Genomic DNA, 56,046 nt, shown 5'->3' with positions numbered 1-56,046 from the left:
ACGGGCCGTCTCCTCGCTTTGCGAAACGCGCCCGGCGTTGACGTGCGTGGCGTCGCCGATGTGCGTCATCGCCAGGTTAACCTGGTTGATGCCCGCTGATTGCTCGTGGGATGCATGGTTAATTTCATGCACCAGCTGGTTGATCTGATCCATGTGGCTGATGATCGATTGCATGGCAACGCGCGTGGCTTCTGACTGGGAATGTCCTTCGCTCACCTTTTTCAGCGTGTCACCAATCAGCGCTTCAATCTCTTTCACCGCGTTGGCGCTGCGCGCCGCCAGGGCGCGAACTTCCTGGGCAACTACGGCGAAACCTTTACCATGTTCCCCTGCGCGTGCGGCTTCTACCGCGGCGTTGAGCGCCAGGATATTGGTCTGGAAAGCGATGGATTCAATCACATGGGTAATGTCGGCAATGCGCTGTGATGCTGCGCGAATGTCTTCCATTGTCGCCACGGAGTGATCGACGGTTTTCCCGCCTTTTTGCACCGCGTCGGTGGTTTCATTCACCAGGCTTTGCGTTTGTTCCATGTTGGCGGCGTTTTGCTGCACGGTGGCGGCAAGCTGCTCCATGCTGGCGGAGGTCTCTTCCACGCTGCTGGCTTGCTTGTTGATCTGCTCGCTGATTTCGCCGCTGTCGGCGGCCAGCGCGTTGGTGCCGAGGTTAATTTCGGCGGCGGATTCGCGCACCTGCAACACAATCTTGTGCAGCCCGTCGCCAATCCCGTTAATGGCTTCGATCAACTGCCCGACTTCATCATGACGATCCACCACCAGGGTGGCGCGCAAATCGCCTGCCGAATACTGCTGAGCGAGTTCGATAACATTACGCAGCGGGCGGCTGAGCCAGCGGCGAATAATCACCACAAACAGCGCGGCAAACAGCAGGGAAACCACGACACCAGCCAGCAGGAACTGGTTACGCATGGTGGTGACATCGCGCAGCAGTACGGCTTTGTCGACTTCGCCAACCACTGTCCAGTTCCAGCCGGGCAGCGCGGTGTAGGACATCAGCAATGTGCGGCCGTCTGCGCTCTGGCGCGCCAGCGTACCGCTGCTGTTTGTCAGCAAGGTTTGCAGATCTTTTTCATCCCACTGCGGGCGTTTGCCTTCGTCGGTATCGTGGAACAGATAGTTGCCGTAATTCTTGCCCTGGTTGCGATCAAGCACGAAGAAATGGCCGCTTTCACCCAGCTTACGGCCGAGGATCTTATTGCGCATCACCTCCCACGAACGGGAGATATCAACGCCAACAAACAGAATGGCAATGGTGTTGCCGCTGGCGTCTTTTACCGGTTGGTATTGGGTGATATAGCGTTTGCCAAACAGCAGCGCCAGACCGCGATAGACTTCACCTTTCATTGCCGGCGCAAAAGCCGGGCTGGCTTTATCCAGCTTTGTGCCGATGGCGCGATCGCCGTTCTCTTTGCGCAGTGATGTTGCGACACGCACAAAGTCGTCACCGCTGCGCACGAATAGCGTCGCGATAGCGCTGGTTCGGTTGAGGAAATCGTCCGGGATAGCGTTGTTGTTATGCAGTTCAGTATCGCCGCCTTTGAAGAGCGGCACATCGATACCGTTAATCTCGCGGCGCTGCTGTGAATCAACCGCGAGCGGCTGTGGCAGAAAACTGCTGAACAAGCGCGTGTAGCTCTCCACCTCATCACTGAGACTACTGTTGAACATTTCAACCATATCCACCACCCCGGTAGACTGGCTGTGCAGGTCTTCCATGGCCAGCGTTTCCAGCTGTTGGCTGGCTTTATTGCTCATCAGAAAAGTGAATAAGAGGAAAAGCGTTGCAACGCTTGCGCCAGTCAGAAGTGACAATTTTGCACCGAGGCCGGTGCGGCGAAAAAAGGCGCTCATAATTTGTCCGTTGTTCTGTGTATGAGGCTCCTTCAACGGCACAATTGCGATAACATTTAGTTTGTCAATGTAACAAAATGTTACATCGATGTATCCTTACAATAACATAATCTTAATGATTGTAGGGGCATAAAAAAGCCACCAGATTTAGGTGGCTTTTTATGACGGCTCAGGCGTACAAGATGGCCTGCACTCGCCAGTTGTCAACTTGTTGATCTTCCTGCATTCGCACAATGCGATACCAGGAGGCTCCCTGTTCATCTGCTTTTAACGCGATAACCCGCTCAACGTCCTGTAGGCTCCCTGAGACATTATTGACGGAGATAAGACCGATTTCGTTTAATCCCGTCACGCAGTCAGCGCTGGCGAACTCTGCAGGCTGCGCTGTTGTATTTAGCAAACCGGTAGAAAGCAACAGTGAGTTTAAAGCAAGAGATCGTTTCATAGTCAGCTCCATTTTACGTTACCCCGATAGTGTGCAGGGCTTCCTTTCGCGCAACGGATTCGAAAAATCCAATTGTGCACAGGAGAACATCAATGGACGCAAAGCAATGTAAATGTCCTGAAAATCAACGCCTCGCTACTGTTTATACAGCAGGGCGCGTCCGAACCAACGACCGGGAATTATGGTGTCATCCATCATGATGATGACGTAATAATTGGCGCCGGCGGCCACGGCTTTGGCTTTGATTGCGTCTTCCACGTCCATGGGAGAACCCAGTACCGTTACGCTAACGGCACCAATCTCGCGGAGATCCTGCGTTTGATTACGGCGGATTTCCTGCGGATGGTCGCTAACCGGCGGTGCAGATTGCGGCTTACCTTCCAGCACTGCGCAGCCGCTTAATAACAAGGCGAACAGTAAGCACGGTAAAGCACGCATGGTTTTCTCATCTCTCCTGATTGCCATAGTGTAGTTCCTGGTGAATTTCCGTTTGGGGGAATGTTCCCGAAATGTTATCCCGAGCACTAATTTCGAATGAAAGTGTTTTGAAAGCGTAAGCTATCTCTCAACGTCGTCAGATGCTCATGCGAAATCTGACTTGCGCCACCCTGTCGCCAGTGGCATACCAGCACTATAGATCAAGGAGGGAGTAATGATTGAACTTCAGGTTGAACAATTTGCGGGTATCGAAACGCTGCATGCCTTCCCGGCGGGAAAACGCGCCGAACCGCTGCCTTGTGTCGTGTTTTATCACGGTTTCACCTCATCAAAGCTGGTCTACAGCTACTTTGCCGTGGCGCTGGCGCAAGCCGGTTTCCGCGTGGTGATGCCGGATGCACCGGATCATGGTGCGCGCTTTAGCGGCGATGTTGAGCGGCGTTTGCACCGGTTCTGGCAAATTCTGCGTGGCAATATTGAAGAGTTCGCCGCGCTGCGCTGCGCGCTGGAGCGTCTTGAATTGATTGATAACCGGCGGCTGGCGATCGGCGGTGCGTCGATGGGCGGGATGACTGCGCTGGGCATTATGACCCAACACCCGGAAGTGCGCTGCGTCGCAAGCCTGATGGGCTCCGGCTATTTCACCACGCTTGCGCGTACGCTTTTCCCGCCGCTGGCCGTGACCACGCCGGAACAGCAATGTGAATTCGACGCGATTATTGATCCGCTCTCACAGTGGGACGTCAGTACGCAACTGGCGCGCATCGCCGATCGCCCGCTGCTGCTGTGGCACGGTGAGCAGGATGATGTGGTGCCAGCAGCGGAATCTTTCCGTTTACAGCAAGCATTGCAGGAACAGGGGCTGGACACCAATCTCACTTACCAGTGGGAAGCCGGGGTAACGCACCGTATTACCCCGCAAGCGCTGAGTGCAACAACGGACTTTTTTAGCCGTTATCTTTAAGCCGTTCGGCGCAAGCGCATAACCACCAGCGCGAGCACACAGATGATGGCTCCCGCCCAGAAGGTTGACGCCGCGCCATGGGTTTCCCACAAAACGCCGGCACCGAGGCTCGCCAGCAGCAGCGCAACACCGCTGAGTAGATTGAACATGCCAAACGCCGTGCCGCGCAGTGCCGCTGGCGCGGTATCGGCAACCATGGTCGCGAGCAAGCCTTGCGTCATGCCCATATGCACACCCCACAGTGCGACACCGAGCAGCAATGTGCTCCAGTGCTGGCTGAGCGCCAGCGCCATATCCGCGAAGATCAGTACCACCAGACCCAGCTGTAGTAACCGGCTGTGGCTGATGCGGTCTGACAGTTTGCCAAACGGATAGGCGGTGACCGAGTAGACCAGGTTCATGGCGACCATCACCAGCGGAATGGTCGCCAGCGGGATCTCCAGCTGCTGGGCGCGCAGCACCAAAAATGCTTCGCTAAAGCGGGCGAGGGTAAAGATAAAACCGAGCGCCACCACCCACCAGTAAGCACGGCTTAACCGTTTGAGATTTTCGCGGCGAATGGGATTGGTGCGCTTATGGGTGACGGGGGTTTTCGGTTCGTGCAGGCCAAAGAATAACAGTGCGACCGCCAGCACTCCGGGGATCACCGCGATCCAGAATACGGCCTGAAAGTCGTCATTCCACAACAGCATCAATGCGACCGCCAGCAATGGCCCGAGGAACGCGCCAACGGTGTCCAGCGACTGGCGCAAACCAAACGCTGCGCCGCGGATTTCCGTCGGGGTGACATCGGCAACCAGCGCATCGCGCGGCGCCCCGCGAATGCCTTTGCCAAGCCGATCCATCATGCGTGCGCCGAACACCAGGCCGGACGTTGAGGCCAGCGCAAACAGCGGCTTGCTTAATGCGCCCATGCCATAACCCAGCAGCGCCAGCCCTTTGCGTTTGCCGATGTAGTCGCTGAACATGCCGGAAAAGACTTTAATCATCAGCGCGGTGGCTTCCGCCAGCCCTTCAATCAGGCCAATAATCACGACACTTGTGCCGAGCGTCGTGGCCATAAACAGCGGCAGCAAGCTGTGGATCATCTCCGAGGAGATATCCATCAACATACTGACGCCGCCTAATACCCAGACGCCTGCAGGTATGCGACCTAACGTTGAAAACCGCTTGAACATTGCTTTCCCCGCACCTTTTCATCACCGCAGCCAGAACGCTATTAAACCTGCCGGAAAGGGGTTTGATAAAGGGGATAAGAAAAGAATTCTCGCGTCGGTGTGCGGCCCCAATGCGGGGCCGCAAATGCAAGAGAGACTGGCCTGTAAAAGGTATAATTAGCGGTAGATAAACGCGCTGGCGTGCAGGTTGCCGTTGCTCCCAGGCTCATGAGTGAGCTCTGCACGGTAATATTTGGCGCTGTGGGCGTCGGCCTCGTCATTGAGCGCCTCGTCAGCTTCATGCTCAGTAGCGAAGTTATGATTGATATAGATAACGCCTAAGCTGTGCACATCATCCATGTTGTGGGCTTGCTGGTTGTTGAGTTTAATTGCCGCTACGGCATTGGCGCTAAGCAGCAAGGTTGTTAATAATATTGCTATGTATTTCATGATGTTATGCTCCGATAAAACGTCGTTTTTTAGTTTTTTAACATCTCTCCTCCTTATGTTTGAGGCCTGTTTAAAGTGTACGCGTTAGCCCAAAAAGGTATCGCGACCATTTCTGATGCTGTCGTTCAAAAAATTGCCGTAATGCGTTGTGCTTAATTTTAATTCGCCAGGCGCGCTTCTCTTTGCGCTTAGTGCGAATTATTTGTGCAATTGCCTTGAGTTTGGCAGGGGACATCAGTATTATGACGCGTCAATTTTTCAGCCGACCTTTAACACGTTCCTTGCCTCCCCGGGATTCGGCTGACCCAGACAGGAGGCTGAATAATCCGTAAGGAGCAATTCGATGCGTCATTACGAAATCGTTTTTATGGTCCATCCTGACCAGAGCGAACAGGTTCCGGGCATGATCGAACGTTACACTGGTGCAATCACTGCAGCAGAAGGTACGATCCACCGTCTGGAAGACTGGGGCCGCCGTCAGCTGGCTTACCCGATCAACAAACTGCACAAAGCACACTACGTTCTGATGAACGTTGAAGCTCCGCAGGAAGTGATCGATGAGCTGGAAACAAACTTCCGCTTCAACGATGCCGTTATTCGCAGCATGGTTATGCGTACTAAACACGCTGTTACCGAAGCATCTCCGATGGTTAAAGCGAAAGACGAGCGCCGTGAGCGTCGCGATGATTTCGCTAACGAAACCGCAGATGATGCAGATGCTGGGGATTCTGAAGAGTAATTACTGATGGCCAACCGCCTGGTGTTGTCCGGCACAGTGTGCAGGGCGCCGCTTCGTAAGGTCAGCCCGTCAGGAATTCCTCACTGCCAGTTCGTGCTTGAGCACCGTTCTGTGCAGGAGGAAGCCGGTTTCCACCGGCAGGCGTGGTGCCAAATGCCTGTAATAATCAGCGGGCAGGAGAACCAGGCCATTACTCACAGTATAACGGTCGGCAGCGCAGTAACTGTTCAGGGGTTCATCAGTTGCCACAAGGCAAAGAACGGCTTGAGCAAAATGGTTCTGCATGCCGAGCAGATTGAATTGATAGATTCTGGAGACTAGCCAAATGGCACGTTATTTCCGTCGTCGCAAGTTCTGCCGTTTCACCGCGGAAGGCGTTCAAGAGATCGACTATAAAGATATCGCTACGCTGAAAAACTACATCACCGAAAGCGGTAAGATTGTCCCGAGCCGTATCACCGGTACCCGTGCAAAATATCAGCGCCAGCTGGCACGCGCTATCAAACGCGCTCGCTACCTGTCCCTGCTGCCGTACACTGATCGTCATCAGTAATCGGTCACGGTCCATTAATACGACTTTGAGAGGATAAGGTAATGCAAGTTATTCTGCTTGATAAAGTAGCAAACCTGGGTAGCCTGGGTGATCAGGTTAACGTTAAAGCGGGCTACGCTCGTAACTTCCTGGTACCGCAGGGTAAAGCTGTTCCGGCTACCAAGAAAAACGTTGAGTATTTCGAAGCACGTCGCGCTGAACTGGAAGCCAAACTGGCTGACGTTCTGGCGGCTGCTAACGCTCGCGCTGAAAGCATCAACGCACTGGGCTCTGTTACCATCGCGTCTAAATCTGGCGACGAAGGTAAACTGTTCGGTTCCATCGGTACTCGCGACATCGCTGACGCTGTAACTGCAGCTGGCGTGAAAGTTGCGAAGAGCGAAGTTCGCCTGCCGAACGGCGTTCTGCGTACTGTTGGTGAGCACGAAGTGGACTTCCAGGTTCACAGCGAAGTATTCGCTAAACTGACTGTAAACGTTGTTGCTGAGTAATTAGTTACTCTAAAACAATGTGTAAAACGCCGGCCTTGTGCCGGCGTTTTGCTTTTCAGGCCTCGCAGAACAGGCCATTGTGGCTTGTTTAATCTCGCATTCTGACGCATCCTCAGGTAATAATTGAAACGCAATTTTATCTTTGAGATTTGTCATGGAAACCGCTCTGCCCGCGTCCGTTTTTGCCCGCCGCAATGTGGCTTACGCCTGCGCCACGCTCTGTTGTCTGCTCTGGGGTAGCTCCTACCCGGCCATTAAAAACGGCTACGAACTCTTTCACATCGCCACCGACGATATCCCGTCAAAGGTGGTATTTGCCGGTTACCGTTTCCTGTTTGCAGGCGTATTGCTGCTGCTGTTCGCCCTGGCGCAACGCAAACCGATTGGCAGGTTATCGGCTACGCAGTTTGGGCAACTGACGGTGCTCGGGTTAACGCAAACGACCCTGCAATACACCTTCTTCTATATTGGTCTTGCTTATACTACCGGCGTAAACGGGTCGATCATGAATGCGACCGGCACCTTCTTCAGCGTGCTGTTGGCGCACTTTATCTATCAAAACGACAAGCTCAGCTACAACAAAAGCCTCGGCTGTATTCTGGGCTTTGCCGGCGTCATGCTGGTGAACTTCCACAGCGGTATGCGTGACTTTGTTTTTGTCTGGAACGGCGACGGTTTCATTGTGCTGGCGGCGTTTATCCTCTCTGCCGCCACGCTGTATGGCAAACGCATTTCCCAGACAGTAGATCCCACGGTGATGACCGGCTGGCAGTTGGCTATCGGCGGCGTTGCGCTGCTGATTGGCGGCTATCTGCCGGGGGGAACGCTGGAAGTGCATAGCCTCAGCGCGGTCGCGATCCTCGGTTATCTTACGCTGCTGTCTGCGGTGGCTTTTGCGCTGTGGAGCATGCTGCTGAAAGTGAACCGCGTCAGCATGATCGCGCCGTTCAATTTCGTGATACCGGTTGCCGGTACGGTGCTCTCCGCCATTTTCCTCGGTGAAAATATTCTTGATATCAAATACGCGGTCGCACTGGTGCTGGTCTGCTCAGGGATCTGGTGGGTCAATAAACGAGCCGGGTAACAGGTACCCGGCATAGTGGATTAACGTGCGCGGATAAAGCTGCCGTCCGGCTGGCGGGTAAACAGCACCGGCTGGCCGCCGGTTTCGATGGTCAGCCCGGTTACTACGCCGTTGGCGTTCTGGCGAATTTTCACCATCTGGCCGCTTTGCAGGGTGCTAAGCGGTTTACCGTCACCTTCCACTTTGGCCATCGCATAGACATCGGTTGGCGGCAGGTTGTGATCGCGGAACAGTTGTGCCAGCGTTTTCCCCTCTTCAACACGGTAAGCGCGCCACTGCTGCTCGATGCCGCTGGAAGAGGGCAGCGTGTTCTGCGCTACATGCTGACGCGGTTGCTGCACTGGTTGCTGTTGCTCTACGGCTTGCTGCTGTTGCATTGATTCTTCCGCGCTCGGCGCGGTCTGCTGCGGCTCACTCACCACCTGCGGCGGTGTGGGTTCCGCTGTGGAAGGTTGCGGCTGTGAAGAGGCAGGAAGATTGAGTTGCGCTTCGCGAGCACCGGATGGCGTAGTGGAGCGGTTGCTGTCGTCAGTTGACGGTAACAGAAAACCGATAACCACCAGCAAAGCCGCGAGGATCAGGCCGCGACGGTGCAATGGCGGGAGCGGATCCATCAGGCGAAAATGGTCCGGGGCTTGCCAGATTTTCACCAGGGTAGGTTTCAGTTCAAATCGCCCGGGCATGGCTTTCCTCCTGCTCCGCGTCATTTAATGTCCTGTCTCGTTGAGTATATACACTTTATCCCGCCACCGCGGCGTACGCCGTTTTTAACTGCCTGAAAGTCGACAAAAAGCTGCATTTTGTGACCGCAATTCGGGATAAATCTTACTTGCTGTATTCTTTCCCTTTCCCTGCGATTTGTCATCTTTCCTGCGACAAAGTTTTACCCGGTGCAGCGCGGCTGTTATGCTGCGCGCTACCTTAAAAAGCGATGAAAGGAAAACCCATGACAACCCCAACTTTTGACACGATCGAAGCGCAAGCCAGCTACGGCATTGGTTTGCAGGTAGGACAGCAGCTGAGCGAATCCGGGTTAGAGGGGCTGTTACCGGAAGCGCTGGTCGCAGGCATCGCTGATGCACTGGAAGGCAAACAACCCGCTGTTCCGGTAGATGTTGTACATCGTGCGCTGCGTGAAATTCACGAGCGTGCCGACGCTGTGCGTCGTTCCCGTTTCGAAGAGATGGCGGCGGAAGGCGTGAAATATCTGGAAGAGAACCGCGAGCGTGAAGGCGTGAACAGCACCGAATCCGGTCTGCAATTCCGCGTTATTACCCAGGGCGAAGGCGCTATCCCGGCGCGTACCGACCGCGTACGTGTGCACTACACCGGTAAACTGATTGATGGCAGTGTGTTCGACAGCTCCGTTGCGCGCGGCGAACCGGCTGAATTCCCGGTTAACGGCGTGATTGCTGGCTGGATCGAAGCCCTGACGCTGATGCCGGTGGGTTCCAAATGGGAACTGACCATTCCGCACAACCTCGCGTACGGCGAGCGCGGCGCTGGCGCGTCTATTCCGCCGTTCAGCACGCTGGTATTTGAAGTGGAACTGCTGGAAATCCTGTAATTCCCCGCATAAATGCCTCTTCCCGTCAGGGGAGAGGCTGCACCTGCTGCGCTGATCGTTTGTTAATAAAACCAATACCGACAGATTATCTTGCAAATGGCGCAATTGGGTGTATTTTTGTGAGCTATTTCGCGTTACCTGAGTGATATGACACTCACTTTAAACAAATATTTAACATTGTTTTTAATTCCGAGTATTCATCCCGCCGATTCTTACCTAATATCTTTGCGTCCATACAAGGGCGGAACACGCAACTAAAAAAGGCCAGTAGAGCCCCAACAACACAGACAGGAATACAACATGGTAGATCAGGTTAAAGTCGTGGCCGACGAACAGGCGTCGACTGAACAGTCGCTACGGCGAAATCTCACAAACCGGCATATTCAGCTCATCGCCATTGGCGGTGCCATCGGGACCGGGCTGTTTATGGGCTCCGGGAAAACCATCAGCCTTGCCGGTCCGTCGATCATTTTTGTCTATATGATCATCGGCTTTATGCTGTTTTTCGTCATGCGCGCCATGGGTGAATTACTGCTGTCGAATCTCGAATACAAATCCTTTAGCGATTTCGCCGCCGACCTGTTAGGCCCGTGGGCGGGGTATTTTACCGGCTGGACATACTGGTTTTGCTGGGTAGTGACCGGCATGGCCGATGTCGTCGCCATCACGGCTTACGCGCAGTTCTGGTTCCCCGGCCTTGCCGATTGGGTAGCGGCGCTGGCCGTTGTTGTCGTGCTGCTGAGCCTCAATCTCGCGACGGTAAAAATGTTCGGCGAGATGGAATTCTGGTTTGCGATGATCAAAATCGTCGCCATTGTCGCGCTGATCATCGTGGGTGTGGTGATGGTGCTGATGCACTTTAAATCCCCGACCGGCGTTGAAGCTTCCTTCTCGCATCTGTGGAATGACGGCGGCTGGTTCCCGAAAGGCATCAGCGGGTTCTTTGCTGGTTTCCAGATCGCGGTGTTTGCCTTTGTGGGGATTGAGCTGGTCGGTACGACCGCAGCGGAAACCAAAGATCCGGAGAAATCCCTGCCGCGCGCCATCAACTCGATCCCGGTGCGCATCATTATGTTCTACGTTTTCGCGCTGATTGTGATCATGTCGGTGACACCGTGGAGTTCCGTGGTGGCGGATAAGAGCCCGTTTGTTGAGTTGTTCGTGCTGGTGGGTATTCCGGCGGCGGCGAGCATTATCAACTTCGTAGTGCTGACATCGGCGGCGTCTTCCGCCAACAGCGGCGTCTTCTCCACCAGCCGGATGCTGTTCGGCCTGGCGCAGGATGGCGTGGCGCCGAAAGCGTTCGCTAAGCTCTCTAAACGCGCGGTTCCGGCGAAAGGGTTGACCTTCTCCTGTATCTGCCTGCTGGGCGGTGTGGTGATGCTGTACGTCAATCCGAGCGCGATTGCCGCGTTCACCATGATCACCACCGTATCGGCGATCCTGTTTATGTTCGTCTGGACGATCATCCTCTGCTCGTACCTGGTGTACCGTAAGCAGCGCCCGCAGTTGCATGAAAAGTCGAACTACAAAATGCCGCTGGGCAAACTGATGTGCTGGGTATGCATGGCGTTCTTCGTCTTTGTACTGGTGCTGCTGACGCTGGAAGCAGATACCCGCCAGGCGCTGATCGTGACGCCGTTGTGGTTTGTGGTGCTGGGCGCGGGCTGGCTGTACGCGGGCAAAAAGCGTCTGGCTAACCGCCAGCCATAAAAAAAGAGCCGCGCGGCGGCTCTAAACTTCCATGAATCAGGGCGCTCTCGGGCGCCTTTATTTATTCGCCAGCGAGGGCACGCGGGAACAGATTGTTGTTTTCCAGGCTGATGTGTTCCATCAGATCGTCAATCAAGGTATTGATGCCGTTATACATCGCTTTCCAGGTGGTGCAGGCTTCCGGCGGCGGTGTGACGTTATTGGTAATGTGTTTGATCACTTCCAGCAGTTCGCCCGCTTCATCGTGCTCGCTCTCCATTACGCTTATCGGCCCCATCGCCTGCGAACCCATGCCCTGTTTGATCATCGGGAATAGGATCTGCTCCTCTTTCATCATGTGGCTGGAAAGCTCTTCATGCAGCATCGTCAGGTATTTGGTTAAGCCGCGCGGCACGTTCGGTTTATCGGCGTGGACGCGCTCGACTTTGGTGGCCTGCAGGATCAGTTCCGGCAGTTGTTCGCGGTGACGGTCATGGTAACGCACGATAATGTGGTCAATGATTTCCGCCAGCCCCGCCACGCGCCAGTCTTTCTCAATCGGCTGCCCGGCAAGCGTCGCCAGCTCGGCTTCGATGACGTCAATATCCAGCTCTTTGCGGGCCGCAGAACGTCCCAGCGTCTGCTTACCGCCGCAGCAGTAATCCATATCATATTTACGGAACAGTGCGGAGGCGCGGGGGATAGAGAGCGCCAGCTCACCCAGGGGTTGATCGCGGAAAGCCATAGCAGTTACCTCATGTGTAAGTTATAAGTTGTATTTTAAATGCATCTTTAAGCCGGTGATATACCCCTTTTGGGGTGGTGGAAATCGCCTTATTCCTTTCTTACACGAAAAACTGTGATATTCATCACAAAAAATATTACGAATTTAACACGTTGAATAGCGGTGTTTTTATTGGAAATTACTGGATTGCGACCTGCATCACAATTAAACAACTCCGCTTCGCTGCCGATACCAAGACTCCAGACAATATCCTGCACGCTATAAAGGCTTACAATGTTCAAAAGAATAAAAGTTATTACTTTATTAATCATGGTATTACTTGTACTTGGTGCAATGCAGCTGATCTCCGCTGGCGTGTTCATCAGTGCGCTTAATAACGATAAAAACAACTTCAACGTTTCTCAAGTTTCCAGCCAGAACGTTTCCGAATTTACCGATGCCTGGATCAGCCTCAACCAGGCGCGTGTGACGCTGAACCGCGGCATGCTGCGTCTGCAAAGCAGCACCGCCAGCCAGATTAATGGCGGTCAGCTTAATGAACTGGCGCAAACGGCCACCAACTTGCTGAACCAGGCGCAACAGCATTTCGAGAAGTACAAAACCATTCCGGACACGCCAGGGCTGGATAAAGCGCTGTCGAAAGATCTGGAAACGCAATACGGCATCTACCATGCGACGTTGACAGAGATGAACCGTCTGCTGCTCGCCGGTAGTCTGGAAGATATGTTCCGCCAGAACGCCGAAGCGAAACAAGTTGCCATGCAGAAGAGCTATCGCGCGTGGCGCGATGCGCAAACCGTACTGGCGAGTGAAGGGATCGTCCAGAATGAACGCGATTACCAGCGTATCCTGTGGATCCTCGGTACGGTGATGCTGGTCGTGCTGGCGGTGATCGTCATGAGCTGGGTTGCGATGCAGCGCGTCCTGCTGAAGCCGTTGCATGAGGTGATGAGCCATATCCGCCACATCGCAAGCGGCGATTTGACGCATGACATTGATGCCGAAGGCAAAAACGAAATGGCGCTGCTGGCGCAGAATGTGCAGGAAATGCAGCAGTCGCTGGTGAAAACCGTCAGCGTAGTGCGCGACGGCGCCGATACCATTTACACCGGCGCGGGTGAAATTTCTGCCGGCAGTAACGATCTCTCTTCACGCACCGAGCAGCAAGCCGCGTCGCTGGAAGAGACCGCCGCCAGCATGGAGCAGCTTACTGCCACGGTGAAACAGAATGCCGACAACGCCCGTCAGGCAACGCAACTGGCGCTGAACGCGTCCGGTACCGCGAAGAAAGGTGGGGAAGTGGTAGATGGCGTGGTGCGCACCATGGATGAGATTGCCACCAGTTCCAGCAAAATCGCGCAGATCACCAACGTGATTGACGGTATCGCCTTCCAGACCAACATCCTGGCGCTGAACGCCGCCGTTGAAGCGGCCCGTGCGGGCGAACAGGGCCGAGGCTTTGCCGTGGTGGCGGGTGAAGTGCGTACCCTGGCGCAGCGCAGTGCGCAGGCAGCAAAAGAGATTAAAGGGCTGATTGAAGACTCCGGTAATCGTGTCAATGCGGGTGCCGCCCTGGTGCATGAAGCCGGGGAAACCATGGCTGAAATCGTCAGCGCCGTCACGCGCGTGACCGACATCATGGGCGAAATCTCGTCTGCTTCTGACGAGCAGAGCCGTGGTATCGATCAGGTAGGCCAGGCCGTTGCTGAGATGGACCGCGTTACCCAGCAGAACGCCTCGCTGGTGGAAGAGTCCGCCGCTGCGGCTGCGGCACTGGAAGAGCAGGCGGCACGCCTGACTGAAACCGTGGCGGTATTCAAGGTCAACCGTACACGCAGCGCACGCCGTCCGGCGTTAATCGCGCCAGTCAGCAAACCGCAGGCCAAAGCGACCGAAAGCTTCAGCGAAGCCAACTGGGAAACGTTCTGATAACGGTTGCGTCGCTCTCCCGAAACCCGGCATATGTCGGGTTTTTTTATGCCCATTTGAAAACCACAAGCGGGGGAGGCACTCAGCGGCACAGAGTGGCTGTGCCTGATTGTGTGGCATTCACTCTTACCGAACGGGCCGACGCCTGATTTTCACGCCGCGTGTCGGCGAGAAAGCACTACGAATGCGGCGGTTTACTCGGTCCTTAGTGCGGTGATGCTGGTTTTTTCCGGCTTCGACAGTACCGCCATCAACACGCCGCCGACCAGCAAGACAATACCGCAGACGGTGAGCAGCGGCGGCAGGCTTTGGCGCAGCACAAAGGTATAGAGCAGCCCGGCCAGGGTTTCAAAGACAATCAACGGGCCGACAATCACTGTCGGTAAGCGCTGGCTGGCAATGTTCCAGCACAACGCGCCCACCCACGAGCAGAGCACCGCAATGGTGAACATCAGTGTAATAAACACCAGCGGACGCGGGCCGAAGGGCAGGGTGAAATCCGGTTGCTGAACACCAAGCCACAGGCACGCCGCAATATAGCCCACCAGTGACACCGGTAGCGTCACCAGCGCTTGTGCCGTGGCCCACATCATCGGGTTTTTGTCCGGGTTTTCCCGCAACCAGCGGGCATTGCGTAGCGCATACCAGGCCCAGCAAGCCACCGAAGTGAAAGCCAGCACAATACCGGAACCGTAGCGCCAGCCGCTGAAGTTCGGCAGCCCGTGGCGCAGTTCGGCGATATTGACGCAGCCTAACCCAAGCGCAATGCAGAGTAGCGCGGGAGCCAGCCGCCGCCATGCGAGTTTGCCGTCACGCTGGCTATAGAGCAGGTTAGCGCACACCGGGATCACCACCGGCAGCGTGGCGATAATCATCGTCGATACCGGCGCGCCCGTACGCTGAATGGCGCTTGCCAGGCAGACGTAATAGACAAGGTTGCCCATGATCGTCAGCCATAAGGCTGTGAACCAGTCGCTGCGCGTAAGCTGGCGCAAACGCGCGCGACCGAGCCACGCCAGCGGCAGGGCAATAATCCCCAGCGCCAGATAGCGCCCGGTGGATTGTAGCGCCGCCGGATAATCCGGCACGATCAACGGCCCGACAAAAATAAGCCCCCAGAATAGCCCGGCGAGCAGGGCATACAACACACCACTAATCATCATTCCACCTGCGTTTACATCGGCAGCGGACAGTGTAGGAGAGCGACGGGCGGGAATATTGTATGAGATTGCGCATTAACGGCGCGTAACCTGCTTTTGGTAACGCACCGGCGTGATGCCGTAGCGGTGTGTAAACGCGCGGGTCAGGTGTGATTGATCGGTGAGGCCGGTAACGGCGGCGACATCGGCGGCGGGCATGCCCTGAGTCAGAAACGATTTGGCGCGCCACAGGCGGATCGCCATCAGCATCTGATGCGGGGTGACATGAAAATGCGCCTTGAACTGGCGTTGAAAATGGTACGGGCTGAGCGCCGCGACTTTCGCCAGCTCGTCGAGAGTCAGGCTGTGCATATAGTTGTCATGCAGGTAATCGCGCACGCGCTCAAACCGGTGCGCGCCTTCCGGGCGCTGCGGCGCATGGTGCGCCAGCGGGCGGAAGGTATCGATGAGATCCAGCAAAATCCCCTGTTGCGCCAGCGGATCGTCGGTGTGCCACAAGCCGTGGATCTGTGCGCAGATCTGCCGGGTGCGCAGCGGATCGTGACGCATCACATCGCTAAACCACCAGTGGCGGATCCCGGTGACCTCTTCGAGCAGTTCGGGCTCAAGATAAACCATGCGATAGCGCCAGCCGTCGGCGGTTTCCGCCTCGCCGGTGTGCAGCTCGTCAGGGTTCATGGTGACCACGGAATGCATCGGCGCGACATACTGCGTACCGCGATAACGAAAGCGTTCGGCACCGGCTTCGATAGCGCCAATACCAAACGCTTCATGAGTGTGCGGCTCAAAGGCGTAACGCGAAATATGCGCGTGGTACAGCTCCACCCCCGGCAGTAACGCCAGGTGGCGAAAGCGCGCGCAATCTCGCTCGTCAGTAAACTGTTCGGGTACGCCTTCCACGTTCTCTCTCCACACGGATCATCCCTTCATTATTAGGGATGACCCGGCGGGAGGCTACAAAAATTAACCACTTTGTAACCTTTACAGGAGGTCATTGACGCTCTTTTCAATCGACGTGGTCGGGCGTCCAATCAATTTGCTGAGCGTTTTACTATCATCAAACAGGCCACCTTTGGCGGCACCCGCATCGGAATCCGCCAGCATGGTGGCGAGCCAGTCCGGCAGGCCAGCACCTTTCAGCGCGGCGGCGAAATCGGCTTCGCTCAGGTTCTGGTAGACCACGTTTTTACCGCTGGCTTTGCTGAGCAGCGCGGCCAGTTCAGTGAGCGTCCAGCCGCGATCACCGGCCAGTTCATACACTTTGCCCGCATGCCCCTCTTCGCTTATCACGCGCGCGGCGGCGGCAGCGTAATCGGCGCGGGTGGCGGAGGCGATTTTGCCGTCACCTGCAGCGCCAATAAATACCCCGTGCGCCAGCGCCGCTGGTGCGCTTGCCAGGTAGTTTTCGCTATACCAGCCGTTACGCAGCAGGGTGTAAGGAATACCGGAATCGGCGAGCATTTTCTCGGTTTCAACGTGTTCAACGTGCAGACCAAGCGGGGATTTATCGGCGTGCAGCAGGCTGGTGTAAGCAATGAATTTCACCCCGGCGGCTTTGGCGGCGTTTATCACATTGCGGTGTTGTGCGGTGCGCTGGCCCACTTCGCTACTGGAGATCAGCAGCAGCTTGTTCACGCCTGCTAACGCCTGGGTTAACGCGGCCTGGTCGCCATAATCGGCCTGGCGTACCAGTACGCCTTGTTTGCTGAGCGCTTCGGCTTTCGCCGGGTTACGGACGATAGCGACAATCTCTTTTGCCGCCACGGTTTTCAGCAGTTCTTCTACCACAATCTGGCCCAGTTGGCCGGTCGCGCCGGTGAGTGCGATCATGAGTATTCTCCTTCGGTGTTCGGTGAGTGTTGTGGTACGCTAACACCTTAACTAACTTTTAGTAAGTACGTACAAAAAGGTAAGTATGAAAACGCAACTCCGACCGCAAACGTTGAGTGAACAGATGCGCGACGGCAATCTGTTCGCCGAGCAGTGTCCCTCGCGGGATGTTCTGAAACACGTCACCAGCCGCTGGGGCGTGCTGATACTGGTGGCGCTACGCGAGGGCACTCACCGTTTTAGCGATTTACGCCGCAAAATGGGCGGCGTCAGTGAAAAGATGCTGGCGCAGAGCCTGCAATGGCTGGAGCAGGATGGTTTTATTAACCGCGTGTCGTATCCCGTCGTTCCGCCGCATGTTGAATATAGTCTGACCCCGCTGGGTGAGCAGGTCAGCGAGAAGGTCGCGGCGCTTGCCGACTGGATCGAGCTGAATATCGAGCAGGTACTGGCCTTCCGCGATGAACGGGAAGGCCAGCAGGCATTGGTGGAATAATTATTTGTTTAGCTGGATGTTATAGATAGCAAAGCCGATGTCGTCATTGGCGACTTTCGCCATCGGGTAGCGAGCTTTCTCTTTGATAAACGCGGCGGCTTTGTCCGTGGGCGCGGTTTCAAAACGAATATCCAGCTTCGCGTCGCTGTGGATCGGTGCCAGTTGCCAGTTGTTGTCGGCAGCCGGATGGATTTCCCCTTTCTGTTTGGTTTCATCGCTTATCCATTTCGCCAGCACCGCGCGGTTTTCATCCGGCGAGGCAAAAGCGATATGGCTGTCGCCGGTACCGGCAAACTTGCCGCCGTAGGCGCGGTAGTTATTGGTCGCCACAAGGAACACGGCGTTCGGATCAATCGGCTTGCCGTTAAAGGTCAGATTCTTAATGCGTTCCGCCTGCGGGTTAACGCTCTGGCATTCGCCGTCGTAGCGCGCCGGTTGCGTGACATCAATCTGGTAGTTCACACCATCGATCACATCGAAGTTATAGGTGCGGAAACCGTCCCAGTTGATCAGGCTTTGCGGCTTATCGCTGTGCGGATCGATCTGGTTAAACTGACCGGCGGAGCACTCCAGCCACTCTTTAACCTCTTTACCGGTCGCTTTCACCACCACCAGCGTGTTCGGGTAGAGGTACAAATCGGCGGCGTTACGGAAGGTTAACTGGCCTTTTTCCACTTCGACATAACTGGCGGGATCGTTTTTGCGACCGCCCACTTTAAACGGCGCGGCAGCGGAAAGCACCGGCAGTTTCGCCAGATCCGGATCGCCCTGAATAAAGTGTTCGACATAGGCTTTCTGCGCATTGTTCACCACCTGCACGGTCGGATCGTCCTGCACCAGCGCCAGGTAGCTGTACATGTTGTCGGCAGATTTGCCGATCGGTTTGCTGACAAACTCGCGGGTGGCGTCGTGATCGTGTTTCAGGATCTGCACCAGTTTACTGTCCTCGCCAACGAGGGCTTTTTTCGCCGCGGCGTCATAAATCGGGCGCGCTTCGGCTTTGGATTCGCGTACCTGCCATTTGCCAGAATCATTGTTCAGCACCAGATCGACCACGCCAAGATGATCGCCCCACATGCCCGGCATCACGGAGGGAATACCGTTCAACGTTCCTTTCTGGATATCCGCGCCTTTTATCGCCGCGAAATCTTTACCCGGGAAAACAGCGTGAGCGTGACCAAACAGGATCGCATCAACGCCTGGCACTTCGCTGAGGTAATAAACGGAGTTTTCCGCCATCGCCTGGTACGGCTCCGCCGACAGCCCGGAGTGTGCGACCACGACCACCAGATCGGCCCCTTTGGCGCGCATTTCCGGCACATATTTACGCGCGGTTTCGGTGATGTCGTTCACCGTCACTTTGCCGCTCAGGTTGGCTTTATCCCAGACCATGATCTGCGGCGGTACAAAGCCGATATAACCGATGCGCAGCGTGTGCGTTTTGCCGTCGCTGTCGGTGACCGGCGTCTCTTTGATTAAGTAAGGCGTGAACAGCGGTTTTTTGCTTTTCGCATCAATGATATTGGCGTTCACATAGGGGAATTTCGCGCCAGCCAGCGCCTTGTGCAGGTAATCCAGACCGTAGTTAAATTCGTGGTTGCCCAGGTTACCGACGGCGTAATCAAGGGTGTTCATCGCTTTATACACCGGATGAACTTCCCCGGCTTTCAGCCCTTTCGCCGCCATGTAATCGCCCAACGGGCTGCCCTGGATTAAGTCACCGTTATCCACCAGCACGCTGTTTTTGACTTCATTTCGCGCGGCGTTAATCAGGCTTGCGGTGCGTACCAGGCCGAATTTTTCCGTCGCCGTGTCTTTGTAGTAATCAAAATCCATCATGTTGCTATGCAAATCAGTGGTTTCCAGAATACGTAAATCCACCGTTGCAGCCTGCACGCTGGCCGCAATCAGCGTGGCCAGAAGCGTTGCACTAAACTTAATCATCAGAGGCATCCTTTTTCGATCTAAGCCACAAAAGAAAGTGTTATGTACATTTTGTTGCTTACAGAATTGTGAATACTGCCATAAAAGCGCGCAAAGAAAACGCAATCGCTATCACAGATGGCAGATTCCGCCGCAATACGATATAAGTAAAACAATGAGTTACAAACCACTGAACAGAAGAGGTGGAAAATGTTAGATGCAATTTGCCAGCTCGCGCGCGAAGCGGGCGATGCCATTATGCAGGTCTACGATGGGCATAAGCCGATGGAAGTCACCAGCAAAGTGGATGACTCACCGGTGACGGCCGCCGATATTGCCGCACACGGGGTGATTGTGCGCGGTTTACAGGCGTTGACGCCGGACATTCCGGTGCTGTCAGAAGAAGATCCGCCCTCATGGGAAGTTCGCCAGACATGGGGGCGTTACTGGCTGGTGGATCCGCTGGACGGCACCAAAGAGTTCATCAAGCGTAACGGTGAGTTTACCGTCAATATCGCCCTGATTGAGAACGGAAAGCCGGTGCTTGGCGTGGTTTACGCGCCGGTGCTGAACGTGATGTATTCCGCCGCAGAAGGGAAGGCGTGGAAAGATGAGGCGGGGCATCATCAGCAGATTCAGGTACGCGATGCGCGTCCGCCGCTGGTGGTGGTGAGCCGCTCGCATGCGGACGATGAACTGAAAGAGTATTTACAGCATCTTGGTGAACACCAGACCACCGCCATTGGCTCTTCGCTGAAGTTTTGCCTGGTGGCAGAAGGCAAAGCGCAGCTTTACCCGCGCTTTGGGCCAACCAGCGTCTGGGACACCGCGGCAGGCCATGCGGTGGCGGTCGCCGCCGGGGCACATGTTCACGACTGGCAGGGGCGCACTCTGGATTACACCCCGCGTGAATCTTTTCTTAACCCCGGCTTTCGGGTCTCGCTTTACTGATTAAGCAGTTTGTGCAGCAGGTCGATGACTTGCTGCACCTCTTGCTGGCTCAGCCCGCCATCTTTTGCGTACTGTACGCGCCCGTCTTTATCCAGCACCACAATCGCCGAACTCTCCTCGTCCAGCTTCCAGGCTTTGCGCGTCACGCCTTCGCTATCCACAATAAATTGTGACCACGGATAGAGCTTCTTATTGCTTTCGATACTACTGCGCACAAACATCGCGCTGCCGGGAATGGCATCATCGGTGTTAACGATGGTGGTGGTTTGGTATTTATCGTGCGGCAGCTTTGCGGATTTGATCGCTTCAATCAGCGCGGCATTCTTCTCTTTTGCTGACGTTCGACCAGCAATATGCTGCACCACTCGCACTTTGCCTGGAAGTTGAGCGCTATTCCATTTTTTATAGCTAAACTGGTCGTTATCCAGTATCAACTCCCCTCTGTCGGCTATGCCCACAGGCGGCACGCGTTGGTTGTTTTCAAAATTATGGGCTGAAGCAACCAGCGGCAGTAACAGGCATGTCGCTGCCAGGATGTTACGTAGGGTCATGGCGTTTCCTTATTATCTCTTGTGTTTGTGCAGGTGATCCGACCACTTGGGCTCGCGTTTTAATCATAAATGCGATCAATGCGTTTTTCCCGCAATCTGGATGCCAGTTTGCGGGCGAACGCACATAACCGTGAAAAAATGTGGGCTTATACTGCGCAGAGTAAGGTGTTGAAAAGAATATTCTGAATAATTGTCATCAAAAGGTAAATAAAGTTATTCACACTATGTATGGGTTAGGTTCTGAACTATAGTCATTGAGCATTAAAATTTGCGCTCACCTACGTTGGTCCGATTGTGGAACCGCAAGAGCGTAATGTTTCACAGGAGATACAAGAATGAAAATTTTCCAGCGTTACAACCCACTTCAGGTGGCTAAGTACGTAAAAATCCTGTTTCGTGGACGGTTGTATATCAAGGACGTTGGCGCTTTCGAGTTCGATAAGGGCAAGATCCTGATCCCGAAAGTGAAAGACAAACAGCATCTGTCTGTCATGTCTGAAGTTAACCGTCAGGTGCTGCGTTTGCAGACCGAGATGGCTTAACAGCTGTGCTATGCAGTAGTTTAAATACGATAAAAAAACGGCCCCAAAGGGGCCGTTGACATTTCTGCGACAGATTACACCGCGCCTTTACCTTCGGCGTCCGGCAGCTTCGGCGTTAACACCGCCGCGCGGGTATCGATGCGGGTCACCAGCAGCTGATCGATGCGGTAGTTATCAATGTCCACCACCTCAAATTTGTAGCCGGAAAACTTCACCGCATCGGTGCGTTTCGGGATTTTACGCAGCATAAACATCATAAAGCCGCCGATGGTTTCGTAGTTACCGGACTGCGGGAATTCATCGATATCCAGTACGCGCATCACGTCATCAATCGGTGTGCCGCCGTCAATCAGCCACGAGTTTTCATCACGCGCGACGATCATCTCTTCCACCTGGCCGACCAGATCGCCCATCAGTGTCGTCATGACATCGTTAAGGGTGATAACGCCCACCACCAGCGCGTATTCGTTCATGATCACCGCGAAGTCTTCGCCTGCGGTTTTGAAACTTTCCAGCGCTTCAGAGAGCGTTAACGTATCCGGAACAATCAGCGTATTGCGGATCTGCACGCCGCTATTCAGCGCCATGCTCTGGTTTGCCAGCACGCGGTTGAGCAGATCTTTGGAATCGACATAGCCGACAATGTGGTCGATATCATCGTTACAGACCAGAAACTTCGAGTGCGGATGTTCCGACACTTTCTTTTTCAGGCTCTGCTCATCTTCGTGCAGATCGAACCAAATCACGTTTTCGCGCGAGGTCATCGACGATGGCACGGTGCGCGATTCCAGTTCAAACACGTTCTCAATCAGTTCGTGTTCCTGCTTACGCAACACCCCGGCTAACGCACCGGCTTCCACCACCGCGTAAATATCGTCAGAAGTGATGTCATCTTTACGCGCCATCGGCAGCTTGAAGATGCGGAAAATGACGTTGGCCAGGCCGTTGAAAAACCAGACCAGCGGGCGGAAAACAAATAAGCAGAAGCGCATCGGGTTGATGATACGCAAAGCCACGGCTTCAGGCGCAATCATACCGATGCGTTTCGGGGTGAGATCGGCAAACAGGATGAACAACCCGGTTACCAGCGAGAACGAAATAATAAAGCTGAGCTGTTCGGCCATTTCCGGCGAAACCACGTTGATCAACATGCTGTGAAAAACGGGAGAGAACGCCGCGTCGCCGACGATACCGCCAAGAATGGCGACGGCGTTCAGGCCGATTTGCACCACGGTAAAGAACGTGCCGGGCGTTTCCTGCATTTTCAGAATGCGTTGCGCGTTGATATTGCCTTCATCGGCCAGCAGTTTGAGCTTAATTTTTCGCGATGCGGCGAGTGAAATCTCAGACAACGAGAAAAACGCACTTACCGCGATCAGACAGAGTATGACTAAGATACTGTTTAACATAATTTATCCAGCTATTAACCGGATCCTCGGAAGGGGTTTTTGAATATCCATGTGGTAAACACTTATGAAAGCCGGCCCGAAGCGGTGGACCGGCAATTTCGAGGGGTAGTATAGCGTAAGCCTGTCGCAGGCTGCCAGAGGCTTAATTTGCGCCGTTTTTCGGCGATAAAACCCGTGATTTTTTAAGGGTTAAGCTGCGGTGGCAAACAAACACCAATACCGCCGATACCGCAGTAGCCGTGCGGGTTTTTATACAGATATTGCTGATGCTCATCTTCCGCGTAATAGAACGGTGTCGCAGGTTTGATTTCCGTGGTCACCTGGCGCGCGTCGCCTGCGCTGCGCATCGCTTGCTGGAAGCGCGCAAGGCTGGCTTGTGCGGCGTCGCTTTGCTCTGGCGTCAGCGGGTAAATCCCGGAACGGTACTGGGTGCCAGAATCATTACCCTGGCGCATGCCCTGCGCCGGATCGTGGTTTTCCCAGAAAACCTGCAGCAGTTTTTCATAACTCACCACGTTCGGGTCGTATACCACCCGCACCGCTTCCGCGTGGCCGGTCAGACCGGAGCAGACTTCGCGGTAGGTCGGGTTCGGCGTGTACCCGCCGGTGTAACCCGCGGCGGTGCTGTAAACACCGTCTAACTGCCAGAACAGGCGTTCCACGCCCCAGAAACAGCCCATGGCGAACAGGGCGACTTCCATCCCTTCCGGAACATGACTCATTGAATGCGCGTTAACAGCATGTAAACTGGCAACGGGCATCGGTGTATTGCGTCCGGGCAATGCATCTGATTGGGAAACAAGCTCTTTTTTATCGAACAGACTCACGGTGATACCTCCCGGAGGGGCTAATTGCGGTTAGGGTTGTGTTGCGGCCTGTGTTTTAACACAATAAACGCCATAAATCAGACTAGATTTAAACATAAGAAATTTTGGGGTAGTCGTCTGTTTTTCAACCTGTGTTAACGGGTTTTTATCGGCTTGTGTTCTGTCGTAAGGCAAAACCTGGCTCAGCGCGGAGCTGCGCTTACGTTTCCTTCCAGGGGTGGGAACAAGGATATTCAGGAGAGAACGTGCCAAAGATCCGTCTGTTATGTTTTGCCGCTTTACTGCTGGTGAGCGAAACGGCTTTCGCCGCCAATGTGCGATTGCAGCTGGAGGGGCTAACCGGGGAGCTGCAAAAAAACGTGCGCGCCCAGTTGTCCACCATTGAAAGTGATGAAGTGACCCCGGACCGCCGTTTTCAGGCGCGCGTGGATGACGCCATCCGCGAAGGGTTAAAAGCCTTAGGTTACTACGAACCCACCATCGATTTCGAACTGCGCCCGCCACCGGCGAAAGGGCGTCAGGTGCTGATTGCGCGCGTGCAGGCCGGTGAACCGGTGCGCATTGGCGGCAATAGCGTGATCCTGCGCGGTGGCGCGCGTACGGACCGCGATTATCTCGACTTACTCAAAAAACGCCCCGCTATCGGCACGGTGCTGCACCATAACGATTACGACAATTTCAAAAAATCGCTCACCAGCGTGGCGCTGCGTAAAGGCTACTTCGACAGTCAGTTTCTTAAAAGCCAGCTTGGTATTGCCCTTGAGCGCCGCCAGGCGTTCTGGGATATCGATTACGACAGCGGCCAGCGTTACCGCTTTGGTACGGTGACGTTTGAAGGCTCGCAAATCCGCGACGAATACCTGCAAAACCTGGTGCCTTTCCACAAAGGCGATTATTACCAGACGCAGGATCTGGCAGAGCTAAACCGCCGCCTGTCCGCCACCGGCTGGTTTAATTCGGTGGTGGTCGCGCCAGAGTTTGATAAAGCGCGTAAAACCAAAGTGTTGCCGCTTAAAGGCGTGGTATCGCCGCGCACGGAAAACACCATTGAAACCGGGGTGGGGTACTCGACCGACGTCGGGCCGCGCGTCAAAGCAACATGGAAAAAGCCGTGGATGAACTCCTACGGCCACAGCCTGACCACCAGCACCAGCATCTCCGCGCCGGAACAGCAGCTTGATTTCAGCTACAAGATGCCGCTGCTGAAAAACCCGCTTGAACAATATTACCTGGTGCAGGGCGGCTTTAAGCGTACCGATCTGAACGATACCGAAGCGGATTCCACCACGCTCGCGCTGTCGCGCTACTGGGATCTCTCCAGCGGCTGGCAGCGCGCTATTAACCTGCGCTGGAGCCTCGATCACTTTACCCAGGCGAACGTGACCAACACCACTATGCTGCTTTACCCTGGCGTGATGATCAGCCGTACCCGCTCGCGCGGCGGCCTGATGCCAACCTGGGGGGATTCGCAGCGCTACTCGGTGGATTACTCGAATACCGCTTGGGGATCGGATGTCGACTTCCTGGTATTACAGGCGCAAAACGTCTGGATCCGCACGCTTTACGATCGCCACCGCTTTGTCATGCGCGGCAATCTGGGCTGGATCGAAACCGGGGACTTTGAGCGCGTGCCGCCAGATCTGCGCTTCTTCGCCGGGGGCGATCGCAGTATTCGCGGCTACAAATACAAATCTATCGCGCCTAAAAATGATGACGGCAAGCTGATTGGTGCCTCCAAACTGGCGACCGGTTCACTGGAGTATCAGTACAACGTCACCGGCAAATGGTGGGGCGCGGCGTTTGTCGATAGCGGCGAAGCGGTGAGCGATATCCGCCGCAGTAATGTGAAAACCGGCGCGGGTGTTGGCGTGCGCTGGGAGTCGCCGGTCGGGCCTATCAAGCTCGATTTCGCCGTACCGGTCGGCGATAAAGAAGAACACGGATTACAGTTTTACATCGGGTTGGGGCCGGAATTATGAGTTTATGGAAGAAAATCAGCCTCGGCGTCCTGGTGTTTATCCTGCTGGTGCTGGGCACCGTGGTCTTTCTGGTGGGCACTACCAGCGGGCTGCATCTGTTATTTAACGCGGCCAACCGCTGGGTGCCGGGGCTGGAAATTAGCCAGGTGACTGGCGGCTGGCGCGATCTGACGTTAAAAAATATCCGTTTTACCCAGCCGGGCGTGGCGGTGAACGCGGGCGAAGTGCACCTGGCGGTGAAGCTCGGCTGCCTGCGCGACAGCAGCCTGTGCGTGAACGATCTGTCACTGAAAGATATCAATGTCGTTATCGACAGCAAAAAAATGCCGCCCGCCGCACCGGTAAAAGAGGAAGAGAGCGGGCCGCTGAACCTCTCCACGCCATACCCGATAACGCTAAGCCGGGTGGCGCTCAACAATGTCAATATCAAAATCGACGACACCACCGTCTCAGTGATGGATTTCAGCACCGGTCTGAACTGGCAGGAGAAAAACCTGACGCTGAAACCGACGTCGCTACAAGGGCTGCTGATTGCGCTGCCGAAAGTGGCCGATGTGGCGCAAAAAGAGGTCGTTGAACCGAAAATCCAGAACCCGCAGCCGCAGGAAAAACCGCTCGGCGAAACCCTAAAAGCGCTGTTTGAAAAGCCGCTGCTGCCGGAAATGACCGATGTTCACCTGCCGCTCAATCTCAACATTGAAGAGTTTCGTGGCGAACAACTGCGTCTTACCGGCGATACCGACATTCTGGTGCGCAGCCTGTTGCTGAAAGTAAGCAGTATCGACGGGCAGATGAAGCTTGACGCGCTGGATGTGGATTCTAATCAGGGCCAGGTGCGCGCCACCGGTAGCGCCCAGTTACGCGATACCTGGCCGGTGGATATTACGCTCAATACCACGCTGAATATTGATCCGCTGAAAGGCGAGAAAGTGAAACTGAAAGTCGGCGGCGAAATGCGTAAGCAACTCGAGGTTGGCGTCAATCTCTCCGGGCCGGTCGACATGGATCTGCGGGCGCAAACGCAACTGGCCGAAGCTGGTTTGCCGCTGGATCTGCAGATAACCAGCAAGCAGCTTTACTGGCCGTTTAGCGGGGAAAAACAGTACCAGGCTGATGACCTGAACCTGAAGCTTACCGGCAAAATGACCGACTATGTTTTGTCGTTTCGCACGGCGGTGAAAGGCCAGGATCTACCGCCTGCGACCATTACGCTTGATGGTAAGGGCAACGAACAGCAACTGAACCTCGATAAACTGGTTATTGCGGCGCTGGAAGGCAAAACCGAGTTAACAGCGCTGCTCGACTGGCAGCAAGCGATTAGCTGGCGCGGTGAATTAACGCTGAAAGATATCGATACCGCAAAAGCCTTCCCGGAGTGGCCATCGAAACTGAATGGCCTGATCAAAACGCGCGGCAGCCTGTATGGCGGCAGCTGGCAAATGGAGGTGCCGGAGCTGAAACTGAGCGGCAACGTGAAGCAGAACAAGGTCAACGTTGACGGGCAGCTAAAAGGCAACAGCTATTTGCAGTGGACGATCCCCGGCCTGCACCTGGAACTGGGAAAAAACAGCGCCGATATTAAAGGCGAACTGGGGGTTAAAGATCTCAACCTTGATGCCACGATTGATGCGCCGGGGTTGAATAACGCGCTGCCAGGTCTGGGCGGCACGGCGAAAGGGCTGGTGAAAATTCGCGGTACGGTGGATGCGCCGCAGGCGCTGGCGGATATTACCGCCAATAATCTGCGCTGGCAGGATCTTTCCGTGGCTCGCGTGCGCGTCGAAGGCGATGTGAAATCCAGCGACCAGATTGGTGGCAAACTGAACGTGCGCGTGGAACGCATTGCCCAGCCTGGCGTGAACCTGAGCCTGGTGACCCTGGCGGCGGACGGCAATGAGCAACAGCATAAACTCCAGTTGCGCGTGCAGGGCGAGCCGGTTTCCGGCCAGCTTAATCTGGCGGGCAGCTTTGACCGCCAGCAGCAGCGCTGGAAAGGGACACTGAGCGATACGCGCTTTGCCACGCCGGTTGGCCCGTGGTCGATTAACCGCCCGGTAACGCTGGATTACCGCAATCAGGAGCAGAAAATCGCTATCGGCCCGCACTGCTGGCTGAACCCGAACGCCGAACTCTGCATTCCGCAAACCATCGACGCAGGCGCAGAAGGGCGCGCGGTCGTGAACCTGAACCGCTTCGACCTGGCGATGCTGAAACCCTTTATGCCGGAAACCACGCAAGCAAGCGGCGTGTTCAGCGGTAAAGCGGATGTCAGCTGGGACACCACCAAAGCGGGGCTGCCACAAGGTGAAGTGACGCTCGCCGGGCGCGGTGTGAAAGTGACGCAGGTGGTAAACGACGCGCCGCTGCCGCTCGCGTTTGACACCCTCAATCTCAACGCAAAACTGCGCGATAACCGGGCCGATCTCGGCTGGTTGATCCGCCTGACCAATAACGGCCAGTTCGATGGCCAGGTGCAGGTCACCGATCCGCAAGGGCGGCGTAATCTGGGCGGCAACGTGAATATTCGCAACTTCTCGCTGGCGATGGCGAACGCCATTTTCAGCCGGGGCGAGAAAGCGGCAGGTACGTTGAATGCCAGTTTACGTCTTGGCGGCAACGTGCAAAGCCCGCAGCTGTTCGGGCAACTGGGGCTGAACGGGCTGGACATTGACGGCAACTTTATGCCGTTTGATATGCAGCCCAGCCAGCTGGCGATGAATTTCAACGGCATGAGTTCGACCTTGCAGGGCGTGGTGCGTACCGGGCAGGGGCAGATCAATCTGAGCGGTGATGCTGACTGGAGCCAAATCGATAACTGGCGCGCGCGCGTGGCGGCGAAAGGCAGCAAAGTGCGCATTACCGTGCCGCCGATGGTGCGCCTGGATGTCTCGCCGGATGTGGTATTTGAGGCGACGCCAAGCCTGTTTACGCTGGATGGCAACGTGGATGTGCCGTGGGCGCGCATTGTGGTGCATGACTTACCGGAAAGCGCGGTGGGTGTCTCCAGTGATGAAGTGATGCTGAATAACGACTTGCAGCCTGAGCAGCCAAAAAGCGCGTCGATTCCGATCAACAGCAACCTGACGGTGCATGTCGGCAACAACGTGCGGCTCAATGCATTTGGCCTGAAAGCGCGGCTGACGGGCGATCTGAAAGTCGCACAGGATAAGCAGGGGCTGGGCCTGAACGGGCAGATCAACATTCCGGAAGGGCGTTTCCATGCTTACGGCCAGGATTTGCTGGTGCGCAAAGGCGAGTTGCTGTTCTCCGGACCGCCAGATCAGCCGATGCTGAATATCGAAGCGATTCGTAACCCGGAATCGACAGAAAACGATGTGATTGCCGGGGTTCGCGTCACCGGCACCGCCGATGAGCCGAAAGCGGAGATTTTCTCCGATCCGGCGATGTCGCAACAAGAAGCGCTCTCGTACCTGCTGCGTGGTCAGGGGCTGGAGAGCGAACAGAGCGACAGTGCGGCGATGACATCGATGCTGATCGGCTTAGGGGTTGCACAAAGTGGGCAGGTTGTGGGTAAAATCGGCGAGACTTTTGGCGTCAGCAATCTGGCGCTGGACACCCAGGGCGTCGGCGACTCCTCGCAGGTGGTGGTCAGCGGCTATGTGCTACCGGGTCTACAAGTAAAATATGGTGTAGGAATTTTTGACTCACTGGCGACTCTCACGTTACGTTATCGCCTGATGCCTAAGCTGTATCTTGAAGCGGTGTCTGGCGTAGATCAGGCACTAGATTTGCTCTATCAGTTTGAGTTTTAGCAATGCGAATATTTGTCTACGGCAGTTTACGACGCAAGCAGGGCAACAGCCACTGGATGACCAATGCTCAGTGGCTGGGGGACTTTTGTGTCGAAAATCATCAGCTGTATAGTCTGGGGCACTATCCGGGCGCAGTAGCCGGTGAAGGAAGCGTCAAGGGCGAAGTTTATCGTATCGACGCAGCAACGCTCGGTGAGCTGGACGCTCTGCGCACCGCGGGCGGTGAATACAAACGCCAGTTGATCCAGACGCCTTATGGCAGCGCCTGGATGTATGTTTACCAGCGTTCGGTTGAGGGAAAAACCTTGATCGAGAGCGGTAACTGGCTCGACCGCGAGCAGTACCAGAAGTAATCACACTTAGAGAACCGCGCCGCTGGCGCGGTTTTTCTTTTCAGCCGAGTAAGGACGAGAAACATGTTACGTAAGACAGCCTGGGTAGTTGCCGCAGCGCTGCTGCTGGCGGGTCTCTTTAGTTTTGGTTACCTCACTTATTACCCTTTCCTCCACTTTTTCTGGGGGCGTGCCGGGCTGGTAACGACCTCTGTTTCCGCCGCTATGCTGGCGACGCTGATTAACGGTCTGCTGTTCGCTTTTTCTGGCTTGCTGATACTGCTTTTGATGCTACGACAAAATGCCCGGCAGCGTTTTTCCGCGCAGAAGATTGTGGTAAGAAGCCTGGCGGCGGCGCTGGGTAACGTGGCGCTGTTTAGCCTGTTTGTCGCCGGGCATAAATTCCTGCTGGCACCGCAAATACCGCCAGGTGTGAGCGTGAATATCACTCATGGCTATTTCCACCCGGAGCGGGTGCTGAGCACGGTTATTGTGCTGGCGTTCTCTGCCTGGCGGCATAAAACCCGGCCAGCGTAAGGTGGCCAACGCGCGTTCCGCTTAATCCGATCTCTGCCTGGCTCAGGCAGAGTCATTAAACCCGCAGCCCACAAAGCCTGGACGAAAAAAAGCCCCGGTCGCATTACGCGCACCGGGGCTTTTTTCACTAAAACGGATTACTTCTTCGCTGCGCGCTCGAAAGAGGCAACGATTTCAGCTTTCGCCGCTTCAGCGTTGTCCCAGCAGTCCACTTTCACCCATTTGCCTTTTTCGAGATCTTTGTAGTGCTCGAAGAAGTGGGTGATCTGCGCTTTCAGCAGTTCCGGCAGGTCGTTCACATCTTTAATGTGATCGTACTCTTTGCTCAGTTTGGTGTGCGGTACGGCAACCAGTTTGGCATCTTCACCGGATTCGTCGGTCATTTTCAGCACGCCAACCGGACGGCAGCGGATCACAGAACCAGGCTGCAGCGGGTACGGCGTCGGCACCAGCACGTCTACCGGGTCACCATCCAGCGAAAGGGTGTGGTTGATATAACCGTAGTTGCACGGATAGAACATCGCGGTGGACATGAAACGGTCAACGAACAGCGCGCCGCTCTCTTTGTCGACTTCGTATTTGATCGGGTCAGCGTTAGCCGGAATTTCGATAACAACGTAGATATCTTCTGGCAGATCTTTACCCGCCGGGACGTTCAGTAAGCTCATGTTTGTTTCCTTTAAAATGTGTGGCAAACAAGTGCCGGGTATTATAGCCAACTGGCGGTGAATGTCTTGGGCTGTTTTAACTTACTCACACTTTTTCAGACGCTTTCTGACACGCCATTTATGACCGTTTTATCCATAACCATAGCAGCATCATCAATAATTTTGTGTAACCGATTACAGCGAAATTTCGTTCTAATCCGTACGCAGTAAATTTCTGCAATTTCAATGGATAAATGAGGTGAATTAAAACCGCGCTTTTCGCGCGCCAGATCGCAACTGGTCATCAACAATTCATTCACTTTTCCGATTTGTGATGTAACGCATTCTGTTACATCCTCGATTGTCTATAGTTTTCCCGCAGGTGAAGTTGTAGCCAACAATAACCCTCGAGGATGCTCTTATGTGGAAGCGCTTACTTCTTGTCACAGCAGTTTCGGCAGCCATGTCGTCTATGGCAATGGCCGCCCCGTTAACCGTAGGATTTTCGCAGGTCGGATCTGAATCCGGCTGGCGAGCCGCTGAAACCAACGTCGCCAAAAGCGAAGCCAGCAAGCGCGGCATTACGCTGAAGATTGCTGACGCTCAGCAGAAGCAGGAAAACCAAATCAAAGCGGTGCGTTCGTTCATCGCCCAGGGCGTTGACGCCATCTTTATTGCGCCGGTGGTGGCAACAGGCTGGGAGCCGGTATTGAAAGAAGCCAAAGACGCCAAAATCCCGGTGTTCTTGCTCGACCGCTCCATCGATGTCAAAGACAAATCGCTCTACATGACCACGGTGACCGCCGACAACATTCTTGAAGGCAAGCTGATTGGTGACTGGCTGGTGAAAACGGTCGATGGCAAACCGTGTAACGTCGTTGAGCTGCAAGGCACCGTGGGTGCGAGCGTGGCGATCGATCGTAAGAAAGGGTTTGCCGAAGCCATTTCGAAAGCCTCTAACATCAAAATCATCCGTTCTCAGTCTGGCGACTTTACCCGCAGTAAAGGTAAAGAGGTGATGGAGAGCTTTATCAAGGCGGAAAACAACGGCAAAAACATCTGCATGGTTTACGCCCACAACGATGACATGGCGATCGGCGCTATTCAGGCCATCAAAGAAGCGGGTCTGAAACCGGGTAAAGACATTCTTACCGGTTCTATTGACGGTGTGCCGGATATCTACAAAGCGATGATCGACGGCGAAGCGAATGCCAGCGTTGAGCTGACGCCAAATATGGCAGGCCCGGCGTTCGACGCGCTGGAGAAATACAAAAAAGACGGCACCCTGCCGCCGAAGTTGACCATTACCAAATCGACGCTCTATCTGCCGGATACGGCGAAAGAGGAGTTAGAGAAAAAGAAAAACATGGGTTACTGAGTCGCAAAAACCCTCTCCCCGGCGGGGAGAGGGTAAATGTGTAAGGGGTCAACAATGAACGCGGAAGCACACCAGGAAATCCTGCGTACTGAAGGCTTAAGTAAATTTTTTCCCGGCGTAAAAGCGCTCGATAACGTGGATTTCAGCTTACGCCGCGGCGAAATCATGGCCCTGCTTGGGGAGAACGGCGCAGGAAAATCGACGCTGATTAAAGCGTTAACCGGCGTTTACCACGCCGATAAAGGGGCTATCTGGCTGGAAGGCCAGCAAATCAACCCGAAAAATACCGCCCACGCCCAGCAGCTTGGTATCGGGACGGTGTACCAGGAAGTCAACCTGCTGCCGAATATGTCGGTGGCGGATAATTTATTTATTGGTCGCGAACCCCGGCGTTTTGGTTTATTGCGTCGTAAAGAGATGGAAAAGCGCGCGACTGAACTGATGGAATCCTACGGCTTTTCACTGGATGTGCGCGAGCCGCTTAACCGCTATTCGGTGGCGATGCAGCAGATTGTGGCAATTTGCCGCGCTATCGATCTCTCCGCCAAGGTGCTGATCCTTGATGAACCTACCGCCAGCCTCGATACCCAGGAAGTGGAGATGCTGTTTACCCTGATGCGCCAGTTGCGCGATCAGGGCGTCAGCTTGATCTTCGTTACCCACTTTCTCGATCAGGTGTATGAAGTCAGCGACCGCATCACCGTGCTGCGTAACGGCGGTTTTGTCGGTTGCAAACCGACCAGTGAGTTGCCGCAAATCGAACTGGTCAAAATGATGCTGGGCCGTGAGCTGGAAAGCAACGCCCTGCAACGTGCCGGGCGCACGCTACTGAGTGAAAAACCGGTGGCGGCGTTCAATGGTTACGGCAAAAAAGGGGTGATCGCGCCGTTCGATCTCGAAGTGCGCCCCGGTGAGATTGTCGGTCTGGCCGGGTTGTTAGGCTCGGGTCGTACCGAAACCGCCGAAGTGATTTTTGGCATTAAACCCGCCGACAGCGGCAGCGCGACCATCAAAGGCAAGTCGCAATCTTTACGTTCGCCACACCAGGCTTCGTGTCTGGGCATCGGTTTTTGCCCGGAAGACCGTAAAACCGACGGCATTATCGCCGCCGCATCGGTGCGGGAAAACATTGTGCTGGCGTTGCAGGCGCAGCGCGGCTGGCTGCGGCCGATCCCGCGCAAAGAGCAGAACGCGATTGCCGAGCGTTTCATTCGCCAGCTTGGCATTCGCACACCGAGCGCCGAGCAGCCGATTGAATTTCTTTCCGGCGGCAACCAGCAGAAAGTGCTGCTTTCACGCTGGCTGCTGACGCGCCCGCAATTCCTGATCCTCGATGAGCCAACGCGCGGTATCGATGTGGGGGCGCATGCGGAGATCATTCGCCTGATCGAAACCCTCTGTGCCGATGGTCTCGCACTGCTGGTTATTTCGTCCGAACTGGAAGAGCTGGTCGGCTATGCGGATCGGGTGATTATCATGCGCGATCGTAAACAGGTGGCGGAGATCCCGCTCGCTGAGTTGTCCGTTCCGGCGATCATGAATGCCATTGCGGCGTAAGGAGTAGAGTGTGATGCCTCAATCACTTGGCCAAACGACGCCGCCAAAGCGCCGTTTTAACTGGCCGACCGGAACGCCGCAGTTGATAGCGCTGCTGCTGGTGTTGGTGGTGGATAGCCTGGTCGCGCCGCATTTTTATCAGGTGGTGTTACAGGATGGTCGCCTGTTCGGTAGCCCGATAGACATTCTTAACCGTGCCGCGCCGGTGGCGCTGCTGGCCATTGGTATGACGCTGGTGATTGCCACCGGCGGTATTGATCTGTCGGTCGGGGCGGTGATGGCGATTGCCGGCGCGACGGCGGCGTCGTTAACGGTCGCCGGACACAGCCTGACGGTGGTACTGCTGGCGGCGATCGGCACCGGTGTGCTGGCTGGTTTATGGAACGGCATTCTGGTGGCGATTTTGAAGATCCAGCCGTTTGTCGCCACGCTGATTTTGATGGTCGCCGGGCGCGGCGTCGCGCAGTTGATCACCTCCGGGCAGATTGTCACCTTTAACGCTCCGTCGCTGGCCTGGCTGGGCAGCGGTTCGCTGCTGCTGTTTCCCACCCCGGTGATTATCGCGCTGGTTACGCTGGTGCTGTTCTGGCTGTTCACGCGCAAAACCGCGCTCGGTATGTTCATTGAAGCGGTGGGCATCAACATTCGCGCAGCGAAAAACGCCGGTGTGAATACCCGTGTTGTGGTGATGCTGACCTATGTGCTGAGCGGCGTGTGCGCGGCGATAGCCGGGGTGATTGTCGCGGCGGATATTCGCGGTGCGGATGCCAACAACGCCGGGCTGTGGCTGGAGCTGGACGCGATCCTGGCGGTGGTGATCGGCGGCGGTTCGCTAATGGGCGGGCGCTTCAATCTTGTGCTGTCGGTGGTGGGTGCGCTGATTATTCAGGGTATGAACACCGGCATTTTGCTCTCCGGCTTCCAGCCGGAACTCAACCAGGTGGTGAAAGCGGTGGTGGTGATGTGCGTGCTGATTGTTCAGTCGCCGCGCTTTATCGCGCTGATTAAAGGAGTACGCGGTCATGATAAAACGTAATTTACCGCTGATGATAACGCTGGGCGTGTTCGTGCTCGGCTACCTCTACTGCCTGACGCAGTTTCCCGGTTTCGCGTCGACACGTGTGATTTGCAACATCCTGACGGATAACGCTTTCCTGGGGATTATTGCCGTTGGTATGACCTTCGTGATCCTCTCTGGCGGCATTGATTTGTCCGTCGGCTCGGTGATTGCCTTTACCGGGGTTTTTCTGGCGAAAGCCATTGGCGACTGGGGCATCTCGCCGCTGCTGGCGTTCCCGCTGATTCTGCTGATGGGCACTGCGTTTGGCGCGTTTATGGGGCTTATGATCGACGCGTTAAAAATCCCGGCGTTTATCATCACCCTCGCGGGGATGTTTTTCCTGCGCGGCGTCAGCTACCTGCTGTCGGAAGAATCGATTCCGATTAATCACCCGGTCTATGATTCGCTCTCCAGCCTGGCGTGGATGATCCCCGGCGGCGGACGTTTGAGCGCGATGGGGCTGCTGATGTTATTCGTGGTGGTGATCGGTATTTTCCTCGCACACCGCACCCGCTTTGGCAACGAAGTCTACGCGATTGGCGGCAATGCCACTTCCGCGAACCTGATGGGTATCTCAACGCGCAGTACCACCATTCGTATCTATATGCTCTCGACTGGTCTTGCGACACTGGCGGGGATTGTCTTCTCCATTTACACCCAGGCCGGTTACGCGCTGGCGGGCGTGGGGGTTGAACTGGATGCCATCGCCTCGGTGGTGATTGGCGGCACGTTGCTTAGCGGCGGCGTCGGCACAGTGTTAGGTACGCTTTTTGGCGTGGGTATTCAGGGACTTATCCAGACCTATATTAACTTCGACGGCACACTCAGTTCATGGTGGACCAAGATTGCCATTGGCATCCTGTTGTTTATTTTTATCGCGTTGCAACGTGGCTTAACGGTGCTGTGGGAGAACCGCCAAAGCTCACCTGTTACACGCGTTAGCACAACGGCAACAAAGTAATAACATATTGAAATGACTATTTTTCCCTAAAGTAATTCCGGTGGCGGTCGATAACTGACGAATCGGCTTAATTTACGCCAAAAAGTATCGCTGCTACCGGGATTCACATCATGCTTAAAACGCTTTCGATCCGTACTGGTTTACTTTCTTTGCTGGCTGTTATGACGTTTCTCCTGCTGCTGGTTAGCGGCATCGGAGTTTATGCACTCAATAAAAGTTCCTCATCGCTGGAGCGAATTAGCCAGCTTCAGGGCGAAAAGATGGCGCGCCTGAGCGAAGGCTACACGCTGATCCTGCGTGCGCGTAATGAAGCGGGTCAGGCCGTGCGCATGATGGAAGTTGGTTTGCTGGACGATGCCGCCAAATCGGTAAAGATGATCAATGGCGAAATTGAACACGGTGAGCAATCGCTTGCTGGTGTGATTAAGGCGGGCGTCGATGATGAACAAGGTGCTGCACTGCTGGCGGCGTTAGCGAAAAGCTACGGCGACTACGTCAATCAGGGCATTAAACCGATGCAGGATGCGCTCAACCAACAGAGCGCCGATGCCTATTACGATCTGCTGGAAAACAAACTTATCCCTATCTCCCGCCAGTTCGACAACGACATGCAGGCCTTCCAGAAATGGGGTGAAGTGCGCGGCAAAGCGGAAGTGAGCGCCGTTCAGAGCAGCAAAAACGGCGTTATGCTGCTGATTCTGGTGGTGGCGTTACTGGTGGCCGGGATCATCGTACTGGCCTGGCTGGCGCTGCGCCATTTACTGCTCAAGCCGCTGGATACGTCTATTCAGCAACTGGAACAGGTAGCGGCAGGGGATTTGACCTACCTGAAAACCGACGTCAGTAGCAAAGAATTTAACCGGCTGAACGCGGCCATCGAAGAGATGCGCCAGTCGCTGGTGGGTTCGGTCACCCGCGTGCGCGATGCCAGCTCGCAAATTGATACCGGCAGCCGTGAACTGGCGGCGGGCAACATCGATTTGTCTCAGCGTACGGAATCGACCGCCACATCGCTGGAGCAAACCGCGGCCAGCATGGAGCAGATCACCGCCACGGTGAAACTGAACGCCGACAACGCCGAACAGGCGCACAAACTGGCGAAGACGGTTTCCGATACCGCCGATCGCGGCAGCGAAATGGTCTGCTATGTAATTGAAAAAATGCGCGATATCTCCGCCAGTTCCGATCGCATCGCCGACATTCTTAGCGTGATTGACGCCATTGCTTTCCAGACCAATATTCTGGCGCTGAACGCCGCCGTTGAAGCGGCGCGCGCGGGTGAGCAGGGGCGTGGTTTTGCAGTCGTAGCCGGTGAAGTGCGTAACCTTGCCAGCCGCAGCGCCGAATCGGCGAAAGAGATCCGGGCGCTGATCAGCAGCTCGCAGGCGCAGGTCTCTGAAGGCAGCGATCTGGCGATGCAGGCCGGCGAAACGATGGACGAAATCGCCGAAGAAGTGTTGCGCATGACCAAACTGATGCGCGAAATCGCCAATGCGTCGCAGGAGCAGAGCCGCGGTATTGAGCAGGTGAATATCGCCGTCAGCCAGATGGATGAAACCGCGCAGCAAAACGCGGCGCTGGTACAGCAATCTTCTGCGGCGACCCGTTCGCTGGAAGAGCAGTCGCGCGAATTGTTGCAGGCAATGGCATCATTCCGTTTACAGACGCAGGGATAACGAAAGGCAACGACATGGGAATCTGTATTCAATGCGATAAGGAAGCGCTGAAAGAGAGTGATTTCTGCGCGGAGTGCGAGGCGCGCGAGTTTAAAAAAATTCGCGGCTGGCTGTTTGTTCCTGCTATTGGGCTGGTGCTGTCGCTGCTCAGCGTGATTGTCTCTTTCAGCGCGACGCTCAAAGTGGTGATGGAGCATTACAGCGTGCTCGTTGGTGGACAAAAAGGGATGCTCGTTTTCGAACTGGTATTCTACGGGGTAATGTTCGCCTACACGGTCTTCGTCGGGAGCCTGTTCTTTCGCAAGAAACGGCTGCTTCCGCGTTTTTACATTGGTTTTCTGCTGTTATGGATTGCCTTTCATGGCGTAGATGTATGGCTGGCGCATCAGGTGTTTGATGTGCCGTATGTCTACGATACCGTAAGCTCACTGCTTCGTAGCGTAATAAGCGCGGCGATTTGGATCCCCTATTTTGTAGTGTCCGAGCGCGTCAAACGCACCTTCGTACGCTAAAAAAAGCGCCACAATCGTGGCGCTTTTCTCGTTTTGGCCGGCTGATTACGCGTCCGGGAACTCACGCATATAGCGTTCTACGTCATCCACCATATGCTCGTTGCCGACAAAGAATGGACGACGCTGATGCAGGCTTTCCGGCTGGATATCCAGAATACGGTTTTTGCCGTCGCTGGCTTTGCCGCCCGCTTGTTCCGCGAGGAACGCCATCGGGTTGCATTCGTACAGCAGGCGTAGTTTCCCTTCCGGGTGGCTGGCGGTGCTTGGGTAGAGGTAAATCCCGCCTTTCAGCAGGTTACGGTGGAAATCCGCTACCAGCGAGCCGATGTAGCGCGTGGTGTAAGGGCGGTTGGTCGCTTTATCTTCTTCCTGGCAGAACTTCAGGTATTTCTTCACGCCCTGCGGGAATTTGATGTAGTTGCCTTCGTTAATGGAGTACGTGTTGCCACGATCCGGGAAGCGCATACGCTCCTGACACAGGCAGAACACGCCAAGTGACGGATCGTAAGTGAAGGCGTGTACGCCACAGCCGGTGGTGTAAACCAGCATGGTGGACGAACCGTAAACCACATAACCGGCGGCGACTTGTTTGTTGCCCGGTTGCAGGAAATCTTCCATGGTGACCGGCGTGCCGACTGGCGTTACGCGGCGATAGATGGAGAAAATTGTCCCGACGGAGACGTTAACGTCGATGTTGGAGGAACCATCCAGAGGATCCATCAGCACCACATATTTTGCGTGCTCGCAGCCTTCGAAAACGACGATCTCATCTTCTTCTTCAGAGGCGATGCCAGCCACGATATCGCGGGCGCGGAGTGCGGCTTTCAGTTTTTCGTTCGCGAACAGGTCGAGTTTTTGCTGCTGCTCGCCCTGCACGTTTTCAGCACCGCTTGCACCCAGGATATCGACCAGACCGGCCTTATTGATATCGCGATGAATGATCTTGGCGCCCAGTTTTATCGCCGACAGCAAAGCAGTCAGTTCACCCGTTGCATGCGAGAACTCATGCTGCTTTTCGACAATAAATTCACCTAACGTTTTCATAACACTTTCCCTGCATTTTTCATGATGGAGTAAAGCGATTGTAGCCTGTGGTTTTCAGGTTGCTGCTCACAGCAAGTTCCGGATAGTAAACAGCCGACGCCGTAACAGCCAGAGCTTTCGCAAACGAAAACGCGAAGGTCCTGTAACAATACTAACAAACATTCAAAAGCTCGCGCACAGGTGAATCGCGCCAGCTATATGCGGATTATCCTGAAATGCATTTCTCTGTGCGTAAACATATGAGTAAAATGTGCGCCAGTTTAAGAAAGGATAACGACGTATGCGCATTCATATATTGGGGATTTGTGGCACTTTCATGGGCGGGCTGGCAATGCTGGCTCGCTCGCTGGGACACCAGGTAACGGGCTCGGACGACAGTGTCTATCCGCCGATGAGCACGCTGCTTGAGAATCAAGGAATTGAACTGATTGAAGGTTATGACGCCAGCCAGCTCGATCCGGCGCCGGATTTGGTCATCATCGGCAACGTGATGAAGCGCGGTAATCCCTGTGTGGAAGCGGTGCTGGAAAAGAACATTCCGTTTATGTCGGGCCCGCAATGGCTCCATGACTTTGTGCTGCGCGACCGTTGGGTTGTCGCCATTGCCGGTACGCACGGTAAAACCACCACCGCTGGCATGGCGACCTGGATTCTGGAAGCCTGCGGTTACAAACCGGGCTTCGTGATTGGCGGCGTACCGGGCAATTTTGAGGTCTCTGCGCGTCTGGGTGAGAGCCCGTTCTTCGTGATTGAAGCCGATGAATATGACTGCGCCTTCTTCGACAAACGTTCCAAATTTGTCCATTACTGCCCGCGCACGCTGGTGCTCAATAATCTTGAGTTTGACCACGCGGATATTTTCGATGACCTGAAAGCGATTCAGAAACAGTTCCACCACCTGGTGCGCATCGTGCCGGGGCAGGGGAAAATTATCTGGCCGGAAAACGACATCAACCTGAAACAGACGATGGCGATGGGCTGCTGGAGCGAGCAGGAGCTGGTGGGCGAGCAGGGCCACTGGCAGGCGAAAAAACTGAATACTGATGCCTCCAGTTGGGAAGTGTGGCTGGATAACGAATGCGTAGGCCAGGTGAACTGGGGTCTGGTGGGCGAGCACAACATGCATAACGGCCTGATGGCGATTGCCGCTGCGCGTCATGTTGGTGTTGCACCGGCAGATGCGGCGAACGCGCTGGGCTCTTTCATCAATGCGCGCCGCCGTCTGGAGCTGCGTGGCGAAGCCAATGGCGTGACCGTGTATGACGATTTTGCCCATCACCCGACGGCAATCCTGGCAACCCTCGCGGCGCTGCGCGGGAAAGTGGGCGGCACCGCGAAAATTATCGCCGTGCTGGAGCCACGCTCGAACACTATGAAAATGGGCATCTGCAAAGCCGATCTGGCTCCGTCGCTGGGACGTGCCGACGAAGTGTACCTGCTGCAGCCGCCGCATATTCCCTGGCAGGTGGCGGAAGTGGCGGATGCCTGCGTACAGCCTGCGTACTGGAGTGCGGATGTAGATACGCTGGCGGAGATGATTGTCAAAAGCGCCCAGCCAGGCGATCACATTCTGGTGATGAGCAACGGCGGGTTTGGCGGTATCCACCAGAAACTGCTGGACGGGCTGGCGAAAAAAGCGCAACTCGCTGCTGAAAGCGCCTGATTGTATTAAGCCGAATAAAAACCGCGCCTGAAACCTGGCGCGGTTTTTTTATGCCTGCGCGTTACTCTTTCGCCATCGGCGTTTCAATCGACTGCGGGGTTTTGCTGCCCTGAATTTCCTGCACGCGTTTCTCTACTTCAGCCACCTGACCGCTGTTGTGCAGCAAGGTATAGGTTAAATCGAAGCGGGTGCTCTGGCCTGGTTGCAACTGTTTCACGCGTTTTTGTTCACGCTCAATGGTCACCGGGTAGGCGTAGCTGGTGCCCGGCTCGATACCGGTGACGTAGCCCTGTTTTTCCGTGTCGGTATTTTTCCACAGCGTCAGCACTGGCAACTGTTCAGTGTTATAGCTGATCGCCACGCCTTTATCTCCGGCCTTGTTGAGCAGTGCCGCGACAGTCTGTTTACTGGCGTCGGCCAGCGGCTTGATATTAAACACCATTTCGTCGAAGCCCTTGGTTGGCCCGGCGTAGGTTTGCCACTCTTTCAGCCCCTTTTTAGCGTAATCATTGAACGGGCTGACGTTTTCATACGGCGTAATAAAGCGCGCGCCCTGTTCAAGGATCGGTTTGCTGAAGTTGCTGTGGTAGATGATTTGGTAATCGTGCGGATAGTCAGCATGGTTGGTCAGCACGTCATGCAGGCTGAAACTGTTGCTGCCCGGAATGTAGCGCAACTCCATTTCCGTTTGCAGATCCGCTTTTTTGAAGGTGCTCTCTTTCACTAATCCGCGAATGCGAATTTCATAGGGTGCCGTTTCGCTAACATCGACGGAAACCTGCGAAGCGGGCGTGTTACCCACTTTGCCATGCAGGGTGTAAATCTGTCCGTCCGCCGTTACCGGATGGCCGGTCCACTCGTAACCGCAGCGCACCACCATCTCGTTGAAACCTTCCAGCCAGCCGAGTCCGTTGCGGCTTTCCAGATTGATGAATGCCGGGTTAACGACCTCTTTTACCGGTGAATTCCAGCCCATATGCACGCCAAAACCGTCTGCATAGAGTAAATTCATCCCGCGCGTCGGGCTCAGTGCGATAGTCAGGCCGTTTTTACTGCTCAGTTTGATAACTTTGCTGCCCTCTTGTTTGCCACCATGCAGTACCACCTGCTCAATGCTGAACTGCTGATCTTTGATGTTCAGCTGATCGCTGCTGATGCGCCAGTTTCCCTGCTCAATGCCGCCTTCAGCACTTGTCAGCACCCAGGTTTTCGCCATTAACGGAGCAGATACAAGCAGGGCAAGTGCGGAAAGCATTACGGTTTTTTTCATCATTTCGTCCTTTTTAGCTGAATCGATTATTTGCACCACGGCTGAAATCTACGTTTTGCGCAGAGGAGAAAATGTGATCCGTTTCATTTGGTGAAAATGAGCGAGGATGAGAATGAAAATAGCTGGTATTGATCGCATTTATCTATGAAATGAAAGATATATGCGTGATAAATATGTGATAGAGAACGTTTTTAGCTTTAACGATTCAGCTAAATTTTGATCGCGTTCAGAAGGGAATAAATGAAACAGGAAAAGGGAAGCGGGAAAAGCCCTCTCCCCCAGGAGAGGGATAATGCAGAAAGGTTATTGCTCGCTGGTTTCAGCCAGTTCACGCAGATACTGGAAGATTAAACGCGCGGATTTCGGCGGTTTGTTCCCTTCTTTCTCTTTTTTCGCATTACGGATCAGCGAACGTAACTGCTGGCGGTCAGCATCCGGCCACAGATTCAGCACCTCTGGCACCGCATCATCACCCTCTTCAATCAGACGATCGCGGATCTGCTCCAGCTTGTGGAAAAAGGCAACTTGCTGGTTGTGGCGGTTTTTCAGCTTATCCAGCGCCTGGCGAATCGGATCGACATCGCGCTGACGCAGCATTTTACCGATCAACTGCAACTGACGGCGGCGACCCTCTTTCTTAATGCGCTGCGCCAGCTCAATAGCGTCGCGCAGATCCTGGTCGAGCGGGAGTTTATCCAGCGCGTTTTTACCAAGATCGACCATTTCCGCGCCGAGCTGCTTTAACTCTTCAGCATCGCGCTTAATTTCACTCTTACTGACCCAGATGATCTCGTCATCTTCGTCTTCAATATCATCACCGGGCACGTCGTCGAGCCAGTCGTCGGGCTGCTTTGTCATCTCAGGCTCCTTAAAAAAAGAGGCTAATGTTACCAGTTAAGGCGCGCACTGAAAAAGGGTTCTCTGTTAGACTTCAAAGAATCTCTCCCTTAATTATGGCATTGGCAATGAAAGTAATCACACAAGTTGCACAACAACGCAAAACGCTGGAAGAGGCGGTTTCCACAGCGCTGGAATTAGCTGCCGGAAAAGCGGACGGTGCGGAAGTGGCTGTCAGCAAAACCACCGGGATCGGCGTGAGCACGCGCTACGGCGAAGTGGAGAATGTCGAATTTAACAGCGATGGCGCGCTGGGAATAACCGTTTATCACCAGAACCGTAAAGGCAGCGCCTCGTCAACCGATCTCAGCCCGGACGCGATTGCCCGCACCGTACAGGCGGCGCTCGATATCGCGCGTTACACTTCGCCGGATCCTTACGCGGGCGTGGCAGATAAAGAGCTGCTGGCGTTTGAGGCACCGGATCTTGACCTGTTCCACCCGGCGGAAGTGACGCCGGATGAAGCCATCGAATGGGCCGCGCGCGCCGAACAGGCGGCGCTGAAAGCGGATAAACGCATTAATAATACCGAAGGCGGCAGCTTCAATAGCCATTACGGCATTAAAGTCTTCGGTAACAGCCACGGCATGCTGCAAAGCTACTGTTCCACGCGCCACTCGCTGTCGAGCTGCGTGATTGCCGAAGAGAATGGCGACATGGAGCGCGATTACGCGTACACCATCAGCCGTGATATTAACGAACTGCAAACGCCGGAGTGGGTGGGCGAAGAGTGTGCGCGTCGCACGTTGTCCCGCCTGTCGCCGCGCAAGCTGTCGACCATGAAAGCGCCGGTCATTTTCGGCCACGAAGTAGCGACCGGCCTGTTTGGTCACCTGGTCGGCGCGATTGCCGGTGGTTCTGTCTACCGCAAATCGACGTTCCTGCTGGACTATCTTGGCAAGCAGATCCTGCCAGAGTGGCTGACTATTGAAGAACATCCGCACCTGCTTAAAGGGCTGGCATCTTCACCGTTCGACAGCGAAGGCGTGCGTACCGAACGCCGCGATATCGTGAAAGATGGCGTACTGATGCAGTGGCTGCTGACCAATTATTCCGCGCGTAAGCTGGGACTGAAAAGCACCGGACATGCAGGCGGTATCCATAACTGGCGCATTGCCGGACGCGGCTTGAGCTTCGAACAAATGCTAAAAGAGATGGGCACCGGGCTTGTTGTCACCGAGCTGATGGGCCAGGGCGTGAGCGGCATTACCGGTGATTATTCGCGCGGTGCGTCCGGTTTTTGGGTAGAAAATGGTGAAATCCAGTACCCGGTGAGCGAAATTACCATTGCAGGAAATTTGAAAGATATGTGGCGTAATATCGTTACCGTTGGTGACGATATCGAACACCGTAGCAATATTCAGTGTGGTTCAGTGTTACTCCCGGAGATGAAAATCGCCGGACAATAACTCCGTGGCGCACAGAGTTGCGCCTTTAGCGTGAATAATAAAAAAAGGAAGTGAGCAATGCGTAAAAACCTGTTAGCGATCCTTGCTGTGTCATCGTTGTTTGTTGGATCGTCGGTGTTCGCCGCCGATCTCGAAGATGATATGGGCACCCTGAATGACAATCTGAAAGTGGTGCAGAAAACCAGCGACGCTGGCGAGATGAAAGATGCATTAACCAAAATGCGTACCGCTGCGCTGGATGCACAAAAAGCGACGCCGCCGAAACTGGAAGGTAAAGCGGCAGATAGCGCGGAGATGAAAGATTATCGTCACGGCTTTGATGTGCTGGTCGGGCAGATTGACGGCGCGCTGAAACTGGCTAACGAAGGCAAAGTGAAAGAGGCGCAGGACGCCGCCAAAGGGTTCATTGATACCCGCAATACGTATCACAAGAAATACCGTTAATTCGGTATCTGGTTAAACGAAGCGGGGCAATCGCCCCGCTTTTTACTTCAGCTTCTCGACCGGAATTTCCGGTGTCCGCTTTTTATTATGTGCTTCCCTGGTGCTGTTTCATTTTTAAAACGCGTTATGTCAGGGGATCAAAATCACCTTCCCGCTAAACTCTCTGTTTTCCAGCAAATCATGCGCCTCTTTACCCTGATAGAGCGGAAAAGATGTCACCTCCGGCAATTTAATATGCCCTGCTTCCAGCAGCGCAAACAGGCGATCGGCGCGACGCTGCCGTTCTTGCTGCGAGGTCAGATAAGTCCACAGATCGGCACCGATAACGCCGGTGGAACGCAACAAAAACTGCGCCGGATCCGGCGTAGGGATCGTACCGCCGGACATACCGAACAGCACAACGCGCCCGCCATCTTTCAGGCTGTCCAGGCTTTGTTGCAGCGTGCTGCCAACCGAATCAAACACGATATCGCAACCCGGCGTATGCCAGGCGCGAACCTGTTCAGGCCATGAGTCGTAATCGGCGGCGGCGTCTGCGCCGTTACGCAGGCAGAGGCGTTGCTTGGCCTGGTTTGAAGCCACGGCGAACACCTGCACCCCCCGGTGTACCAGCATTTGCGTCAGCAGGCTGCCCACGCCGCCAGCGGCGGCCAGCACGGCGACACGCATGCCGGGTAGCACCGGTAACACATCATGCACCAGATAATCTGCGGTTAAGCCTTGCAACAGAATCGACGCGGCCTGCGCTTCAGAAAGCCAGTCGGGAAGGCGAATGGCGTTTTCCTGCGCCACCACAATATGGCTGGCGTGCGCCAGCGGCACATCGGCAAAACCCACGCGATCGCCCGGCTGCCAGCCGCTTACCCCGCTTCCCACGGCAATCACCTGACCGGCGCCTTCATATCCGGCAACCCAGGGGGCACTTCCTGCCAGCGGGTAACGCCCCTGGCGGCGATAAATATCCGCAAAATTCAGCCCGGCGGCAGACACGTCAACCAGCAACTCACCCGCGCTGGGCTGCGGCGTAGGGTGATTGTGCAGGTACAGCACATCCGATGCGCCAAATTCATTGAAAACCAGCGATTGCATCATTAAGAACCCAATAAACGATAATGGCGCTATTATTTCCCGCGTCCTGTTGCGGATAAATGGGGCATTGTTATCTTCATTTGATACTGTGGGTTTAGAATGCGGGTGGAAAATGGATTATCTCAAATGCGTTGAGTCGTTTGTCAGCACCATCAAGTTCGGCAGTTTTACCGCCGCCGCCGACTCGTTAGGCATCACGCCGGCAATGGTCGGTAAACATGTGCGCGAACTTGAGCGTCGCACCGGTTGCAAGCTGCTGCACCGCACCACGCGCCGCCAGGGTCTCACCGAAGCGGGCCAGCGTTTTTACCAGTATGGTCTGCAAATCCTCGCTACCGTTCGCGAAGCAGACGGGTTAGCCAGTCATCTTTATGAAAATGTCTCTGGCCTGCTGCGCATCAGCGCGCCGGTGGCCTGGGGCAACCATGTCTTAACGCCGATCCTGTCACGTTTTTTACAGCAATATCGCGGCGTGAATGCGGAAATGGTGCTGAGCGATCGCAAAGTCTCGCTGATTGAGGAGCGTTTCCAGCTCGCTGTGCGCGTCGGTGCTGTCAACGATGAAGGGATGATTGCCATTCCGCTGGCGCCGTACCAGATGATCCTCGCCGCATCGCCAGACTATTTAGCGCGCCACGGCACGCCCGAAACCCCGGAAGAGTTGAAACAGCACCACTGCATCAGTTTTAGCCAGTGGCGATCCGATCACAGCTGGCAGCTGCAAGGGCCGGACGGTAAGCAAGAGGTGGCGATTACCCCGCGGCTGATGGTGGATTCCGGCGAGGCGATTCGCCAGGCGGCGCTGGCCGGGCTGGGGATTGTGCAGCACGCCGACATCATGTTGCAGCGGGATATCGACGCAGGTCGCCTGTGTGCCATACTGCCGGGCTATTTACCGCCACCGCGCCCGATGCACTTATTACATTTACCCGGCAGGCCGTTGCTGCCGCTGGTGTCGTCATTCACAGATTATCTGCTGCGGGCGCTGAACAACGGGCAGGAATAAGTAAACCTTATTCATCTCACACTTTTCCTCTCCCGCTTGCCGTTTTTTTGTGCTTTTGGGCTGTCGTTTTTCCGCCGCTTTTGGTCAAAATTGTGACCGCAATACAGTGAAAAATCCCTCAGCGGCCTCATTTTGAGGCGCAGATCACTAAAGCCTTCCGCGTTTCCACTTCGAAGTGGAAAACTCCTCGCTACAAACTCTTAACCTGCAACGTTAGTTTTATTCCGAAGCCATTAACGGGGTACGACGAGTGAATAACGGAGCGGTAATAAACGACGCGGAGCAGGCTGCGCAAACGGCAACCCTCGCTGAACGCATGCTGAAGCAGGTGTATGCCTTACTCAGTTCTCAGAACATTACGCCGAACGCGGTGCAGCAACAGATGCTGACCTCTCATGTCCGCGCGATGGCGCACCGGTCGGTAACCGGCGAACCGCTACCGGAAGTGGACGCCAGCCTGTTTGATGAGATCTCGGCGGATTCCATGAACCTTGCCCGCGACGTCGTGGCGGCCTTTGGCAACCTTCCGGAAGAAGAAGCCTGGCTGCTGTCGGTGCATTTCGAAGTGGCAAAAGACAACCTTTAAGGAGCGAACAATGGAACAGATTACCGTAGTGATTGGCGACCGTCTGGGGAAAGGCCAGAAAGTGGCGGCCGGTGTAGAAAAAGCGGGCGGCCGCGCGGTGGTCGTGCCGGGCGTGGCGGCGGATATGAAACTTGGCGACGTGATGAAAGCGGAAAACGCCACCTTTGGCATCTCCTTTTGCGGCAGCGGCGGCGCGGGCGCAATCACCGCGCAAAACAAACATGGCTACAAAGCCAAATACGGCATGCGTTCTGTGGAAGAGGGCGTGACGGCGATTAATGAAGGCTGCAACGTGCTGGGCTTTGGCTTTATGGACAAAGAAGAGTTAGGCGAGCGTCTGGTGCAGGCGTGGCAGAAAAAATACGGCGCATAACCATGAAAGAACAGTTCACCACCACGGTCAGGGTAAAGGGCAAGGGCGATGCGAAAGCGCGCGCCTTCGCCGATGCGCTGAACCATGTTCAGGCCGCGGTGATGAAAACGTCGCCGCACATTTTACTGCGCATTGAGCCACAGGACGTGCAGGTTGTTCAGGCGCAGGAAACGACGCGCAAAGAGGCGTTTTTGTTCCTCTTTCTGCGCCGTATAAGACGCACGTACAGCGTGGAGCTGGACGTCACCGTCAACGTGACCGCCATCAATCTCGATAAAGTGGATTTCGTCACGCAATAACTCACCGCATACCCCAGAAATCACTATCACAGGGTAGAAGAGGGCAGACTGATGTTCTTAATCATACTAATAAAATCGCTCATTATCGGCGGCCTGGTGGGCGTCGGCGTGGGCGCAGGGGCTGCACGCATGTTCCATGCGCCGACCACGCAAGGGATGGGCGCGTTTCGTACACTGGGCGAACTGAACTCCTGCGAAGGGGACCCGGCTTCGCACTTCTCTTTTGGTCTGGGTTTCTTCTTTAACGCCTGGGCGTCATCCGTTGCGGCGGGGTCGTTCACCCAGGACGTTGACCACCGCATTATTCCGAACTGGGGCGCTGCTGCGTTGATGGTGAAAAACCGCAACGTGGGCGAAACCCTGCACGATCCGAAAAAGATGGCTATCGCCTGCGGCTTGATCGGCATGGTGGTCGTCACCTTCCTCAACCTGACTGCTTCCTCCGTTCCGGCGGCGTTGCAGGTGACGGCGGTGAAAGTGCTGGTTCCGGCCGCGAACCTGCTGGTCAACACCGTGATGCCGGTGATTTTCTGGCTGGCGGCAATTGATGCAGGCAAGAAATCCGGTTTCTGGGCGACCGTTTTTGGCGGCGCGGCACAGCTCATTATGGGTAACGCCGTACCGGGTCTGGTGTTGGGCATTCTGATTGGTAAAGGTGTGGAAGAGAGCGGCTGGAACCGTGTCACCAAAGTGATGATGACAGCGATTGTCGCGCTGTTTGTGCTGAGTGCATTCTTCCGCGGCTTTGATCTGAAAATGATCGAGTCCTTCCACCTGAGCGCGCCGGACTGGCTGTCGCTTATCCACAACTCGCTCAGCGGCAAATAAGGAACCGAGATGGAACAGAATAAAGGCTTTTGGTACGCCGACTGGTCATTCCCGATTTTCGTCGGCCTGCTCTCTTCCGGCGTGTTCGCCGGGACACACATGTACTACCTGTACGGCATTGGCGCGTTTAACGAAGTGGCGTTTGTTTCGATGCTGCGTTCCGGCATGGATACCGGCGTTTACGGCGCGGTGGCGGCGTTTGGCGCGAGCTTCCTGTTTGCCCGCATTATCGAAGGTTCGCTGGTAGGGATTTTGGATATCGGCGGCGCTATCCAGACCGGAGTGGGGCTTGGTGTGCCGGCGCTGCTGCTCGGCGCGGGCTTTGTCTTCCCGGTGGCGAACTTTGTGGCTTCGCTGGCTACCGGGCTGATCATCGGCCTGGCGATTGGCTATCTGATTATCCTGGCGCGTAAGTTCACCATCAACCAGAGCGACTCCACCTACGGCGCAGACGTGATGATGGGCGCGGGTAACGCGTCCGGCCGCTTCCTTGGCCCGTTGATTATCCTCAGCGCGATGACCGCTTCCATTCCGATTGGTATTGGTTCGCTGATTGGCGCGCTGCTGTTTTACCTCTGGCAGAAGCCGATCACCGGGGGCGCGATCCTCGGCGCGATGCTGCTGGGCTCCATTTTCCCGGTAGCCCTCTGACACCCACGGGCGCTGCGGCGCCCGTTACTCCTGGAGATACGCATGTTTGATTTACTCCTGCGCCGGGCGCGTCTGGTTGACGATACGGTGACGGATATCGCCATCGCGGCGGGCAAAATCGCGGCGCTTGGCGATATCGACGGCCCGGCGGCGAAAAGCGTGGATTTACGCGGCGAACACTATGTCAGCGCCGGGTGGATCGACTCCCATGTCCACTGTTACCCGAACTCACCCATTTATCACGACGAGCCCGATAGCGTCGGCATTCAGACCGGTGTTACCACGGTGATTGATGCCGGTAGCACCGGCGCGGATGACATCGATGATTTCTATGCCATTACCCGTAAGGCGTCGACGGACGTCTATGCGCTGCTGAATATCTCGCGCGTCGGGCTGATTGCGCAAAACGAGCTGGCGAACCTGAATAATATCGACGCCGACGCTGCGCGTGAGGCCATAAAACGCCACCCGGATTTTATTGTCGGCCTGAAAGCGCGCATGAGCAGCAGCGTGGTCGGCGACAACGGCATCACACCGCTGCAACGCGCCAAAGTCATCCAGCAGGAAAACGGCGATTTTCCATTGATGGTGCATATTGGCAACAACCCGCCAAACCTCGATGAGATTGCTGAACTGCTGACCTCCGGCGACATCATTACCCACTGCTATAACGGCAAACCGAACCGCATTTTGACGCCTTCCGGCGAGCTGCGCGCCTCGGTGACGCGCGCCATTGCGCGCGGGGTGCGGCTTGATGTCGGGCACGGCAGCGCCAGTTTCAGCTTTGCGGTGGCTCAGCAGGCCATCGCGCTGGGTATTTTGCCGCAGACCATCAGCTCCGACATTTACTGCCGCAACCGCATCGATGGCCCGGTGCGCTCGCTGGCGAATGTGATGGCGAAATTCCTCGCCATCGGCATGTCGCTGCCGCAGGTGATCGCCTGTGTGACCGACCACGCCGCTGATGGTCTGCGCCTGCAGCATAAAGGGCGTCTTGCCGTGGGTTTCGACGCCGATCTGACCATTTTCGACCTGAAACGCCAGCCGGTGCTGTTCACCGATGCGGAAAACGAGACGTTACAGGCCGAACAGATCCTCACGCCGCTTGCCGCCATTCGCGCGGGCAAGGGCTATATGACCGAACAAGGGAGTGCCGAACATGCCTTCGATTTATGATAAGTACCAGCTAAAACAGGTGATTAATGCCTCCGGGCGCATGACGGCGCTCGGCGTTTCCACGCCGCGCCCGGAAGTGGTCGACGCTGTAGTCAGCGGCATGAATCACTACTTCGAAATGAAAGACCTGGTGAATAAAACCGGGGAGTACATTGCAAAACTGCTGGATGTTGAAGGCGCGACCGTGGTGTCGTGCGCTTCCGCCGGCATTGCGCAATCCGTCGCCGCCGTGCTGGTGAAAGACAGCGACTGGCTGCTGGAAAACCTGCACAGCACGCCGATTGAGAACAATGAAATCGTACTGCCGCGCGGGCACAACGTTAACTTTGGCGCACCGGTAGGAACCATGGTGGCGCTGGGCGGCGGCAAAGTGGTGGAAGCCGGTTACGCCAATGAATGCTCTGCCGATCAACTGGCGGCGGCAATCTCGCCGCGCACGGCAGCGATCCTTTTTATCAAATCTCATCACTGCGTACAAAAAAGCATGCTCAGCGTGGAGCAGGCCGCTGTGGTGGCACGCAAGCACAACCTGCCGCTGATTGTCGATGCCGCAGCCGAAGAGGATTTGCAGTGCTACTACCGCGCCGGAGCCGACCTCGTTATCTACAGCGGCGCAAAAGCGATTGAAGGGCCAACCAGCGGGCTGGTGATCGGCAAAACACAATATGTGGAGTGGGTAAAACGCCAGACGGCGGGCATTGGCCGCGCAATGAAAGTGGGCAAAGAGGGCATTCTCGGCCTGACCTGCGCCATTGAACACTATCTTTCAGCCAGCAAAGAGAGCGGGGCGGAGATGGTCGCCAAAATGACACCGTTTATTGAGCAGCTAAACACGCTAAAAGGCGTGAGTTCGCGCGTGGTGTGGGATAGCGCCGGGCGCGATATTGCCCGCAGCGAAATCAAATTTGATGAAGCCGTCACCGGTATCGCTACCGGCGAGCTGGTCAGCGCCCTGAAACAGGGGGAATACGCCATTTACTTCCGTGGTTATAAAGCCAACGAAGGCATTATCGAAGCCGATGTGCGCAGCGTCACCGCCGATCAACTGACGATCATTTATCGCCGCATCGCCGAAGAACTGAACAAGGGAGCAAATGCATGAAACTGACGCCGAATTTTTACCGCGACCGCGTATGCCTGAACGTGCTGGCGGGCAGCAAAGAGAACGCCAGCGCGATTTACGAGGTCGCGGAAGGCCATGTGCTGGTCGGCGTGCTGTCGAAAAACTACCCCGATGTCGCTACTGCCGTCGCGGATATGCGCGACTATGCGGCGCGTATCGATAATGCACTTTCCGTTGGCCTCGGCGCAGGCGATCCAAACCAGTCTGCCATGGTTAGCGCCATCTCCCGTGAAGTTCAACCGCAGCACGTTAACCAGGTGTTCACCGGCGTGGCGACCAGCCGCGCGCTGCTCGGGCAGAACGACACGGTGGTTAATGGCCTGGTCTCGCCAACCGGTACGCCGGGAAGGGTAAAAATTTCCACCGGACCGCTGAGCAGCCAGGCGCCAGACGGCATTGTGCCGGTGGAAACCGCCATTGCACTGCTAAAAGATATGGGCGGCAGCTCCATTAAATACTTCCCGATGGGCGGGCTGAAATGCCGCGACGAATTTATCGCCGTGGCGCAAGCCTGTGCGCGCCATGATTTCTGGCTGGAGCCGACCGGCGGCATCGATCTGGACAACTTCAGTGAAATCCTGCAAATCGCGCTGGATGCGGGTGTCCGCAAGGTGATCCCGCATATTTACAGTTCGATCATTGATAAGGCGAGTGGCGACACGCGCCCGGCGGATGTTCGCCAGTTGCTGGATATGACCAAAGCACTGGTGAAGTAAACGATCTTCCCTCCCGATACGGGAGGGAAACCCCCCTCGTCACGTAAGGAGCCACCATGCTTACCGCTCGTCATCTGCTTACCGTTTCACTTTCTCTGCTGGCAACCAGCGCCATGGCACAAACGCAGTACGCCTGGGTCGGAACCTACAACCCGAACGGCGAAGGGCTTTATCGCTTTACCGTTGATCCGCAATCCGGTGCGCTTGGCAATAAAACGCTGGTCAGCCCGTTGCCGAATGCGGCACAGCTAACGGTGGCGCGGGATGGTAAAACCCTCTACCTCGCCAGCGAAGTGGAAAAGGGCGCGGTGCAGGCGCTGCGTATTGGCGCTAACGGCGAGTTAAGTGTGCTGAACCAGGTGGCGTCCGGCGGTGCCGGACCGGTCTATCTGTCGCTGACGCCGGATGGCCGTTTTCTGCTGGTGGCGAACTATGTCAGCGGGTCGATTGCCGTGCTGCCGGTGAAAGCGGATGGTAGCCTCGGCGAAGCGGTGGATACGCGTCAGGATCAGGGCGAACCGGGAGCCGCGAAACCGGCTGCGGCGGTGGAAGGCAGTTTTGCGATTAGCGATCACAATGGCCCCCATGCGCATATGATCGCCGCCGATCCGAGCGGGAAATTCGTCTTTTCCACCGATCTTGGGCTGGATCGCATTTATCAGTATCAGTTTGATGGCAAAACGGGCGTGTTAACGCCGAATGATCCACCCTTTATTAGCGCCTCTTCGCAAGGTGCCGGGCCTCGCCATTTTGTGTTCACGCCAAAGGGCGATGGCCTGTGGCTGATCAATGAAGAAGCCTCGACGCTTACACACTATGCGCTGAACAAAACCACCGGCACGTTGCAGCCGGGGAAAACCTTTTCGGCGCTGCCGAAAGAGTATAAAGGCACCAGTTTTGCCGCCGGGCTGGTATTAAGTGGTGACGGTAAACAGCTGTATGTCGCCAACCGGTTGCATAACAGCATCGCGCACTTTACGGTGAAAGCCGATGGTTCGCTAACCCATCAGGATGATGTCTGGACGCGCGGCGATTACCCGCGCACGCTAACGCTGGCGGAGAATGGCCGCTGGCTATACGTGATGAACCAGCGCAGCGATAACATCACCCGTTTTCGCGTGGAACGCGACGGTAAATTGCAGTTTGAGCCGGACTACACGCCGGTAGGCAGCCCATCTCAGATGGTTATTTCATCTCACCCCTAAGTCTGGAGAGCGACGTGCGATTCCCGAACCAACGTTTGGCGCAACTGTTCATGATGTTGCAAAACGAGACGCTACCGCAGGATGAGCTGGCACAGCGCTTGTCGGTCTCGACGCGTACCGTTCGGGCCGATATCACCGCACTGAACGCTCTGCTGCACCACCACGGCGCGCAGTTTATTTTGACGCGAGGCAGCGGCTATCAACTGAAAATTGATGACGTCACGCGTTACCAGAGCTTGCAGGCGTCGCGCCCGCGCGCGCTGCGCATTCCGCGTAGCGGGCCGGAGCGGGTGCATTATCTGGTGGTGCGTTTTCTCACCTCCGCCTTCTCGCTCAAGCTGGAAGATCTGGCGGATGAGTGGTTTGTTAGCCGCGCCACGCTGCAAAATGATATGACCGAGGTGCGGGAGTGGTTTTCCCGCTACCGTCTGACGCTGGAAACGCGCCCGCGCCACGGCATGAAACTGTTTGGCAGCGAAATGGCGCTGCGCGCCTGTCTGACGGATCTGTTGTGGGAACTGGCGCAGCAAAATGCCGATAACCCGCTGATCACGGAAGAAGCGCTCAATCCGGGGGTGCCTGAGGCGCTGGCTACTATTCTGCATGACTGTTTTAACCGCCATCATATTCGCCTGACGGATGAGGGCGATCTGTTTATCCGCCTTTACTGCGCGGTGGCGGTTCGCCGCATCAGCGAGGGCTATCCGCTCTCTGAATTCAGCGCCGAAGATGGGGACGAAAATGTCAAAGAGGCGGCGCGGGATATCTCTGCTGCGCTGCAACATCTGGCGGGAAAACCGCTGGCGGCGGCGGAAGAGCACTGGCTGCGGGTGCATATCGCCGGGCGACGCGTGCAGGAGATCGCACCCAGCGCCATCAGCGCCGATGACGACGAAGCGCTGGTCAACTACATCCTTGGCTACATCAACACGCACTATAACTACAACCTGCAAAACGATGACCAGCTACATGCGGATCTGCTCACGCATATCAAAACCATGATCACCCGCGTGCGCTACCAGATAATGATCCCTAACCCGTTGCTGGATAACATTAAACAGCACTACCCCATGGCGTGGGATATGACGCTGGCGGCGGTCTCCAGTTGGGGGAAATACACGCCGTATGTGATCAGCGAAAACGAGATCGGTTTTCTGGTACTGCATATCGGCGTTGGTCTTGAGCGCCATTACAACGTGGGTTATCAGCGCCAGCCGCGGGTGTTGCTGGTGTGCGATGTCGGAAATGCGATGGTGCGGATGATTGAAGCGGTGCTGTCGCGTAAATATCCGCAGATTGTGGTAACACGCACCGTGACGCTGCGTGAGTACGAGCAGTGCGACGGCATCGCGGAAGATTTTGTCATCTCTACCGCGCGGGTAAATGAAAAAGATAAGCCGGTCGTCACCATCGCGCCGTTTCCCAGCGAGTATCAACTGGAGCAGATCGGCAAGCTGGTGCTGGTAGACAGAACGCGGCCGTGGATGCTGGAAAAGTATTTTGATGCCACGCATTTCCGCATCATTCACGGCGCGATGGATCAACAAACGCTGTTCAACACCTTATGCCATCAATTGCAGGATGAAGGCTTTGTCGATGCGGAGTTTCTCGATTCGGTGGTCGAGCGCGAAGCGATTGTCAGCACCCTGCTCGGCGAGGGTATTGCGTTGCCGCACGCCCTCGGGCTGCTGGCGAAAAAAACGGTGGTCTACACCGTGCTGGCTCCGCAGGGGATCGCGTGGGGCGATGAAACCGCACATGTCATCTTCTTGCTGGCGATCAGCAAGAGCGAGTATGAAGAAGCGATGGCTATCTACGATATTTTCGTCACCTTCCTGCGCGAGCGCGTAACGGCGAGGCTCTGTGCCTGCGCGGATTTCGCGTCGTTTAAAAGCGTGGCGATGGAGTCGCTGAGCCGCTTTTGAGCCCATACCGGGGCGCTTGCACGCCCCGTGCCCGTTAACCATCGGTAGAGCGGGTCAGTGCCTCCCATGCGTCAATCTCCGCAGTGAGTGCCGCCAGTTTTTCACGTACCAGGCTGAG

57 protein-coding genes (2 of these 57 running past the window's edge) are annotated in these 56,046 nt (G+C 55.5%); 36 read left to right on the top strand and 21 right to left on the bottom strand.

Annotation, left to right across the window (positions count from 1 at the left end; all coding sequences use genetic code 11):
* From AAIG26_RS18440 to bsmA, 3 genes are all read right to left on the bottom strand, one after another.
* Positions 1-1,869, bottom strand: the 5' portion of a protein-coding gene (locus AAIG26_RS18440; RefSeq protein WP_343181192.1) for a Cache 3/Cache 2 fusion domain-containing protein. Its footprint begins 66 nt before the window's first position; 1,869 of the gene's 1,935 nt are visible here — the first part of the coding sequence; it begins with the start codon at positions 1,867-1,869; the stop codon falls past the left edge of the window.
* Positions 1,870-2,038: 169 nt separating this feature from the next.
* Positions 2,039-2,326: a DUF1471 family protease activator YjfN gene (gene yjfN / locus AAIG26_RS18435; RefSeq protein WP_020456246.1), complete on the bottom strand. Its 288-nt coding sequence runs from the start codon at positions 2,324-2,326 to the stop codon at positions 2,039-2,041.
* Between the two features lie 123 nt (positions 2,327-2,449).
* Positions 2,450-2,779, bottom strand: coding sequence for a biofilm peroxide resistance protein BsmA (gene bsmA / locus AAIG26_RS18430; RefSeq protein WP_044489546.1), 330 nt, complete (start codon positions 2,777-2,779; stop codon positions 2,450-2,452).
* Positions 2,780-2,966: 187 nt separating this feature from the next.
* Between bsmA and yjfP the strand changes: the two genes are divergently transcribed.
* Positions 2,967-3,716: an esterase gene (gene yjfP, locus AAIG26_RS18425; RefSeq protein WP_343181190.1), complete on the top strand. Its 750-nt coding sequence runs from the start codon at positions 2,967-2,969 to the stop codon at positions 3,714-3,716.
* On the opposite strand, the gene AAIG26_RS18420 is transcribed toward yjfP, so the two are convergent.
* Together AAIG26_RS18420 and AAIG26_RS18415 are read right to left on the bottom strand one after the other, a co-directional pair.
* A complete protein-coding gene (locus AAIG26_RS18420; RefSeq protein ID WP_343181189.1) occupies positions 3,713-4,894 on the bottom strand; it encodes an MFS transporter in 1,182 nt (393 codons plus the stop codon). The two genes, yjfP and AAIG26_RS18420, sit on opposite strands and share 4 nt — an antisense overlap.
* Positions 4,895-5,050: 156 nt before the next feature.
* Positions 5,051-5,323 (bottom strand): DUF1471 domain-containing protein, encoded by a 273-nt coding sequence (locus AAIG26_RS18415; protein WP_343181188.1) that lies wholly within the window; start codon positions 5,321-5,323, stop codon positions 5,051-5,053.
* Between the two features lie 343 nt (positions 5,324-5,666).
* Here AAIG26_RS18415 and rpsF point away from each other — a divergent pair, with 343 nt between their 5' ends.
* The 5 genes from rpsF (at position 5,667) to AAIG26_RS18390 (ending at position 8,190) form a co-directional block, all read left to right on the top strand.
* Positions 5,667-6,062, top strand: a complete 396-nt coding sequence (rpsF, locus tag AAIG26_RS18410) for a 30S ribosomal protein S6 (protein WP_020456251.1) — start codon at positions 5,667-5,669, stop codon at positions 6,060-6,062.
* A 6-nt stretch (positions 6,063-6,068) separates the two neighbouring features.
* Complete coding sequence (priB, locus tag AAIG26_RS18405) at positions 6,069-6,383, top strand: primosomal replication protein N (protein ID WP_017459147.1); 315 nt, start codon at positions 6,069-6,071, stop codon at positions 6,381-6,383.
* A 4-nt stretch (positions 6,384-6,387) separates the two neighbouring features.
* A complete protein-coding gene (gene rpsR, locus AAIG26_RS18400) occupies positions 6,388-6,615 on the top strand; it encodes a 30S ribosomal protein S18 (protein WP_000135199.1) in 228 nt (75 codons plus the stop codon).
* Positions 6,616-6,656: 41 nt separating this feature from the next.
* The gene (gene rplI, locus AAIG26_RS18395; protein WP_017459146.1) at positions 6,657-7,106 is read left to right on the top strand and encodes a 50S ribosomal protein L9; all 450 of its coding nucleotides are present in this window, start codon (positions 6,657-6,659) and stop codon (positions 7,104-7,106) included.
* Positions 7,107-7,260: 154 nt separating this feature from the next.
* Positions 7,261-8,190 carry a DMT family transporter gene (locus AAIG26_RS18390; protein ID WP_343181187.1) on the top strand — a complete coding sequence of 310 codons (930 nt, stop codon included), beginning with the start codon at positions 7,261-7,263 and terminating at the stop codon, positions 8,188-8,190.
* 20 nt (positions 8,191-8,210) lie between these two features.
* Here the strand turns inward: AAIG26_RS18390 and AAIG26_RS18385 are convergent, their stop codons facing one another.
* Positions 8,211-8,873, bottom strand: a complete 663-nt coding sequence (locus tag AAIG26_RS18385) for a LysM-like peptidoglycan-binding domain-containing protein (RefSeq protein ID WP_269232394.1) — start codon at positions 8,871-8,873, stop codon at positions 8,211-8,213.
* A 263-nt stretch (positions 8,874-9,136) separates the two neighbouring features.
* Between AAIG26_RS18385 and fklB the strand changes: the two genes are divergently transcribed.
* Both fklB and cycA read left to right on the top strand, forming a co-directional pair.
* On the top strand, positions 9,137-9,757 hold the full coding sequence (fklB, locus tag AAIG26_RS18380) for an FKBP-type peptidyl-prolyl cis-trans isomerase (RefSeq protein ID WP_020456255.1): 621 nt from the start codon (positions 9,137-9,139) through the stop codon (positions 9,755-9,757).
* A gap of 300 nt (positions 9,758-10,057) precedes the next feature.
* Positions 10,058-11,470 carry a D-serine/D-alanine/glycine transporter gene (gene cycA, locus AAIG26_RS18375; protein WP_020456256.1) on the top strand — a complete coding sequence of 471 codons (1,413 nt, stop codon included), beginning with the start codon at positions 10,058-10,060 and terminating at the stop codon, positions 11,468-11,470.
* A 61-nt stretch (positions 11,471-11,531) separates the two neighbouring features.
* On the opposite strand, the gene ytfE is transcribed toward cycA, so the two are convergent.
* Both ytfE and AAIG26_RS18365 read right to left on the bottom strand, forming a co-directional pair.
* Complete coding sequence (gene ytfE / locus AAIG26_RS18370) at positions 11,532-12,194, bottom strand: iron-sulfur cluster repair protein YtfE (RefSeq protein WP_097406616.1); 663 nt, start codon at positions 12,192-12,194, stop codon at positions 11,532-11,534.
* 89 nt (positions 12,195-12,283) lie between these two features.
* Positions 12,284-12,505 (bottom strand): hypothetical protein, encoded by a 222-nt coding sequence (locus tag AAIG26_RS18365; protein ID WP_343181270.1) that lies wholly within the window; start codon positions 12,503-12,505, stop codon positions 12,284-12,286.
* On the opposite strand from AAIG26_RS18365, the gene AAIG26_RS18360 reads away from it, so the two are divergent.
* Positions 12,468-14,123 (top strand): methyl-accepting chemotaxis protein, encoded by a 1,656-nt coding sequence (locus AAIG26_RS18360; RefSeq protein WP_343181186.1) that lies wholly within the window; start codon positions 12,468-12,470, stop codon positions 14,121-14,123. The two genes, AAIG26_RS18365 and AAIG26_RS18360, sit on opposite strands and share 38 nt — an antisense overlap.
* 194 nt (positions 14,124-14,317) lie before the next feature.
* Here the strand turns inward: AAIG26_RS18360 and AAIG26_RS18355 are convergent, their stop codons facing one another.
* The 3 genes from AAIG26_RS18355 to AAIG26_RS18345 all read right to left on the bottom strand — a co-directional run bounded on the left by AAIG26_RS18355 (position 14,318) and on the right by AAIG26_RS18345 (position 17,113).
* Positions 14,318-15,283: a DMT family transporter gene (locus AAIG26_RS18355; RefSeq protein WP_170956345.1), complete on the bottom strand. Its 966-nt coding sequence runs from the start codon at positions 15,281-15,283 to the stop codon at positions 14,318-14,320.
* A 75-nt stretch (positions 15,284-15,358) separates the two neighbouring features.
* On the bottom strand, positions 15,359-16,183 hold the full coding sequence (locus AAIG26_RS18350) for an AraC family transcriptional regulator (RefSeq protein WP_020456261.1): 825 nt from the start codon (positions 16,181-16,183) through the stop codon (positions 15,359-15,361).
* Positions 16,184-16,264: 81 nt separating this feature from the next.
* Positions 16,265-17,113, bottom strand: coding sequence for an SDR family oxidoreductase (locus AAIG26_RS18345; protein ID WP_343181185.1), 849 nt, complete (start codon positions 17,111-17,113; stop codon positions 16,265-16,267).
* Positions 17,114-17,198: 85 nt separating this feature from the next.
* On the opposite strand from AAIG26_RS18345, the gene AAIG26_RS18340 reads away from it, so the two are divergent.
* The gene (locus tag AAIG26_RS18340; protein ID WP_045513697.1) at positions 17,199-17,609 is read left to right on the top strand and encodes a helix-turn-helix domain-containing protein; all 411 of its coding nucleotides are present in this window, start codon (positions 17,199-17,201) and stop codon (positions 17,607-17,609) included.
* On the opposite strand, the gene AAIG26_RS18335 is transcribed toward AAIG26_RS18340, so the two are convergent.
* The gene (locus tag AAIG26_RS18335; RefSeq protein ID WP_343181184.1) at positions 17,610-19,553 is read right to left on the bottom strand and encodes a bifunctional 2',3'-cyclic-nucleotide 2'-phosphodiesterase/3'-nucleotidase; all 1,944 of its coding nucleotides are present in this window, start codon (positions 19,551-19,553) and stop codon (positions 17,610-17,612) included. It lies immediately after the preceding gene.
* A gap of 189 nt (positions 19,554-19,742) precedes the next feature.
* Between AAIG26_RS18335 and cysQ the strand changes: the two genes are divergently transcribed.
* Positions 19,743-20,483 carry a 3'(2'),5'-bisphosphate nucleotidase CysQ gene (gene cysQ, locus AAIG26_RS18330; RefSeq protein WP_045513692.1) on the top strand — a complete coding sequence of 247 codons (741 nt, stop codon included), beginning with the start codon at positions 19,743-19,745 and terminating at the stop codon, positions 20,481-20,483.
* Here cysQ and AAIG26_RS18325 read toward each other — a convergent pair.
* Positions 20,477-21,034 (bottom strand): YtfJ family protein, encoded by a 558-nt coding sequence (locus AAIG26_RS18325; protein ID WP_343181182.1) that lies wholly within the window; start codon positions 21,032-21,034, stop codon positions 20,477-20,479. The genes cysQ and AAIG26_RS18325 overlap by 7 nt on opposite strands.
* 335 nt (positions 21,035-21,369) lie before the next feature.
* Here AAIG26_RS18325 and AAIG26_RS18320 point away from each other — a divergent pair, with 335 nt between their 5' ends.
* Positions 21,370-21,576 (top strand): DUF1107 domain-containing protein, encoded by a 207-nt coding sequence (locus tag AAIG26_RS18320; RefSeq protein WP_004857160.1) that lies wholly within the window; start codon positions 21,370-21,372, stop codon positions 21,574-21,576.
* A gap of 74 nt (positions 21,577-21,650) precedes the next feature.
* On the opposite strand, the gene AAIG26_RS18315 is transcribed toward AAIG26_RS18320, so the two are convergent.
* Entirely contained in the window at positions 21,651-22,985 is a 1,335-nt protein-coding gene (locus tag AAIG26_RS18315; RefSeq protein ID WP_343181181.1) for a hemolysin family protein, read from the bottom strand.
* Positions 22,986-23,167: 182 nt separating this feature from the next.
* The gene (gene msrA / locus AAIG26_RS18310) at positions 23,168-23,812 is read right to left on the bottom strand and encodes a peptide-methionine (S)-S-oxide reductase MsrA (RefSeq protein WP_343181180.1); all 645 of its coding nucleotides are present in this window, start codon (positions 23,810-23,812) and stop codon (positions 23,168-23,170) included.
* A 245-nt stretch (positions 23,813-24,057) separates the two neighbouring features.
* On the opposite strand from msrA, the gene tamA reads away from it, so the two are divergent.
* The 4 genes from tamA (at position 24,058) to AAIG26_RS18290 (ending at position 30,433) form a co-directional block, all read left to right on the top strand.
* On the top strand, positions 24,058-25,791 hold the full coding sequence (tamA, locus tag AAIG26_RS18305) for an autotransporter assembly complex protein TamA (protein ID WP_045513686.1): 1,734 nt from the start codon (positions 24,058-24,060) through the stop codon (positions 25,789-25,791).
* Entirely contained in the window at positions 25,788-29,564 is a 3,777-nt protein-coding gene (gene tamB / locus AAIG26_RS18300; RefSeq protein ID WP_343181179.1) for an autotransporter assembly complex protein TamB, read from the top strand. The genes tamA and tamB overlap by 4 nt, the downstream gene beginning before the upstream one ends.
* 2 nt (positions 29,565-29,566) lie before the next feature.
* Positions 29,567-29,917, top strand: coding sequence for a gamma-glutamylcyclotransferase (locus AAIG26_RS18295; protein ID WP_020456270.1), 351 nt, complete (start codon positions 29,567-29,569; stop codon positions 29,915-29,917).
* A 63-nt stretch (positions 29,918-29,980) separates the two neighbouring features.
* A complete protein-coding gene (locus tag AAIG26_RS18290; RefSeq protein ID WP_097406624.1) occupies positions 29,981-30,433 on the top strand; it encodes a hypothetical protein in 453 nt (150 codons plus the stop codon).
* 137 nt (positions 30,434-30,570) lie between these two features.
* On the opposite strand, the gene ppa is transcribed toward AAIG26_RS18290, so the two are convergent.
* Entirely contained in the window at positions 30,571-31,101 is a 531-nt protein-coding gene (gene ppa, locus AAIG26_RS18285; protein ID WP_343181176.1) for an inorganic diphosphatase, read from the bottom strand.
* Positions 31,102-31,501: 400 nt separating this feature from the next.
* On the opposite strand from ppa, the gene ytfQ reads away from it, so the two are divergent.
* The 6 genes from ytfQ (at position 31,502) to AAIG26_RS18255 (ending at position 38,224) form a co-directional block, all read left to right on the top strand.
* Positions 31,502-32,458, top strand: coding sequence for a galactofuranose ABC transporter substrate-binding protein YtfQ (gene ytfQ / locus AAIG26_RS18280; protein ID WP_044489552.1), 957 nt, complete (start codon positions 31,502-31,504; stop codon positions 32,456-32,458).
* Positions 32,459-32,512: 54 nt separating this feature from the next.
* Complete coding sequence (ytfR, locus tag AAIG26_RS18275; RefSeq protein ID WP_020456275.1) at positions 32,513-34,015, top strand: galactofuranose ABC transporter, ATP-binding protein YtfR; 1,503 nt, start codon at positions 32,513-32,515, stop codon at positions 34,013-34,015.
* A gap of 10 nt (positions 34,016-34,025) precedes the next feature.
* Entirely contained in the window at positions 34,026-35,051 is a 1,026-nt protein-coding gene (ytfT, locus tag AAIG26_RS18270; protein WP_161796292.1) for a galactofuranose ABC transporter, ATP-binding protein YtfT, read from the top strand.
* Positions 35,038-36,036 carry a galactofuranose ABC transporter, permease protein YjfF gene (yjfF, locus tag AAIG26_RS18265; RefSeq protein ID WP_045514226.1) on the top strand — a complete coding sequence of 333 codons (999 nt, stop codon included), beginning with the start codon at positions 35,038-35,040 and terminating at the stop codon, positions 36,034-36,036. Before ytfT ends, yjfF begins: the two co-directional genes overlap by 14 nt.
* Before the next feature lie 110 nt (positions 36,037-36,146).
* Positions 36,147-37,712 (top strand): methyl-accepting chemotaxis protein, encoded by a 1,566-nt coding sequence (locus tag AAIG26_RS18260; RefSeq protein WP_045514228.1) that lies wholly within the window; start codon positions 36,147-36,149, stop codon positions 37,710-37,712.
* A gap of 14 nt (positions 37,713-37,726) precedes the next feature.
* Positions 37,727-38,224, top strand: coding sequence for a DUF2569 domain-containing protein (locus tag AAIG26_RS18255; RefSeq protein ID WP_322554315.1), 498 nt, complete (start codon positions 37,727-37,729; stop codon positions 38,222-38,224).
* Between the two features lie 45 nt (positions 38,225-38,269).
* On the opposite strand, the gene fbp is transcribed toward AAIG26_RS18255, so the two are convergent.
* Entirely contained in the window at positions 38,270-39,268 is a 999-nt protein-coding gene (gene fbp / locus AAIG26_RS18250) for a class 1 fructose-bisphosphatase (RefSeq protein ID WP_020456280.1), read from the bottom strand.
* 280 nt (positions 39,269-39,548) lie between these two features.
* On the opposite strand from fbp, the gene mpl reads away from it, so the two are divergent.
* Positions 39,549-40,931 carry a UDP-N-acetylmuramate:L-alanyl-gamma-D-glutamyl-meso-diaminopimelate ligase gene (gene mpl / locus AAIG26_RS18245; RefSeq protein WP_343181175.1) on the top strand — a complete coding sequence of 461 codons (1,383 nt, stop codon included), beginning with the start codon at positions 39,549-39,551 and terminating at the stop codon, positions 40,929-40,931.
* A gap of 61 nt (positions 40,932-40,992) precedes the next feature.
* On the opposite strand, the gene AAIG26_RS18240 is transcribed toward mpl, so the two are convergent.
* Both AAIG26_RS18240 and yjgA read right to left on the bottom strand, forming a co-directional pair.
* Positions 40,993-42,201, bottom strand: coding sequence for an aldose 1-epimerase family protein (locus tag AAIG26_RS18240; protein WP_343181268.1), 1,209 nt, complete (start codon positions 42,199-42,201; stop codon positions 40,993-40,995).
* Between the two features lie 303 nt (positions 42,202-42,504).
* Positions 42,505-43,059, bottom strand: coding sequence for a ribosome biogenesis factor YjgA (gene yjgA, locus AAIG26_RS18235; RefSeq protein ID WP_017459116.1), 555 nt, complete (start codon positions 43,057-43,059; stop codon positions 42,505-42,507).
* Between the two features lie 95 nt (positions 43,060-43,154).
* Between yjgA and pmbA the strand changes: the two genes are divergently transcribed.
* Together pmbA and cybC are read left to right on the top strand one after the other, a co-directional pair.
* Positions 43,155-44,507 (top strand): metalloprotease PmbA, encoded by a 1,353-nt coding sequence (gene pmbA, locus AAIG26_RS18230; protein ID WP_343181174.1) that lies wholly within the window; start codon positions 43,155-43,157, stop codon positions 44,505-44,507.
* Between the two features lie 57 nt (positions 44,508-44,564).
* Positions 44,565-44,951: a cytochrome b562 gene (gene cybC, locus AAIG26_RS18225; protein WP_020456284.1), complete on the top strand. Its 387-nt coding sequence runs from the start codon at positions 44,565-44,567 to the stop codon at positions 44,949-44,951.
* Between the two features lie 129 nt (positions 44,952-45,080).
* Here the strand turns inward: cybC and AAIG26_RS18220 are convergent, their stop codons facing one another.
* Positions 45,081-46,043 carry a quinone oxidoreductase gene (locus tag AAIG26_RS18220; RefSeq protein WP_343181173.1) on the bottom strand — a complete coding sequence of 321 codons (963 nt, stop codon included), beginning with the start codon at positions 46,041-46,043 and terminating at the stop codon, positions 45,081-45,083.
* 109 nt (positions 46,044-46,152) lie between these two features.
* Here AAIG26_RS18220 and AAIG26_RS18215 point away from each other — a divergent pair, with 109 nt between their 5' ends.
* The 11 genes from AAIG26_RS18215 to AAIG26_RS18165 all read left to right on the top strand — a co-directional run bounded on the left by AAIG26_RS18215 (position 46,153) and on the right by AAIG26_RS18165 (position 55,928).
* The gene (locus AAIG26_RS18215) at positions 46,153-47,046 is read left to right on the top strand and encodes a LysR family transcriptional regulator (protein WP_343181172.1); all 894 of its coding nucleotides are present in this window, start codon (positions 46,153-46,155) and stop codon (positions 47,044-47,046) included.
* Positions 47,047-47,296: 250 nt separating this feature from the next.
* Positions 47,297-47,632: a glycine dehydrogenase gene (locus AAIG26_RS18210; protein WP_020456287.1), complete on the top strand. Its 336-nt coding sequence runs from the start codon at positions 47,297-47,299 to the stop codon at positions 47,630-47,632.
* A gap of 10 nt (positions 47,633-47,642) precedes the next feature.
* Positions 47,643-48,005 carry an SFCGS family glycine-rich protein gene (locus AAIG26_RS18205; RefSeq protein ID WP_020456288.1) on the top strand — a complete coding sequence of 121 codons (363 nt, stop codon included), beginning with the start codon at positions 47,643-47,645 and terminating at the stop codon, positions 48,003-48,005.
* Between the two features lie 2 nt (positions 48,006-48,007).
* On the top strand, positions 48,008-48,304 hold the full coding sequence (locus AAIG26_RS18200) for a DUF4312 family protein (protein WP_020456289.1): 297 nt from the start codon (positions 48,008-48,010) through the stop codon (positions 48,302-48,304).
* A 51-nt stretch (positions 48,305-48,355) separates the two neighbouring features.
* Positions 48,356-49,132 carry a DUF4311 domain-containing protein gene (locus AAIG26_RS18195; protein ID WP_017459108.1) on the top strand — a complete coding sequence of 259 codons (777 nt, stop codon included), beginning with the start codon at positions 48,356-48,358 and terminating at the stop codon, positions 49,130-49,132.
* Between the two features lie 9 nt (positions 49,133-49,141).
* Complete coding sequence (locus tag AAIG26_RS18190; RefSeq protein WP_020456290.1) at positions 49,142-49,783, top strand: DUF4310 family protein; 642 nt, start codon at positions 49,142-49,144, stop codon at positions 49,781-49,783.
* Between the two features lie 42 nt (positions 49,784-49,825).
* Positions 49,826-50,959, top strand: coding sequence for an amidohydrolase/deacetylase family metallohydrolase (locus AAIG26_RS18185; RefSeq protein WP_343181170.1), 1,134 nt, complete (start codon positions 49,826-49,828; stop codon positions 50,957-50,959).
* Complete coding sequence (locus AAIG26_RS18180; RefSeq protein WP_343181169.1) at positions 50,943-52,061, top strand: DgaE family pyridoxal phosphate-dependent ammonia lyase; 1,119 nt, start codon at positions 50,943-50,945, stop codon at positions 52,059-52,061. Before AAIG26_RS18185 ends, AAIG26_RS18180 begins: the two co-directional genes overlap by 17 nt.
* Positions 52,058-52,798, top strand: a complete 741-nt coding sequence (locus AAIG26_RS18175) for a KDGP aldolase family protein (RefSeq protein WP_343181168.1) — start codon at positions 52,058-52,060, stop codon at positions 52,796-52,798. Before AAIG26_RS18180 ends, AAIG26_RS18175 begins: the two co-directional genes overlap by 4 nt.
* Before the next feature lie 56 nt (positions 52,799-52,854).
* The gene (locus AAIG26_RS18170; RefSeq protein ID WP_343181167.1) at positions 52,855-54,003 is read left to right on the top strand and encodes a lactonase family protein; all 1,149 of its coding nucleotides are present in this window, start codon (positions 52,855-52,857) and stop codon (positions 54,001-54,003) included.
* A 14-nt stretch (positions 54,004-54,017) separates the two neighbouring features.
* Entirely contained in the window at positions 54,018-55,928 is a 1,911-nt protein-coding gene (locus AAIG26_RS18165; RefSeq protein WP_343181166.1) for a PRD domain-containing protein, read from the top strand.
* Positions 55,929-55,962: 34 nt separating this feature from the next.
* Here the strand turns inward: AAIG26_RS18165 and AAIG26_RS18160 are convergent, their stop codons facing one another.
* Positions 55,963-56,046, bottom strand: partial view of an oxidoreductase gene (locus AAIG26_RS18160; protein ID WP_343181165.1) — the 3' end only. The gene runs 750 nt beyond the window's last position; the window shows 84 of its 834 coding nt (coding positions 751-834); its start codon lies beyond the right edge, outside the window; it ends in the stop codon at positions 55,963-55,965.

This window comes from Kosakonia sp. PSU_27 (genome assembly GCF_039409795.1).
Lineage (GTDB): Bacteria > Pseudomonadota > Gammaproteobacteria > Enterobacterales > Enterobacteriaceae > Kosakonia.
This window is presented reverse-complemented; position numbering and strand designations above follow the sequence as displayed.

Bases quoted from the DNA above. Each gene is read 5' to 3' on its own strand.
- yjfN (WP_020456246.1), bottom strand. From the start codon at position 2,326: ATGGAGCTGACTATGAAACGATCTCTTGCTTTAAACTCACTGTTGCTT.
- bsmA (WP_044489546.1), bottom strand. From the start codon at position 2,779: ATGGCAATCAGGAGAGATGAGAAAACCATGCGTGCTTTACCGTGCTTA.
- yjfP (WP_343181190.1), top strand. From the start codon at position 2,967: ATGATTGAACTTCAGGTTGAACAATTTGCGGGTATCGAAACGCTGCAT.
- AAIG26_RS18420 (WP_343181189.1), bottom strand. From the start codon at position 4,894: ATGTTCAAGCGGTTTTCAACGTTAGGTCGCATACCTGCAGGCGTCTGG.
- AAIG26_RS18415 (WP_343181188.1), bottom strand. From the start codon at position 5,323: ATGAAATACATAGCAATATTATTAACAACCTTGCTGCTTAGCGCCAAT.
- rpsF (WP_020456251.1), top strand. From the start codon at position 5,667: ATGCGTCATTACGAAATCGTTTTTATGGTCCATCCTGACCAGAGCGAA.
- priB (WP_017459147.1), top strand. From the start codon at position 6,069: ATGGCCAACCGCCTGGTGTTGTCCGGCACAGTGTGCAGGGCGCCGCTT.
- rpsR (WP_000135199.1), top strand. From the start codon at position 6,388: ATGGCACGTTATTTCCGTCGTCGCAAGTTCTGCCGTTTCACCGCGGAA.
- rplI (WP_017459146.1), top strand. From the start codon at position 6,657: ATGCAAGTTATTCTGCTTGATAAAGTAGCAAACCTGGGTAGCCTGGGT.
- AAIG26_RS18390 (WP_343181187.1), top strand. From the start codon at position 7,261: ATGGAAACCGCTCTGCCCGCGTCCGTTTTTGCCCGCCGCAATGTGGCT.
- AAIG26_RS18385 (WP_269232394.1), bottom strand. From the start codon at position 8,873: ATGCCCGGGCGATTTGAACTGAAACCTACCCTGGTGAAAATCTGGCAA.
- fklB (WP_020456255.1), top strand. From the start codon at position 9,137: ATGACAACCCCAACTTTTGACACGATCGAAGCGCAAGCCAGCTACGGC.
- cycA (WP_020456256.1), top strand. From the start codon at position 10,058: ATGGTAGATCAGGTTAAAGTCGTGGCCGACGAACAGGCGTCGACTGAA.
- ytfE (WP_097406616.1), bottom strand. From the start codon at position 12,194: ATGGCTTTCCGCGATCAACCCCTGGGTGAGCTGGCGCTCTCTATCCCC.
- AAIG26_RS18360 (WP_343181186.1), top strand. From the start codon at position 12,468: ATGTTCAAAAGAATAAAAGTTATTACTTTATTAATCATGGTATTACTT.
- AAIG26_RS18365 (WP_343181270.1), bottom strand. From the start codon at position 12,505: ATGATTAATAAAGTAATAACTTTTATTCTTTTGAACATTGTAAGCCTT.
- AAIG26_RS18355 (WP_170956345.1), bottom strand. From the start codon at position 15,283: ATGATTAGTGGTGTGTTGTATGCCCTGCTCGCCGGGCTATTCTGGGGG.
- AAIG26_RS18345 (WP_343181185.1), bottom strand. From the start codon at position 17,113: ATGATCGCACTCACCGGCGCGACCGGCCAACTGGGCCAGATTGTGGTA.
- AAIG26_RS18340 (WP_045513697.1), top strand. From the start codon at position 17,199: ATGAAAACGCAACTCCGACCGCAAACGTTGAGTGAACAGATGCGCGAC.
- AAIG26_RS18335 (WP_343181184.1), bottom strand. From the start codon at position 19,553: ATGATTAAGTTTAGTGCAACGCTTCTGGCCACGCTGATTGCGGCCAGC.
- cysQ (WP_045513692.1), top strand. From the start codon at position 19,743: ATGTTAGATGCAATTTGCCAGCTCGCGCGCGAAGCGGGCGATGCCATT.
- AAIG26_RS18325 (WP_343181182.1), bottom strand. From the start codon at position 21,034: ATGACCCTACGTAACATCCTGGCAGCGACATGCCTGTTACTGCCGCTG.
- AAIG26_RS18320 (WP_004857160.1), top strand. From the start codon at position 21,370: ATGAAAATTTTCCAGCGTTACAACCCACTTCAGGTGGCTAAGTACGTA.
- AAIG26_RS18315 (WP_343181181.1), bottom strand. From the start codon at position 22,985: ATGTTAAACAGTATCTTAGTCATACTCTGTCTGATCGCGGTAAGTGCG.
- tamB (WP_343181179.1), top strand. From the start codon at position 25,788: ATGAGTTTATGGAAGAAAATCAGCCTCGGCGTCCTGGTGTTTATCCTG.
- AAIG26_RS18295 (WP_020456270.1), top strand. From the start codon at position 29,567: ATGCGAATATTTGTCTACGGCAGTTTACGACGCAAGCAGGGCAACAGC.
- AAIG26_RS18290 (WP_097406624.1), top strand. From the start codon at position 29,981: ATGTTACGTAAGACAGCCTGGGTAGTTGCCGCAGCGCTGCTGCTGGCG.
- ppa (WP_343181176.1), bottom strand. From the start codon at position 31,101: ATGAGCTTACTGAACGTCCCGGCGGGTAAAGATCTGCCAGAAGATATC.
- ytfQ (WP_044489552.1), top strand. From the start codon at position 31,502: ATGTGGAAGCGCTTACTTCTTGTCACAGCAGTTTCGGCAGCCATGTCG.
- ytfR (WP_020456275.1), top strand. From the start codon at position 32,513: ATGAACGCGGAAGCACACCAGGAAATCCTGCGTACTGAAGGCTTAAGT.
- yjfF (WP_045514226.1), top strand. From the start codon at position 35,038: ATGATAAAACGTAATTTACCGCTGATGATAACGCTGGGCGTGTTCGTG.
- AAIG26_RS18260 (WP_045514228.1), top strand. From the start codon at position 36,147: ATGCTTAAAACGCTTTCGATCCGTACTGGTTTACTTTCTTTGCTGGCT.
- AAIG26_RS18255 (WP_322554315.1), top strand. From the start codon at position 37,727: ATGGGAATCTGTATTCAATGCGATAAGGAAGCGCTGAAAGAGAGTGAT.
- fbp (WP_020456280.1), bottom strand. From the start codon at position 39,268: ATGAAAACGTTAGGTGAATTTATTGTCGAAAAGCAGCATGAGTTCTCG.
- mpl (WP_343181175.1), top strand. From the start codon at position 39,549: ATGCGCATTCATATATTGGGGATTTGTGGCACTTTCATGGGCGGGCTG.
- AAIG26_RS18240 (WP_343181268.1), bottom strand. From the start codon at position 42,201: ATGAAAAAAACCGTAATGCTTTCCGCACTTGCCCTGCTTGTATCTGCT.
- yjgA (WP_017459116.1), bottom strand. From the start codon at position 43,059: ATGACAAAGCAGCCCGACGACTGGCTCGACGACGTGCCCGGTGATGAT.
- pmbA (WP_343181174.1), top strand. From the start codon at position 43,155: ATGGCATTGGCAATGAAAGTAATCACACAAGTTGCACAACAACGCAAA.
- cybC (WP_020456284.1), top strand. From the start codon at position 44,565: ATGCGTAAAAACCTGTTAGCGATCCTTGCTGTGTCATCGTTGTTTGTT.
- AAIG26_RS18220 (WP_343181173.1), bottom strand. From the start codon at position 46,043: ATGATGCAATCGCTGGTTTTCAATGAATTTGGCGCATCGGATGTGCTG.
- AAIG26_RS18215 (WP_343181172.1), top strand. From the start codon at position 46,153: ATGGATTATCTCAAATGCGTTGAGTCGTTTGTCAGCACCATCAAGTTC.
- AAIG26_RS18205 (WP_020456288.1), top strand. From the start codon at position 47,643: ATGGAACAGATTACCGTAGTGATTGGCGACCGTCTGGGGAAAGGCCAG.
- AAIG26_RS18200 (WP_020456289.1), top strand. From the start codon at position 48,008: ATGAAAGAACAGTTCACCACCACGGTCAGGGTAAAGGGCAAGGGCGAT.
- AAIG26_RS18195 (WP_017459108.1), top strand. From the start codon at position 48,356: ATGTTCTTAATCATACTAATAAAATCGCTCATTATCGGCGGCCTGGTG.
- AAIG26_RS18190 (WP_020456290.1), top strand. From the start codon at position 49,142: ATGGAACAGAATAAAGGCTTTTGGTACGCCGACTGGTCATTCCCGATT.
- AAIG26_RS18185 (WP_343181170.1), top strand. From the start codon at position 49,826: ATGTTTGATTTACTCCTGCGCCGGGCGCGTCTGGTTGACGATACGGTG.
- AAIG26_RS18180 (WP_343181169.1), top strand. From the start codon at position 50,943: ATGCCTTCGATTTATGATAAGTACCAGCTAAAACAGGTGATTAATGCC.
- AAIG26_RS18175 (WP_343181168.1), top strand. From the start codon at position 52,058: ATGAAACTGACGCCGAATTTTTACCGCGACCGCGTATGCCTGAACGTG.
- AAIG26_RS18170 (WP_343181167.1), top strand. From the start codon at position 52,855: ATGCTTACCGCTCGTCATCTGCTTACCGTTTCACTTTCTCTGCTGGCA.